Source organism: Variovorax sp. GW531-E2 (assembly GCF_059423125.1).
In genome coordinates, this window is the sequence record NZ_JBWKXQ010000002.1 from 1 (window position 1) to 55,904 (window position 55,904).

The following is a 55,904-nucleotide window of genomic DNA, read 5'->3' on the forward strand; positions in this document are numbered from 1 at the left end:
CCGCCCAACCGCCGAAACCACCCAAGCCGCATGCGCGGCTCGAGAAGTGGATCTGGATCCTGATCTACGGCGGCCTGTTCCTCGTGATCCTGGGCATCGCCACGGGCCGCACCGAGCCCACGCTGGGCTGGTCGATGGCCGTGCCCGGCGTCGTGGTCGCCGCGGTGGGCGTCGTGCTCATCTACGTGCGTTCGCGGCTCAAGTAAGAACAAGGCAAGGACCGACCATGCTCAAGCACATCGTGATGTGGAAGTTCAAGGAGCACGCCGAGGGCGCCGACAAGGCGACCAACCTGCTCAAGGCCAAGGCGCTGCTCGATGCCTGCGCGACGCTTTCGCCCGGCACGCACCGTTTCGAGGTGGTCATTGCCCAGCCCGGGCTCGAGGCCACCTACGACCTGATCCTCAATTCGGAATTCACCGACGCCGCTGCGCTGGCGGCCTACGCCGACCACCCCCAGCACGTGGCGCTCAAGCCCTTCATCGGCGCCGTGCGCGAAGCCCGCCAGTGCATGGACTATGAGCTCTGAACCCCACGCGCCCGACGCCACGGCCTCACCGGCCGAGCGGCGGGCGTTCGGCCGTGCGCAGCGCCAGCGCTGTGCGCTCGGCCAGTGGGCGCAGGTGCCCCGGCCCGACGCGGCCGACCGCGATCCGCTCGGCTGGCTGAAGGCGTCCAACCGCGGCCGCGTGCCCGAGCTGGTGCCGGTGCGCCACGGCCGCATGCTGGTCAGCCCCTTCACGTTCTACCGCGGCGCCGCCAGCCTGATGGCGAACGACCTCGCCAGGCTGCCGCACAGCGGCATCGCGACGCAGCTGTGCGGCGATGCGCACCTCGCGAACTTCGGCTTCTTTGCCAGCCCCGAGCGCGCGCTGGTCTTCGACATCAACGATTTCGACGAAACCCTGCAAGGGCCCTTCGACTGGGACGTGCGCCGGCTGGCCACCTCGTTCGTGGTGGCCGCGCGCGACCGGGGTTTCAAGCCGCGCATCGGGCGCGAGGCCGTGCAGCAGCTGGCCGAGGCGTACCGCGACCGCATGCGGGCCTTCGCGCGCATGGACACGCTGGAGGCCTGGTACGCGCGGCTCACCTCGCAAACCCTGCTGAAACTCGGCGCCGAAGACGCGACCGAGCTCGCGGTCATCAAGAAGGCGCGCCGCAGCACCTCGCGCGTGTTCGCCGACAGCGCGACCGAGACGGTCGACGGCCGCCTCATGATCCGCGACCAGCCGCCGTTCGTGTACCACGACGCCCGCGCGACGGCGCGTGAAATCAAGCGCTTCCGCGCCGGGCTGCCGGCCTTCCTGGCGCAGTACCGCGCCAGCCTGCCGCCCGAGCGCCAGCGGCTGTTCGACCGCTACGAGCTGCACGATGTCGCGGTGCTCACGCCCGGCGTCGGCTCGGTCGGCCGGCGCTGCTTCCTGCTGCTGTTCGTGGCCGACCGCGCGCACCCGCTGTTCCTGCAGTGCAAGGAGGCCGGCGAGTCGGTGCTTGAAGCCCCGCTGGGCGCGGCACCGGACACGGCGTCGCCGGGCCAGCGCGTGGTGCAAGGCCAGCGGCTGGCACAGGCCGCCAGTGACGTCTTCCTGGGCTGGGCCCAGGGACCGGGCGGGCGCGGCTTCTACGTGCGGCAGCTGCGCGACATGAAGGCCTCCTACAAGCTCGAGGACTTCAAGCCGGTCGACCTGCTCGAGTTCGCCGAAGCCTGCGGCTACAGCCTGGCCCGCGCGCATGCCAAGGGCGGCGACGCCTGGGCCATCGACGGCTACCTGGGGCGCTCCAAGAGCTTCAACACGGCGCTCGCCGATTTCGCCGAAGGCTATGCCGACGTGAACCAGGCCGACTGGCGCCGGCTGAAAAAAGCCGTGGCCGCCGGCAAGGCCGCCGCGGTCGAGGCGGACGACACCGCGTCCTGACGACCCGAAGCCACCGCCTCCAGCGCCAACGCAACCCTCTTCTTTCATCATCCACACCGGAGACACCGACATGACGAAGCCCCGCACCACCCAACAGCTGTTCGACCTCACGGGTCAGACGGCGCTCATCACCGGCGGCTCGCGCGGCCTGGGCCTGCAGATGGCCCATGCCCTGGGAGAAGCCGGCGCGAAGATCATGCTGAGCTCGCGCAAGGCCGACGACCTGGAACAGGCCGCCGCCGAGCTGCAGGCTGCCGGCATCGACGCGCGCTGGATCGCCGCCGACTGCTCCAAGGAAGAAGACACCCGCCGCCTGGCCGACGAGACCCTGCAGCGCATGGGCGGCGTCGACATCCTCATCAACAACGCCGGCGCCAGCTGGGGTTCGCCGGCCGAGAGCCACCCCGTCGAGGCCTGGGACAAGGTGATGAACCTCAACGTGCGCGGCTACTTCATCCTGGCGCAGCAGGTTGCCAACGGCTACATGATCCCGAAGAAGCGCGGGCGCATCATCAACATCGCCTCGATCGCGGGCCTGAACGGCAACCCGCCCGGCATGCAGACGCTGGCCTACAACACCTCGAAGACCGCGGTGATCGGCTTCACCAAGACGCTGGCCGCCGAATGGGGCAAGTACAACATCAACGTGAACGCGATCTGCCCGGGCTTCTTCATGACGAAGATGGCAGCCGGCCTGATCAAGACCCTGGGCGAAGAGCACATGGCCGCCTCGGCGCCGCTGGGCCGCCTGGGCGACGACGAAGACCTGAAGGGCCTGACGCTGCTGTACGCGAGCGATGCCGGCAAGCACATCACCGGCCAGTGGGTCGCGGTCGACGGCGGCGTGAGCGTGGTGTTGGGTGCGGCCTGACATGTCCGATTCGCCTGAAAAGTCCAGCGACATCAACATCCGCTCGTACACGAGCCAGATTCCGTTCGCGCGCCACCTCGGCTTCGAACTCACGAAGTTCGAGGACGGCCAGTCCGAGATCATCTACACCGCCAAGCCCGAGCACCTGAACACCTTCGACGTGACGCACGGCGGCGCCTGCATGACGCTGCTCGACATCGCCATGGCGGCGGCCGCGCGCAGCGTGGCGCCCGAGACCGGCGTGGTCACCATCGAGATGAAGACCAGCTTCATGCAACCGTCGGTCGGCCCGCTGCACGCCCGCGGCACGCTGCTGCATCGCACCGCGACGCTGGCCTTCACGGAGGCCAAGATCTACGACGAGCAGGAGCGCGTGTGCGCCCATGCCACCGGCACCTTCAAGTACGTGAAGCGCCGGCTGCCGACCGGCCCCGCGAGCGCGAACGCGATGCGCCCGCCATCCACCGACTGACACCCCATTTCCCCGGAGACTTCCATGCCCACCAACAAGCAGATCCACCTCGACAACCGCCCCGAGGGCGAAGCCACGGCCAGCAACTTCAAGCTGGTGACTGTCGAGACGCCCGCGCTCGCCGACAACCAGGTGCTGGTGCGCCACCACTACATGAGCCTCGATCCGTACATGCGTGGGCGCATGAACGACGCGAAGAGCTACGCGCAGCCGCAACCCGTGGGCCAGGTGTTCCAGGGCGGCACGGTCGGCGAGGTGGTCGAGAGCAAGCACCCCAAGTTCGCCGTGGGCGACAAGGTCGTCGGCTTCGGCGGCTGGCAGGAATACAGCGTGGTCGATGCCTCGCAGCCCGGCGCGCTGAAGAAGGTCGACACCACGCACGTGCCGCTGTCGCACTACCTCGGCGCCGTCGGCATGCCCGGTGTGACTGCCTGGTATGGCCTCGTGAAGATCATCGCGCCCAAGGCCGGTGAAACCGTGGTCATCACCGCCGCCAGCGGCGCCGTGGGCAGTGCCTTCGGTGCGCTGGCCAAGGCGCGCGGCTGCCGCGTGGTCGGCATCGCGGGCGGCCCCGACAAGTGCAAGTACGTGACCGACGAGCTCGGCTTCGACGCCTGCATCGACTACCGCCAGCACCCCGACGTGAAGACCATGAGCGCCGCGCTCAAGGAAGCCTGCCCGAACGGCATCGACGGCTACTTCGAGAACGTCGGCGGCTACATCTTCGACGCCGTGCTGCTGCGCACCAACGCCTTCGCGCGCGTGGCGCTGTGCGGAATGATCGCCGGCTACGACGGTGCGCCGCTGCCGCTGGCGAACCCCGCGCTGATCCTCATCAACCGCCTGAAGATCGAGGGCTTCATCGTCAGCGAGCACATGGAAGTGTGGCCCGAGGCGCTGACCGAACTCGGCACGCTGGTGGGCACGGGCAAGCTCAAGCCGCGCGAGTCGGTGGCGCAGGGCATCGAAGCTGCCCCTGAAGCCTTCCTGGGTTTGCTCAAGGGCAAGAATTTCGGCAAGCAACTGGTGAAGCTCATTTGATGCTTTGAAACGCACGGCAAGGAGGCCGGTCATGGACACGACACACGAGGTCTTCAACCAGCCCACGCCGCTGGTGGACTACAACCTCTTCGACACCCACCGCCCCCTGCGCGATGCGCTGACGTTCAACGCGCCCACGCTGCAGACCACGCAGCTGCACGAACTGGGCGCCACCCTCGGCTCGGCCGCCATGCAGACGCATGCGCGGCTGGCCAACATCCACACGCCCGAACTCCACACGCACGACCGCTTCGGCCGTCGCATCGACGAAGTGGAGTTCCATCCGAGCTACCACGCGTTGATGACTGCCGCCGTGGGCGCGGGCCTGCACGGCACGCCGTGGACCGGCACATCCGCCTCGCCGCACGTGCTGCGCGCGGCGGGCTTCATGCTCTTCACCGAGCTGGAGCCGTCCATCCTGTGCCCGATCTCGATGACCTACGCCGTCACGCCCGCCTTGCGCGGCAACGCGGGCGTGCATGCCGACTGGGGCCCGAAGCTCGCCAGCCTCTGGTACGACCCCGCGCTCAAGCCCTTGAACGACAAGCCCGGCGTGACCATGGGCATGGGCATGACCGAGAAGCAGGGCGGCTCCGACGTGCGGGCCAACACCACGCAAGCGGTGCGCGACGGCAGCGACGCCTGGGGCGAGCGCTACGCGATCACGGGCCACAAGTGGTTCTTCTCGGCGCCGATGTGCGACGCCTTCCTCATCCTCGCGCAGGCGCCGGCCGGGCTGTCGTGCTTCTTCCTGCCGCGCGTGTTGCCCGATGGCACGCGCAACGCCATCCACATCCAGCGGCTGAAGGACAAGCTCGGCAACAAGGCCAACGCCAGCTCCGAGGTCGAGTTCCACGGTGCCAGCGCCTGGCTGGTGGGCGAGGAGGGGCGCGGCATTCCGCAGATCCTCGAGATGGGCACGATGACGCGGCTCGACTGCTCGCTTGGCACCAGCGGCCTCATGCGCCAGGCGCTGGGCATCGCGCTGAACCACACGGCGCAGCGCCAGGCCTTCGGCAAGCCGCTGGTCGAACAGCCGCTCATGAAGAACGTGCTGGCCGACCTCGCGCTCGAAAGCGAAGCCGCCACCGCCCTGGCCATTCGCCTCGCGCGGGCCTTCGACCGCCAGGCTGACGCGCACGAGAACCTGATGGCGCGCCTGCTCACGCCGGTCGCCAAGTTCTGGATCTGCAAGCGCGGCAGCCACTTCGCGCAGGAGGCCATGGAGTGCCTGGGCGGCAACGGCTACGTGGAAGAGGGCGGCGAGGGCATCCTCGCGCGCATCTACCGCGAGATGCCGCTTAACTCCATCTGGGAGGGTGCCGGCAACATCATGGCGCTCGACCTGCTGCGCGGCCTGCGCAAGGGCGACGCCGTGGCTGCGCTGGCGCACGAGCTGGCCCCCGCGCGCGGCCAGCAGGCCGCCCTCGACCGCCTTGCCGACGCCTTGCCCGCACGCATCGAGGCCATGGCCTCCGAGACCGAGGCACGCCGCCTCGCGCAGGACGTGGCGTTGGTCGTGCAGGCCGCCTTGCTGGTGCAGACCGCGCCCGCCGCCGTGGCCGACGCCTTCTGCGCCTCGCGCCTGGGCGGCGACTGGGGCCAGGCCTTCGGCACGCTGGGCGCGGGCACCGATTTCGATTCGATCATCCAGCGCGCGCAGCCGGTGCTTTAGTCAAATTGTTCGCGAGTAAGGCGCTTGCCAATGAAGCTGAGAAAGGAAAAATGAGCCTGAATATCGGTGGGATGAGAGTAGCGCTGGATGGTGCGCTTGAAGGGGTTTTCGCGGACATGAGGCGCGAGTTCTCCGCATTTTTCGACAGTCTCGTACAGGGCGATATCCTGAGGCTGGACGGATCAAATGCGGTTGCGGAACTCCACGAACTAACCAACCGTGAGTCGCTCGACGTTGTGCCGAACACCCCAGCTTTTTATGTGATCTTTTCAGACTTCAAGGTCGATGGCTCCCCTTCGAGATTGATGTTGTCTGATGGAAGGCGCGCCATTTACAGAGGGGAAGGTGCGACCGCCCGTTATCGGCTTGAGAGCCATTTGTTCAACACCGCCTATGAGGCTGGATTCGATGGGCGGCGTGCAAGCAAAGACAAGTTCTCGGAGAACTATTACGGCGCATGTTTGAAGATAAAGGAAGACGAGAGTGGAATTGATATCGACGACGAGCCCTATTCCCGGGCGAGATGGGCCGTTCTCGTTGTGAGGCTCCCGCGCAGCACCTCCGTCATCCGGAAGCAAGCCGAACTTGCTTTCGATAACCGTTTTAGGAGGCCCGCTGCGTCTCGCGAAATCTAGTGCCGGATAGTGATCGCACAAAGGTGGCGCAAGAACCAAGTGTGCGGACATTCCATTCAAACCAAACCACGAAAGACACCATGGCCGACCTCATCCTTCACCACTACACCACCTCGCCGTTCTCGGAAAAGGTGCGCACGATCCTCGGCGCCAAGCAGCTGGCGTGGAAGTCGGTCTTCATTCCGCCGATCATGCCCAAGCCCGATGTGGAAGTGCTCACCGGCGGCTACCGCAAGACGCCGTTCCTGCAGATCGGCGCCGACATGTACTGCGACAGCGCGCTCATCGCCGACGTGCTGGAGCACCTGCAGCCCGAGCCCACGCTCTACCCGCAGCCCGAGAAGGGCATGTCGCGCATCCTCGCGCAGTGGGCCGACACCTCGCTGTTCTGGGCCGCGATGGCCTGGAGTCTGCAGCCCAAAGGCGCCGCCGAAGTGTTCGCCAAGGCCCCGCCCGAAGCCATCAAGGCCTTCGGCGAAGACCGCGGCAAGATGAGCGCCGGCAACATGACGCGCCTGCGTCCGGCCGACGCCACCGGCGCCTACAAGTCGTACCTGCGCCGCCTGTCCGACATGCTGGACGACAAGCCTTTCCTGCTGGGCGAAGTGCCGTGCATCGCCGACTTCTCGGCCTACCACCCGCTGTGGTACACGCGCCGCATCGAGGCGGTGAAGGGCATCCTCGATCTGACGCCCGCGGTGCTCGACTGGATGGACCGCATGGCGGCCATCGGCCACGGCACGTCGTCGAAGTTCTCCAGCGACGAGGCCATTGCCGTCGCCAAGGCCGCCACGCCGCACACGCTGCTGACCGACAGCACCTTCCAGGACGACCACGGCATTCCCCTGGGCAGCGCCGTCACCTTGCGCGCCGAGAGCTTCGGCCTCGAAGAGACGCCGGGCATCCTGGTGGCCGCCACGCGCACGCACTACACGCTGGAGCGCAACAGCGAGCGCACGGGCAGGGTGCATGTGCACTTTCCGCGCATCGGCTATGTGTTGAAGAAAGCAGAGGCCTGAAAACGTCCGATGTGAACGTGGGTCGGGGCACCTTCGTGACTGCGCCGGCGCGCGTTCCGTATTTCAATAGCGGCTTCCGCTTCAACGTCAGAGACAAGGACACCGGCAAATGATCCAGGACTTCAAGGGCAAGACCGCCGTACTCACCGGCGCAGGCTCGGGCTTCGGCCTCGAATGCGCGCGCATCGGCGCCGCCCGCGGCATGAACCTCGTGCTGGTCGACGTGCAGCAGGACGCACTCGACAAGGCCAAGGCCGAGATGGAGGCCCTGGGCGTCCAGGTGCTGGCGCGCAAGGTCGATGTGTCCGATGCGGCGCAGATGGAAGCGCTGGCCGCCGCCGTCAAGGAACGCTTCGGCGCACCGCACTTCGTGTTCAACAACGCCGGCGTGGGCGCCGGCGGCCTGGTGTGGGAAAACACCGTGGCCGACTGGGAATGGGTGCTGGGCGTCGACCTGTGGGGCGTGATCCACGGCGTGCGCCTGTTCACGCCCATGATGCTCGAGGCCGCCGCCAAGGACCCGGGCTACCGCGGCCACATCACCAACACCGCCAGCATGGCCGGCCTGCTCACGCCGCCCAACATGGGCATCTACAACGCGGCCAAGGCCGCCGTCGTGAGCCTGACCGAAACCATGTACCAGGACCTCAACCTGGTCACCGACCAGATCGGTGCCAGCCTGCTGTGCCCGTACTTCGTGCCCACCGGCATCACGAGCAGCGAGCGCAACCGCCCGAACGCGCCCAAGGACACCGAGCTCACCAAGAGCCAGCTCATCGGCCAGGCCATGAGCAACAAGGCGGTGAGCAGCGGCAAGATCACGGCCGCCGAGGTGGCGCACAAGGTGTTCGAAGCCATCAGCGACAACCAGTTCTACGTGTTCAGCCACCCGAAGGCGCTGGGCAACGTGAAGAGCCGCATGGAGAACATCGTGTCGATCACCAACCCGGCCGACCCGTTCCTCGAGCGCCCCGAGATCGGCCAGAAGCTGCGCGAGCAGCTGCGCTCGGCTTGATCCTTTCCTGAAGATGCGGCCCGTCTTCGCGAGGGGCCGCGCTCAGCCGGCCTGCACCTTCGCCTGCAGGTCGCGCACCAACTGCTCGATGCCCGACAGCGCCTCGGCCATCGACCGCTCCAGCAGGTCGCCCCGGTCTTCCGCGTGCTCGACCGCGATGTCGTGCACCTCGCGCAGCCCGACCAGGCCCAGCGCAGCCTTCACGCCCGGCACCAGGAAATTCAGATGCGCCTGCATGCCGCCGGGCCCGAAGCCGCTGCTGCCGTGCGCGGTGAGCAGCACCGTGCGGCGCGGGCGCTCGGCCAGCAGCGGCACATAGGGGTCGTCCAGGCTCGGGTCCATGTCGAAGGTCTCGCCGACGCGCACGATGTTGTCGATCCACGCCTTCACGGTGGCCGGGGCGCTGTAGTTGTACATGGGCGTGCCCATCACGATCACGTCGGCGCGGCGCAGCTCGGCAATGAAGGTGTCGCTCTCGGCCAGCACCTCGTGCATCCAGGGCTCGCGCGCTTCGGCGGGCGTGTAGGCGCTGTGGATCCAGTCGCCGGTGACCGCCTGCGGCGGCGCGATGCCGAAGTCGCGGTAGATCACCTCGTCCTGTGGGCGGGCCGCCTGCCAGGTGCTGACGAAGTGGTGGCTCAGGCGGCGCGAATGCGAGCCGTGGACGACGGCGCCCGAACGGCCGGAACGGGGGCTGGCATCGATGTGGAGCAGGGTGGTGGTGGTCATGGCGTGGTCCTCGGTTGGATGAAGGGAATTCAGCTGTCTGCTTGACACGGTTCCCAATTTATCGAAGCATCCATCGACGGACAAACGACGAATTCTTTTCGCTGCAGAAAATTAAACTCATCTATCAGCACGCCATGGCCCTCCTGCATTCCCTGCCTCCGCTGGCCTCGCTGCGCGCCTTCGAGGCCGCCGCACGCCATTGCAGCGCCAAGCTCGCGGCGAACGAGCTGTCGGTCACGCCCACGGCCATCAGCCACCAGGTGCGCCAGCTCGAGGAGTCGCTGGGTGTGGCGCTGTTCGTGCGCCAGCCGCGCCAGCTCGTGCTGACGCCGCAGGGCCGCGAGCTGCAGGCGGTGCTGAGCGATTCGTTCGCTGCCATGGCGCAGGCCGTGGCGCGCCTGCGTGCGCCGCCCGAGCGCAGCGCCATCACGCTGTCGACCACGCCCGCCGTCGCCGCGCGCTGGCTGCTGCCGCGCGTGGGGGCGCTGCGCGCGGCGCATCCCCGGCTCGACCTGCGCATCCACGCCTCGCACGACGCGGTGCCGCTGGACGGCCTCACGGCCGACGTCGCCATCCGCTACGGCAAGGGCCAGTGGCCGGGCCTGGTGGCCGAGAAGCTGTTCGACACCGTCTTCGCGCCGGCCTGCAGCCCCGCGCTCAAGCTGCGCCGCCCGGCCGACCTCGTGAAGCACACGCTGCTGCATTTCGCGGTGCCTAACAGCAAGACCCAGCCGGGCACCTGGGCCGCATGGCAGCAGGTGGCCCAGGTGCCCGGCCTGGACGTGTCGGCCGGCCCCGTGTTCTCCGACGAAACCCACACCGTCTCGGCCGCGTTGCAGGGGCAGGGCGTGGCGCTCATGGGCCTGGCGCTCATCGCCGACGAGCTGCGCGCGGGCAACCTCGTGCAGCCCTTCGGACCGGTGCTGCAGGGCTCGCCGTTCTACCTGGTGTGCCCGCAGGCGCGGCGTGACGATCCGAACGTGGCGGCGGTGTTCGAGTGGGTGAAGGGGCTGTCACCGCTGGACGCCGGCAGGGTCTGAATCACGGCAGCGACACAATCGCGTTCATCGCCGTTTCGTTCCCCCTTCTCATGCGAACTTCCTCGACTTCTTCCCTCCTGCAGATCCAGAACCTGCGCTTCGCGTACCCCGACCAGCCTGCGTTGGCCGACCGCTGGTCCGCCGCCATCGGCGAGGGCGTCACGCTGCTGTACGGCGACACCGGCAGCGGCAAGTCGACCTTGCTGCGCGTGCTGGCGGGCCAGCAGCCCGCATCGGCCGGGCAACTGCGCGCGGCCGGCGTGGCGCTCGACGCCGAGCCCGCGGCCTACCGGCGTCAGGTCTTCTTCTGCGAACCGGCGTCGGAAGCCTTCGACGCGCTCAGCGTGCAGGCGTGCACGGCCTTGCTGGGCGAGGGCGATGCGGGTTTCGACAAGGCCGAGTGGCAGCGCCTCGTCGAGGCCTTCTCGCTCGTGCCGCATCTGGAAAAGCAGATGTTCATGCTCTCGACCGGCTCGCGCCGCAAGGTCGGGCTGGCCGCCGCGCTCGCGTCGGGGCGGCCCGTGGTGCTGCTGGACGACCCGGTGGGTGCGCTCGATGCGCGTTCGATCCACGGCCTCTGGCGGGCCATCGAACGGCGCGTTGCGCAGCCGGGGCGGGCGGTGGTCGTGGCGAGCAGCGAGCGCGTCACGGAGGTGCCGCTGGCCGCCTGCATCGAGCTGCCGCTGGTCTGATCAGCGGCGCGGTGTCGCCATCACGTGGTTGTCGTACGGCTTTCCGCCGAGCATGAACTGCGTGAGTCCCATCGCCATCAGCCCCTGCGTTTCGTAGAACGCGACGGCGCGCGGGTTCTTCGCGTACACCGCGAGCCACAGGCCGTCGCTGCCCGTGCGTGCGTGCGCGGCGCTGCGGGCTTCGCGCAGCAGCATTGACCCGACGCCGCTGCGCTGAAAAGGTGACTGCACGTAGAGCGTGCGAAGTTCCGTGTCGCAGCCCGGCACCAGCGGCTGCGTGGCGCCGAACTGCAGCAGCGCATAGCCCACGAGCTGGTCGCCGACCTGCGCCACGCGCAGCGCGACATGGGGTGACTCCGACCATGCGGCGAACGCGGCCGGCGTGAAGGTCGAGAGCACGTAGCGCCCGAGCACATCGTTCACGCCGTCGGTGGCGTAGGTGTCGAGCCAGACCTGGATCGCGAGCGCGGCAAGCGTGTGCGCATCGGCTGCGGTGGCGGGACGAACGATGACAAGCGGACGATTCATGGTGCGGCGCATTCTCAGGCAACCGCGTCACGCCGTCTGCAAGGCCGACCGAAACCGGCTCGGCGGTGCGCCCGCCGACTTGCGCATGAGGCGACGCAGCGCCGTGGCGTCTTCGTAGCCGACCTGCACCGCGACCTGCTCGATGGTCATGCGGCTGCTCTCGATGAGCAGGCGCGCACGGTTCAGCCGCACGCTCTGTACCAATGCCAGCGCCCCCAGCCCGGTGGCGGCGCGCACGCGCCGGGCCAGCGTGCGCTGCGACATCGCGAACTCTTCGGCCAGCGCGGCCACGCTGGGCGGCGTGGGCAGCGCGGCCTCGATGCGCCGCGTGAGGCGCGCGACCAGCTCGTTGCCGTTGGACAGCATCGACGGCACGACGAACGGGGCCTGCGCCTGGCGGCCGTCGATCAGCAGCACCTTGCTCACGGCCTCGGCCAGCGCGGGGCCGAAGCGCGTGCGCAGCAGGTGCAGCATGAGGTCCGACTGCGCAAAGGCCGCGCCCGCGGTGCTCACCGGCCCGTCGGCGCAGACCATGCGGTCGGCATCGACGTGGCAGGCCGGTTCGAGGCGGCGCAGCTCGGGCGCCAACCACCACGAGGTCGTGACGCGGCGCTGCGACAGCAGGCCGGCTGCCTGCAGCAGGAACACGGCCGAGCACGAGGCCGCGAACGCGCCGCCGCGTGCGGCATGGCGTCGCACCGCATCGATGGCGGCGCGGGCGTGGTCGTCGGTCAGGCGCAGTGCGAGGTCGGCCGGTTTGTCGACGCCGAGGCCGGGCACGATCCATGTCGAGCCGTCGGCGCGCGCGCGGCGGGGCATGGCGAGGGTGTCGATCCGCAGGCCGTTGCTCAGCGGCACGCTGCCGCCATCGGGCGACACCACGCGCCAGGTGGGGCGGGGCATCTGGTGGCGCGGTGCGAGCGTGGCGGCTGCCGCCAGCACGTCGAGCGTGACGGCGGTGCTGGTGGCGAAGCTGCCCGGAAGGACGAGGACGGTGAAATCGTGCATGGCAGAAAACGCCTGATAGGCGTCTGAATGGACACTGGCAGTCTAGTGCGTGCTCGGGTGCAATGGGCATCGTCGCAACACCGAAAGTGCTTTCGTGTCCCACATCCTTGCCCTTGTTCCTCACGGCGCCCATCTGCACGCCCAAGAGGCCTTGCCATGACCGACCCGTTCGACGACTTCACCCGCCGCGAGATCACGCTCGACGGCGCCACCAAGGCGGTCTACGTCGCCGGCTCCGGCCCGGCCGTGATCGTGATGACCGAGATGCCCGGCATCAGCCCGCACGTGGCGCGTTTCGCCCGCTGGGTGCGCGACGCCGGCTTCACGGTCTACATGCCGTCGATGTTCGGCCGCGACGGCGCGGTGCCGGATGCGGAAGAGGGCAAGGCCGTGTTCCAGCGCGCCTGCGTGAGCGCTGAGTTCCGCGCCTTCGCGGGCAATGCCTCGAGCCCGGTGACGCAGTGGCTGCGCGCGCTCGCGCGGCTGGTGCATGCGGAGTGCGGCGGGCCTGGCGTGGGCGCCATCGGCATGTGCTTCACCGGCAACTTCGCGCTCACCATGATGCTGGAGCCTGCCGTGCTGGCACCCGTGCTGTCACAGCCGTCGCTGCCGCTGGACAACCCCGGCGGCATCGAGATCTCGCCGGAAGAGATCGCCCAGGTGCGCCAGCGCCTGGAGCGCGAGGACCTGACCGTGATGGCCTACCGCTTCGAGGGCGACCGCTTCTGCCGGGCCCAGCGTTTCGCGGCGTATGCAGAGGCACTGGGCGACCGTTTCGTGGCCCGTGTGCTGCCCGACAGCGCCGCCAACACGCGCGACCTGCCGTCGTTCTTCTCGCAGGTGGTGGCGAGCCCGCACAGCGTGGTGACGGCGCACCTGATCGACGAGGCCGGCCAGCCGACCCTTGCGGCGCGCGATGAGATCCTTTCGTTCTTCGCGCGCCGCCTGGGGGTTGCGGATCAGGCCCGTGCGGAAGAAGCGGCGCCGTCGGCCGGCAGCTGACCGGTCTTCTGTGCGCGGCGGTCGAGCGCGCGGCTCCACAGCGCGATCGCCAGGCCCACGAGCGTGAGCAGCGCGGCCACCCAGCCCAGCGCGCGCAGCCCCGGGCCGTGGTCGATCGTCACGCCGCCGACCCAGGCGCCGAGCGCGTTGCCGAGGTTGAAGGCCGCGATGTTCAGGCTCGAGGCGAGGTTCTGGCCCGCGCCCGAAGCCTTTTCCAACACGCGCAGCTGCATCGGCGCCACGGTGGCGAACGAGGCCACGCCGAGCAGGCCGACGAACACCACCGCGGTGAAAGGCGTGCCGATGGTGAACTGCATCGCGCCGAGCACCACGGCCAGCGCCACCAGCGTGCCGAGCACGGCGGCCATCGGTGCGCGGTCGGCCAGCTTGCCGCCCAGGATGTTGCCGACGGCCAGGCCGCCGCCGAACACCAGCAGGATCGGGGACACGGCCGATTCCGACAGGCCGGTGACCTGCGTCAGCAGCGGCTGGATGTAGGTGTAGACCACGAACACGCCGGCAAAGCCGAGCACCGTCATCGCCAAGCCCAGCAGCACCTGCGGGCGGGCGAGTACGGCGATCTCTTCGCGCAGCGGCGCCGGCTTGGCCTCGCCCTTCATGCGGGGCACGAAGGCCGCGAGCACCACGAAGGCCAGTACGCCGATCAGCGTCACCGCCCAGAAGGTCGAGCGCCAGCCCAGCTGCAGGCCCAGCCAGGCGCCGGCCGGCACGCCCAGCAGCGTGGCGGCGGTGAGGCCGGTGAACATGATCGCGATGGCCGAGGCGCGGCGTTCGGGCGCCACGAGGCCGGTGGCGACCACCGAGCCGACGCCGAAGAAGGTGCCGTGCGCCAGCGAGGTGATGACGCGCGCGGCCATCAGCATTTCGTAGTTGGGCGCGAGCGCACAGGCCAGGTTGCCGAGCGTGAAGATCGCCATCAGCGCGAGCAGCACGGTCTTGCGCGGCAGCTTGCGGGTGGCGATGGTGAGCACGGGCGCGCCGACCGCGACCCCGAGCGCGTAGCCCGAGATCAGCAGGCCGGCGGCCGTGATGGAGACGTGCAGATCCGTCGACACCTGCATGAGCAGGCCCATGATGACGAATTCGGTGGTGCCTATTCCGAAGGCACCGGCGGTGAGGGCAAGAAGAGCGATGGGCATGATGCCTGTACTGTGCGGACGATCGGCCTCGATGACTAGAATGCCGCCAGTACATGCACTTGTGAATTCAAGTCACAACAAAGGAAGGCCATGCCGCGCATCGACGTCAACCGCTCCGGTGAAATGGAGGCCTTCGTTCAGGTGGTGGAGGCGGGCGGTTTCTCGGCGGCGGCGCGGCTGCTGGACATGACGCCCTCGGCCGTCAGCAAGCTGGTGGCGCGGCTCGAGCTGCGCCTGGGCATCCAGCTGGTGCACCGTTCCACGCGCAAGCTGCAGCTCACGCCCGAGGGGCTGCATTTCTACGAGCGCAGCACGCGCGTGCTGGCCGACATGGACGAGGCGGAGCGTTGCGCCGCGGCCGGTGCGGCGCCGCGCGGGCGCGTGAGCATCAACGCCAGCGTGTCCTTCGGGCACCACAAGCTGGTGCCGCTGGTGCCGCGCCTGCTCGAGATGCATCCGCAGATCACGCTCGACATTGCGCTGACCGACCGCATCGTCGACCTGATGGACGAGCGCGCCGACATTGCGATCCGCTGGGGCCAGTTGCCGTCGTCCGACCTGGTGGCGCGGCGCCTGGGCGAAACCAGCCAGGCCATCGTGGCCGCGCCGGACTACCTGGCGAAATACGGCACGCCGCGCACGCCGCAGGAACTGGAGGCGCACAACCGGCTGGGCTGGAGTTACCGGCGCAACACGCCCGACTGGCCGTTGCGTGTCGATGGGCGCATGGTGATGTTGCCGGTGGCGGGGCCGGTGCGCGCGGGCGACGGCGAGACGCTGCGGCAGCTGGCGATTGCGGGGGCGGGTGTGGCGCGGTTGTCGCTGTATCACATCCAGCACGACATCGATGCTGGCCGGCTGGTGCCGCTGCTCGAGGAGTTCAACCCGGGCGAGATCGAGCCGATCCACGCGGTGTACATCGGCAAGGCCGGCACGCTGCCCGCGCGGGTGCGGGCGGTGCTCGACTTCCTGGTGGCGTGCTCGGGCGTGGGCGGCGGGCGCTACACGCTCAAGCGCACGGCGCCGATGCCGGGGAACTCGGCCGTCACCTGATCACCGCGGCGGCAGGGCAGCACGCCGACCCACGAGCCGGTGGTGACGACGGTGCCGGCGGGCACGGTCTGGCCGTGGCGCGTGAGGTGGCGCAGCCAGATCGGCAGCAGCCAGGCCGGATCGGCCAGCGGATGCGTGCCTTCGCGCACGACCGTTTCTGCGTCGCCGATCCTCGTTTCGCAGCGTTGCGAGGCCCAGTCGACGGCGGCGTACGGTTGCCACTCGCCGAGCACGAGTGCGCCGTGGACCTGCGAGTCGGCCAGGCGCAGCAGGGCGGGCGTGGCGGCCAGGTCTTGCCAGCGGGCATCGACGATTTCGACGGAGACGGCCATGGCGTCGATGAGCGCTGCCGAGTTGTCGTGGTCGAGTGCGGCAGCTTGGGCGGGGGTGACGTCCTGGCCGAGTCTCAATGCAATTTCTGCCTCGATGCCGGGGGTGTGGAATGTCAGATCGCTGAAGTTGGCGGGGCTTTCGCGCACGCCGTGCGGGGGCAGCGGGGCGTGCGTGAGCGTGGCGCTGCGGGAGCCGCCGCCGGACTTCCAGGTCTTCGGGACGCCGTCGAACCAGCCGAGGGCTGCGGCTACGGCGTCTTGCACTTCGTACGCTTGAGGTGCGTCTGGCAGGGCGTCAGTCCAGGGCGTTGCGTCTAGCGTGCGGTTGGCCTGGCGTGCGGCGATGAGGGCTTCGGTGAGGGCTTTTTGGTCGGGCGTCATGCTTGGGATCTTCTCAGTTTCTCTTGGGTTCAGTTCGTTCGGGGCGCGTGCCCAGGCCACCGGGTACTTCCCTCCGCGAATGTCCCCCGGCCTGCGGCCTCCTCCTTGATTTCGCTGCGGGAAGCACCCAGTGTCCTGGGCACATGGACGCGCTGTTGGTGTGCGGCCGATCAACGACCGCTCTGAACTCGCTCACGCCGACGGGTGCCTTGCGCAGCGAAATCAAGGAGGAGGGGCGCAGCCCCGGGGGACATTCGCGGAGCAAGGTGCCCCGTCGGCGTGAGCGTCGCCCTGAACAACGACCGTCAAGTCTCGACCTGCACCTTGCCGTCCTTGACGACTTTCGCCCACTTGGCGATCTCGGTGCTGATGAACTGCTTGAACTTGTCCTGCGAACCGCCGCCGTCTTCCGCGCCGTAGGTGTCGAGCCGCTCCTGCACATCGGGCATCGCGAGCACGGTGTTGACGTCGCGGTTCACTTTCTGCGCGATGGCCGGGGGCAGCTTGCCGGGGCCGGCCAGGCCGTACCAGGTGGTGGCCTCGAAGCCGGCAAAGCCTTGCTCCTGCATCGTCGGCACGTTCGGATGGCCCTTGGCGCGCTTGGTGCGCGTCTGGGCCACGGCGAGCACCCGGCCATTCTTCACGTGCGGGGTGGCGGCGGTCATGGTCTCGAAGCTGTACTGGATCTGTCCGCCCATCAGGTCGGCCAGCAGCGGGCCGCTGCCCTTGTAGGGCACGTGCAGCGCATCGACGCCGCCCTGCAGCTTGAACATCTCCAGCGCCAGGTGCTGGGCCGAGCCCGCGCCGGCGGAGCCGAAGCTCACGGTGCCAGGCGCGGCCTTGCAGGCGGCGACGATGTCTTTCACGCTGAGGGCCTTCTGGCCCGGGTTGGCGATGAGCAGGTTGGGCGTGACGCCCACGAGCACGATCGGCACGAAGTCTCGCTCCACGTGGTAGCGCAACTTGGGCTGCAGGCTGGGCGCGAGCGCGTGGCTGTTGATGTGGGCCATGAGCAGCGTGCTGCCGTCGCTGGGCTGCTGCGCCACGTAGTCGGCCGCGAGCACGCCGGCGACACCGGCCTTGTTCTCGACGATGACCTGCTGGCCCCACATGGTCGTGAGCTTCTGCGCGACCACGCGCGCGAGCGCATCGGTGCCGCCGCCGGGTGGAAAGCCCACCACGATGCGCACGGGGCCCGTGGGCCACTCCTGCGCGAACAGCCGGGGCACGCCCAGCGTGGCGGCCGCGCCGGCGGCGGCCTGGATCAGGGAACGTCTTTGCATCTTCTTTGTCTCCGTCGGTTGGGGAATCCGATGCGTGCCGGGAGCCGCTTGCGCGGGCCCGGCAGGGTGGTGGACCGCCGCATCGTTCGAGCGATGCGCTGCGGCCCGTGTGGGTTGGCGTGCGCCGGGTTCAGGCTGCTTTTTGCAGGCCGACCGGTGCGGCCTGGTGGCTCGCGAAATAGTCCATCGCCGCCTGCACGCCGCTGCCCGCCAGCTTGATGCCGCTGAGCTTCATGCCCATCTCGACACCCGCGACCATGGCCACGAGCGTGAGGTCGTTGCTGTCGCCCAGGTGGCCCATGCGGAACATGCGGCCCTTGAGCTTGCCCAGGCCCGTGCCCAACGACAGGTCGAAGCGCTGGTGGATCAGGCGGCGCACGGCGTCGGCATCGACGCCCTCGGGCGTGATCACGCCGGTGAGCACGGGCGAGTACACGGACGGGTCGGCGCACTGGATCGGCAGGCCCCAGGTGTTGACCGCGGCGCGCACGCCGGCGGCCCAGCGCTGGTGGCGCGCGAACACGTTGTCCAGGCCTTCGCCGAGGATCATGTCCAGCGATTCCGAGAGGCCGTACAGCAGGTTGGTGTTGGGCGTGTAGGGCCAGTAGCCGTCCTTGTTCATCTCGACGATCTCGTCCCAGGCCCAGAAGGCCTTGGGCAGCTTGGCGTGCTTCGCGGTTTCGAGCGCGCGCGGCGAGAGGGCGTTGAAGCTGATGCCGGGCGGCAGCATCAAGCCCTTCTGCGAGCCGCTCACGCAGACGTCGACACCCCATTCGTCATGGCGGTAGTCGGCGCTGGCCAGGCCCGAGATGCTGTCGACCATGAGCAGCGCAGGGTGGCCCGCCGCGTCGATGGCCTTGCGCACCGAGGCGATGTCGGAGGTGACGCCGGTGGAGGTTTCGTTGTGCACCACGCACACGGCCTTGATCTTCTTCTCGGTGTCCTTGCGCAGGCGCGCCTCGATGAGCTCGGCCTGCACGCCGCGGCGCCAGCTGGGCGCATTCGGCAGGTGGGCGTCGGTGCCTGTGTAGGCCAGGAACTCGGTCGACAGGCCCAGGCGCGTGGCCATCTTCTGCCACAGCGAGGCGAAGTGGCCGGTCTCGTACATGAGCACGTGGTCGCCAGGGCTGAGGGTGTTGGCGAGCGCGGCTTCCCATGCACCAGTGCCCGACGCGGGGTAGATGGCGACCGGGTGCTTCGTCTTGAAGATCTCCTTGATGCCGCCGAGCACCTTCAGGCCCAGCGTGCCGAACTCGGGCCCGCGGTGGTCGATGGTGGGCAGGCTCATGGCCCGCAGGATGCGGTCAGGGACCGGGCTGGGGCCGGGAATCTGGAGGAAGTGACGGCCGGTGGGGTGGATGTCGAGTTGCAGCATGGGCTCTCCTTGTGCGCTCAGTTTTGCATTCAAAATGCATTTATGTATGCTGGTTTATACCTATCAGCCTTGGTTGTATCGGCTATTTTTTGCATTCAAAATGCAGACAAGGGAACCCCATATGACCGCTGAAATCATCGAAATCTCCAGGCTGGCCTTGCATGACCAGGTGGCGTCGCGCCTGCGCACCATGCTGGTGGAGGGGCGCATCGCGCCCGGCGCCAAGCTCAACGAACGCGAGCTGTGCCTGCAGCTGAACGTGTCGCGCACGCCGCTGCGCGAGGCCATCAAGTTGCTGGCTGCCGAGGGGCTGGTCGACCTGCTGCCCAACCGCGGCGCGGTGGCGGTGAAGCTCACCGAGGCCGACGTGCTCAACACCTTCGAGGTGCTGGCGATGCTCGAGGGCATGTCGGGCGAGCTGGCGGCCAAGCGCATCACCGACGAGGAACTGGCCGAGGTGCGCGCGCTGCACTACGAAATGATGGCCTGCTTCGCGCGGCGCGACCTGTCGGGCTACTACCGCCTGAACGCGCGCATCCACACCGCCATCAACGACGCGGCGGCGAACCCGGTGCTGTCGAACACCTACCGCTCGATCAACGCCCGCGTGCAGTCGCTGCGCTTTCGCACCAACCAGGACGAGACCAAGTGGAAGCACGCGGTCGAGGAGCACGAGCAGATGGTGCAGGCGCTGGCCGCGCGCGACGCGCAGGCCATGCGCAAGGTGCTCACGGCGCACGTGCTGCGCAAGCGCGACACCGTGCTGGAGCTGCTGCGCGCCGGGCAGATCTACCCCACTGCCAAGAGCAAGACCACGAGCAACAACGCGAGCTAAGCACCCACCATGCGCATCGACCCCCCCAGCCACATGCAGCCAGCCGGAACCGTTCTTCCGCCCAACGACACCTGCGAACTGCTGGCGCGCCGGCTGCGCACCGACACGCAGGGAGAGGTGCTGTTCGACGACGGCTCGCGTGGGCGCTACGCCACCGACGCGTCGATCTACCAGATCACGCCGGTCGGCGCCTTCGTGCCCACGAACGAGCGCGACATCGCCACCGCCATCGACATCGCGCGCGACCTGAAGGTGCCGGTGCTGGCACGCGGCGGCGGCACCAGCCAGTGCGGCCAGACCACGGGCGCGGCGCTGGTGATCGACAACAGCAAGCACTTTCGCAAGGTGCTCGAGGTGAACGTGGAAGAGGGCTCCGCCACGGTCGAGCCCGGCCTGGTGCTCGACCACCTGAACGCGCAGCTCAAGCCGCATGGGCTCTGGTACCCGGTCGATGTGTCGACCAGCGCGCAGGCCACGCTGGGCGGCATGGCGGGCAACAACTCCTGCGGCTCGCGCTCCATCGCCTACGGCAACATGGTGCACAACGTGCTGGGCGCGAGCGCGTGGCTGTCGAGCGGCGAGCTGGTCGAGTTCGGTCCGCTGGGCCAGCTGGGCGCACGCGCGGCGGGCATCGCGCAGTTCGTGCATGGGCTGGCGCAAGAGCACCGCGACGCCATGGCGCAGCACTGGCCCAAGGTGATGCGCCGCGTGGCGGGCTACAACCTCGACATCTTCGACAACCAGAGCGAGAAACCGTACACGGCCGACGGCACCGTGAACCTCGCGCACCTGCTGATCGGCGCCGAAGGCACGCTGGCCTACACGCGCAGCCTGAAGCTCAAGCTGGCGCCGCTGCCGCGCGCCAAGGTGCTGGGCATCGTGAACTTCCCGACCTTCCATGCGGCCATGGACGCGGCGCAGCACATCGTGAAGCTGGGGCCGACGGCGGTGGAACTGGTCGACCGCACGATGATCGAGCTGAGCCTGGCCAACTCGGCTTTCAAGCCGACGGTGGAAACCGCGCTGATCGGCAAGCCCGCCGCCATCCTGCTGGTCGAGTTCTCGGGCGCCGACAAGGCCGCGCTGCTGCCGCAACTGAAGCGGCTGGTCGAGCTGATGGGCGACCTCGGCCTGCCCGGCAGCGTGGTCGAGATGGCCGACGACGCGCGGCAGAAGAACCTGTGGGAGGTGCGCAAGGCCGGCCTCAACATCATGATGAGCCTCAAGGGCGACGGCAAGCCCGTGAGCTTCATCGAGGACTGCGCCGTGCCGCTCGAACACCTGGCCGAATACACCGACGCGCTGACCGAGGTGTTCGCGAAATACGGCAGCCGCGGCACCTGGTACGCGCATGCCTCGGTCGGCACGCTGCATGTGCGGCCCATTCTCGACATGCGCGCCGACGGCGCGGCCAAGATGCGCGCCATCGCCGAAGAGGCCAGCGCGCTGGTGCGCAAGTACAAGGGCGCCTTCAGCGGCGAGCACGGCGACGGGCTGTGCCGCGGCGAATGGATCGAATGGCAGTTCGGGCCGGCGATCAACGAGGCTTTTCGCGCGATCAAGCAGCAGCTCGACCCGATCGGCCTATTCAACCCCGGCAAGATCATCGACCCGCCGCGCATGGACGACGGCGCGCTGTTCCGCTTCGCGCCGCCGACGGCGCCCAAGCCGTACCGTCGCATCGAACTGAAGCCCGTGCTCGACTGGTCGGGCTGGAACGTCAACGCCGACCCCGTGACTGAAGTGACCACCGCGCCCGGCACGGGCGGCGACAGCACCGGCGGCCTCGCCAAGGCCGTGGAGATGTGCAACAACAACGGCCACTGCCGCAAGTTCGACGCCGGCACCATGTGCCCCAGCTACCGCGTGACGCGCGACGAGCAGCACCTGACGCGTGGACGCGCCAACACGCTGCGCCTGGCGCTGTCGGGCCAGCTCGGCGCCGACGCCTTCACCAGCGAGGCCATGCACGAGACCATGGACCTGTGCGTGGGCTGCAAGGGCTGCAAGCGCGACTGCCCGACCGGTGTCGACATGGCGAAGATGAAGGTCGAGTTTCTCGACCACTACAAGAAGCGCCACGGCCACACGCTGAAAGACAAGCTGGTCGCCTACATGCCCGACTACGCACACCGCGCCAGCCGCATGCCCTGGCTGCTGAACCTGCGCAACCGCGTGCCGGGCGCGGCATGGCTGGGCGAGAAGATGCTGGGCTTTTCGGCGAAGCGCTCATTGCCCGAATGGCGCACCGACACCTTCTGGCGTGCGAAGGACGCAATGGCGGCCGGCCTGTTTTCCGATCAGGCCTCGGTGCTGGCCGCCGCAGCGCGCGGCGAGAAGGTCGCCGTGCTGTTCGTCGACACCTTCAACGGCACCTTCGAAAGCGAGAACGTCTTCGCGGCGGCGCGCGTGCTGCATGCCGCAGGCTATGCGCTGCACACGGTGGAGAAGGGCGGAGGGCACCACTGCTGCGGCCGGACCTTCCTGGCCAGCGGCATGGTGGACGAGGCCAAGGTGCGCGCCGGAGCGCTGATCGACGCGCTGCTGCCGCTGGCGCAGGCCGGCGTTCCCATCGTCGGGCTCGAGCCTTCGTGCCTGCTCACGCTGCGCGACGAAACACTGGTGATGGGCTTCGGCGACAAGGCGCAGGCCGTCGCGAAGCAGGCGCTGCTGTTCGAAGAGTTCATCGCGCGCGAACGCAAGGCCGGCCGCTTCGAACTCGCACTGAAGCCGGCCACCGCGCCCATCCTGCTGCACGGCCACTGCCACCAGAAGGCCTTCGGCGCGGTGAGTCCGATCATGGAGGTGCTGAAGCTGATTCCGGGCGCCGAGCCCGAGCTGATCGAGAGCTCATGCTGCGGCATGGCCGGCAGCTTCGGCTACGAGGCGAGCCACTTCGAGGTGTCGATGCAGATGGCCGAGGCGAGCTTGCTGCCGGCCATCCGTGCCCGGCCCGATGCGATCGTGGTGGCGGACGGCACGAGCTGCAGGCACCAGATCGGCGACGGCGCGCAGCGCGAGGCGGTGCATGTGGCGGTGCTGCTGGCGCGGCACATGATGCTCTGAGGCGGCTGCGGTTTTCTCTTTCGGGACTCAGAAGGGTGGCGAGACCACCTGGCGCCAGCTGCGGCGCCAGGTGCGGGAGTCCGGACAGCCGTCACCGGCTTTCTGCGTGCCGCCCACGCCGGTGAGAAAGCCGGTTTCGTTGGTGCAGCTGTTCCTGGGCTTGCCGTCCGGCTGGCCTTCGTTGGGCTGGCCGACCATGTTGCGCGAGTTCACGTTGCCGCGCGTGAAGCCGCCGGTGGGGATCGAGACGACTGAATACGCGTCGAAGCTGCCGTTGCCATCGACGTCGAAGGAGTTCTTGTTCTTGCCGGTGAGGGCGTCGAGCACGTAGATGATGTTGGGCAGGCTGCCCGTGGCCGTGCAGGATTCGATGCCCTGTTTCTTGTCCTCCGGCAGGAAGGACGAGACGATCACGCTGCTGCCCAGGTTGGCGAGGTCGCCGACCACGCGCTCGCCGTTGGCCATTGCGCCGGGGTGGGTGATGGTGCCGAGGTTCAGTTGCCATCCCTTCTTGGTTTTCCAATCGACGGCATTCGTGCTGAGCTGGTAGAAGTCCTTTCCCTCCTCGATGCCGGCGCCGGTCTTCGCCACAGGAATGATGGTTTGCGTCACGAGGTTCGAGGTGCTGAGCGCGGCACCGGCCTTGTCGTCACCTCCGATCGGGGTCTGGTCCCAGAGGCCGTAGAGGGCCTGCTTCGTGGCCGGCATCGCCAGGTCGTCTTCGTCGAGCAGGATGCCCGTGCCGATCACCACGATGGCGCCGCACTGCGAGGTGGCGCTGTAGGTGCACGTGCTTCCGTCGCCCGGGTGGACCTGCCAGGTCGGCGCGGCATAGATGGGCTGCTTTCTGCCCTGTGGCGTGGTGAACAGCCGCCTGGGAACGGAGGCCGCGAGTTTCGCGCTTCGCAGGTCGAAGCGCCACAGGTTGCCGTTGGCGTCGCCGGCGTAGGCAGCCACGATGCGACGGGTGCTGTCCCGCACCGCGACCACGCCGCCCAGGCCGCGGTTGCCGCCGCTGACCTCGCCGCCATAGCCCGTGGGGAGTTGAATGAACTGCTTGAGCTTGCCGGTGAGCGCCTCCACCACGTACAGCCCGACCTTCTGGGTTTCGGGGTAGTGGCCGTTGCCGGTCAGCATCACCCAGGTGCCGTCGTCCAGCTGGCCCGCGGCGGGGTTGTTGGTCACATGGCCCAGGTGGGGATAGTCCTTGTGCTTGTTGTTCACTTCCCAGAGGAAGTGTTCCTTGCCCGGGGTCCGGTCGGCGTTGTTCAACGGCGATTCCAGTCCGTACATGAAAGGGCCCGCGCGTCCGCCCGTGCCCAGCACCAGCTGGCGCCAGGTGTTCTTTTCGCCGGCGGGGGTCTGGCCGTTTTTGTCGTACACATCCTGCTCGACCAGCGGGCCGTCGAGCGTGTAGCGAAAGCGGAAGTTCGCGCCGGCGAGGTCGATCTGCGAGGCCATGGCGCCCTTGGGCATGAACGCGGCCAGCTCGCTGCCTGCGGCGTCGTTCCTGCCGGCGTTCAGCACATGGACCTTGCCGTTGTTGGTGGCCGCGAAGATGGTGGGAGGGCGCGTGGTCTTGAGTGCCTTGTAATCGGGGTAGGTGTCCTTGCCGTCGACCGAGCCAAAGGTGCCGTAGCCCATGTCGAAGCGTCCCCCCACGAACACCGGCGGCGAGTTGACCGAGGCGCCGATGGGCTGCCTGCGCAGCCGGTAGACCGTGCCGCCGACATCCTTCTGCGGGTCCTCGCCCAGCAGGTAGCGGACAAAGCGCGTGTCGGTGGCCTGCTGCTTGTCGGCGTTCAGCAGGGCCAGGAGATCGCTCGGCAGGTCGCTCAGCCGGGTGCCGTAGGTGAGCGCCGTGCGCTGGGCGTTCCCGGGGGCGTTGGGGTCGTAGTTCGACAGGGCAAGGATCGTGCGCTTGTCCACGGCCGGCATCCTGGCATTGGCGGACCAGGCCGGCTTCGGCTTTCCGGCATCGTCGAAGACAGCGTTGGCGCCGTCTGCATTCAGCTCGAAGGCCTTGATGTCGCCGCTGTTGTCGGCCGTCTGGTACTCGGTCGTGTACTTGTACTGGCCCTGCAGCGTCTGGAACTCGTTGCTGTTGCCCGATACGGCCACGCCGGCGTCGTTGCCGGAGCCGACCATGCTGCTCAAGGCGTTGTCGAGCGCGCGGCGCACGTCCTCGCCCGAGTACACGCTGTAGGCGCGGCCGCCGCCGGTGAAGCCGGCACGGATGAAGTCGTCGACGCGCCGGGCGTCACCCGCGTCCGATCCGTCCATGTTCAGGTTGCCGGTCGCCCACTGCGGCGGCGTCACCGGATTGCCCGCGAGCCAGTCGCTGTTGTACTTCTCGATCTGCGGCCACGTCAGCCCCTTCTTGAGGGGTGAGTCGCCCGAGGGCGTGAGGCCCCAGCCGATGGTGTACGTGGTCATGTTCTGCCAGAAGGTGGGGTTGTGCTGGCCCTCCACGGGTGGCACGTCGTTGGACAGCGTGCTGGAGAAATCCGTGTGCCAGAAGTAGCGGGCCGTGAGGTCGGCGAAACCATTGCTGCTGGTGCCGCCATCGCTGTAGGGGATGTAGAGGTTTCTGGCGCTCAACCTTTGGGGCAGATCCAGGCTGTCGCGGGCGGGAGCGCCCTTGGGGTCGTATTTGAACTTCGCTGCACTGCCGGAAGGTTTGCCGTCGTAGTTGGTGCTGGCGGTCGTGGCCGTGGCGCTCGCCTCGATGGCTTGCGCGGTGCCTGCGTTCCAAGCGCCATCGGACAGCACGATGGCGTAGGCGCGCCTGCAGCTCAATTCGCCGCTCGTCACGTCGTTCGGATCGTTCTTCCAGGGGCTGGTCAGCGAGGAGGCCGCATAGGTCGCGGTTTCCTTGCCGGCGTAATAGTCGGCGGCGAGTCTCAGGGCGTTGTGGCTCGGCGTTCCTCCGTTGGGGACGATGTCGTAGATCCAGCGATAGAACCTGGACTTCCATTTCTGCCCCGAAGCGGTGGATTCGTCCTTGAAGTAGTTGACGCCGCTGACGATGTACTCGGCAGGCTTGGCCGGGTTTCTCGGATCTACTTCCGCCACGCTTTGGTTGTATTGAACGTACCCGACCCTGAACTTGTTGTCGTAGCTCTGCATCGCCAGGCCCAGCGCGGTGCTGACAGCGAGTGCGCGGTTGCGGTACCACGTGTACCAGTTCGCGATGTTCTTGCGCTCCAGCGCCGCGGGGCATTCGTTGGCGCTCCCGCAGTCGGTCCGCCTGTGTCCGGGGGGCAATGGGACATCGCCGACATCGAGCGCCCCGATGACGCTAACTGTTCGATTGGCCTCGGTGGAGCAGTCGTTGTTCTTGCACAGGACATAAGTGAATTTCTTGGTGTTTGTCGTCATTCCTTCTTCATGCACAGGCCTTCTGTCGGTGGACGACTGGTTGTCCACGAAAGAAACCGGGTTGATCTTTTCCTTGCCGGTGGCCTCGACTCTGGCGCCATAGGTAATCGCGGGGTTGTAGTACTGGGTGTTGATGTTGCTGGACCGCATCGAATACCACCCGAACTTGCCCTCGCAATTCTTCTCTGCTCCCTTGCACTGGTCGTTGACCGCATACCCGTCCTGCATCTCGTCGTCCATTGACCCGGAGTTGTCCAAAACGAACATCAGGTTGGGCTTGGCGCCCGGCACGGCGTTGTACAGCGGGGCCTGGCTTGGCGTCGTGGCAGCCAGCGCGTCGCCAACGGGAAGAAGCGCCGCGCCCCACGCGACAGCGAGACTGACGAAGGCTCGCCGCATGCGTGCAGCCTTGGCGGGTGCCGGAACAAGAAACGGGCGCGTGGCGGTCATGCGGTTTTCCCTGCGGTTGAAAGTGGGGCGCTGAGGAGGCGTGCGGGATTCATCGCCAGCACTCCTTCGTCAGCAGTCCCGTGACCTCGTCGTCCATGTCCTTCACACCCAGGCCGCTCAAGGTCAGCGTGCCGCACCGATCGCCGGTCATGCTGCCGGTGCGGGTGGCCTTGAGGATGAAGCTGGGTGGGGTGTCGCGCGAGAAGACGGCGATGGTGTAGTTGGCGGCGCCGGACTTCGGCGACTGCTGCAAGGCCTTGGGCAACAGGCTCTCTGCGCCTTTCTTCTGCTCGGTCTCCTCGCCGGCATCGCCTGCGGCAGCGGTGTAGCGATCGTTCGCCGAGTAGTAGCGCTGCATGAACTGCGCGGCCTCCATCAGGATGCCCTGGGCTTCGGCGCGCTTGGAGCGGCGCACGTGCTCCTGGTAGTTCGGCAGCGCGATGGCGGCCAGGATGGCGACGATCGCGACGACGACCATGACTTCGATCAGCGTGAAGCCGCGGCGGGAGCGTGAAGATGCAGGAGGCAGGAGTGTCATGGCGATGGAGGTCACGAAGTCATTTGTCGCGCGTCAGCACGGACTGCAGCCATGCTTCCGCGCCCTGGGTGGCAATGCCGGTCGACGTCTCGAACCGGGCGTTGTTGGCAAAGCCCCGGGCGGTGATCAGGTAGCCGGTCAGCTTGGGCGTCGAGGTGGTGGCGATCTTCTGGATGAGGCAGCGCGGTTCGATCTCCAGGGGCGTCGCGTCGGCCGTGGTGCCGATGGGCTTCTTGTTGGCGTAGGCCTTCGGAACGACGATCGCGCTGTTGCCCGCCCAGCTGGCCTTCTTGCGCCATGCCGCGGCTTCGTCGAACTCCGAGCCGATGGGGGTCGTGATGATCCGGGCGCGCATGCCGACGGAGGCGTAGTCGGTGTAGTCCTTGTCGTCGCCATCGAAGATGGCCACCTGTTCGCAAAAACGCAGCGCGGTCTCGGCGGCCTCGCGCGCGACCTCGGTCGAACGGATGCCGTTCACGCTGCGCTCGCTCTGCGTGGCATTGCGGATTGCGAAGGTGCCGACCAGCGACAGGATCACGACCAGGATCAGCGTGACGATCAGCACGGCGCCGCGTTCGTACGCACGGCCGGCGACGCGGCGCGGAAGAGGGGATGGCTTCGTGTTCATGGGGTGATCAGGCGGTTGCGCAGCAGCACCGTGGTGGTGAAGGTCCTGCGCAGGTAGCCGTCGGTGCCGGTGCGGTCGGTGTTGTCGCATCGCTTGTAGGCAAGGCCACCGTCGGGCACGTCGCGCACCGGCCGGTCGCTGCGCATCTGCAGGCACACGCGCACGCTCAGCACGCGGCTCCAGCGGTCTTCGGCGAGATCGGCAAGGACGCCGCTGCCGGGCAGGGCATCGACACCCGCGGCATCGAGGTACTTGACGATCTGGTGCCGCAACGGGTCGTAGGTGGCCGCCAGCTCGATGCTGGGACGGCTGGCCACGCCATAGAGAATGCGCATGCTCTCGACGTTGGCCAGCAACGGCTGCGAGGGGCCGATGGCGTTGACGGCATCGCGCTTTTCCATGCCGCGGCAGGACAGCATCGGCGCCGTGCTCGCGTCGGTCACCAGATAGCGGTTGTCGGCCAGGGCGTAGTTGTCGGGTGGGGGCGCGCCGGGTGCCGGCGTGGGCGGCGGGTTCACCTGCGACGGCGTGAGGGCGTTGATGCCGTTGCCCAGGCAGTTCGTTGCCAGCTTGGCGTCGGTGCCCGTGGGCATGGTGTTGTCGGTGGTGGCTTCGTAGCGGATGGCGATGGCGTCGCTGCCCTTGCCCGTGCACGACAGCTTGTCGAAGGCGGCTGCGGCATCGGTGAATCCGCCGGTGCATCCGCGCACGGCGGGGCCGGCGTAGTTGCCCATCACCGTGGCGCCGTTGCTCGGGATGAGCTGCTGCGAATAGCCGGCCTGCTTGAGCTGCTGCTGGATCAGGTTGAGCGCGAGGATGCCGTCCTCGTTCAACTGCGTCTCGGCCTGCGACAACTGGCTGCTGCGACTGGAGGTCGAGAACGTGGACAGGGCGGCTGCCAGGATCACCAGCCCGATCGTCAGCGAGATCATCAGTTCGATCAGCGTGAAGCCACGGGCCGGATTGCGCCTGCGCGGGGGAACAGTGAAGACGGCGCTCACAGCGTGATCCGGAAGTACATGCAGTTCACCTCTGCCGGGGCCGAGATGTTGGCGCCGGCGATGGGGCAGGCCTGGTGCAGCCCGAAGCCTGCGTCCTCCGCGATGGCGCGCCAGATCAGCCAGATGTTCAGCACGCGCGTGGCCGGCAGGCCGTTCACGCCGGAGGCCGCGTCGACCAGTTCCGTCGTGACGTAGGCCGTGCCGCCGGGCAGTCGGTTCCCGACATTCGTGAGCCACTGCGCGAGGTCGTAGGCGGCAATGGCCGCGCCGCAGGTGTTGACCGGCCTGTCGGGAACGGAGGTGTCGACCTCGCACGCGGCTGGCGGCGGCGTGGGGTCCGTGGAGGCCGCTTCGCGCGCGCTGGCGTTGTAGGCCTTGGCGTGGGTGTAGCCGGCAAAGCCCGCGAGGTTGGCGCGGGCGCGTTCCGCGTAGTCGTTCACCAGGCTCAGGCCGGTGGCGCGCATGCGCGAGAACTGGTTGTACTTGAGGGCCGCCGACGTGAGCCCGGCCATGCCGAACAGGCCGATGGCCAGGATGACGATGGCGACCAGCACCTCGATGAGGGTGGCGCCGCGCTGTTGTGTGGGGCGCTTCATTCGTCGTTGCCCGAACAGTCTTCACCCTCCGCGGCGTAGCGGATGCGCCCGGGCTTGCTGATGCACAGCGTCTTGCGTGCCCATGGGGTGGCACTGGCTGTTTCGAAACCGGGGGCCTCGACCGTGATGCTGTTGCTCCCCGAGCTCACCAGACCATTGGGCAGGAAGACAAAGCGTCCGGCTTTGCCCAGAGCAATCTTCGCGATGCCAGGCAGTGCGTCCTGTCGCAACAGCACTTCGTCTGTCGACTCGGAATGGGCGAAGTCGCCGTCGCGGTCGTTCTTGGCGAAGACGATCCAGCCGGCCGCGAAATCGTTGCCGCCCGAGCCGGTTTCGCACTCGACCGCGGTGCCTGCGCGCAACTGGCAGACGACGACGGGTCTTGCGCGGGCAATGGCTTCGGTGCGTGCGGTGCGCAACGAACCGGTCACGGCGTTGACGGCGTTGGACAGCCGCCATTGCACGATGAAGCGCGTCATCGAAGGCGCCGCGATGCCGATCAGGATCGCGAGGATCGCCAGCGTGACCATCAACTCGATGGCCGTCAGTCCGCGTTGGTCGCGCAGCCGCGCCGGCCGCGAAGAATCGCGTGGCCTCATGTGCATGTGTCTCCCTGTTGTTTTGGAATTTCAGCCGACAACTTCTGGGCGCGAGACTAGGGGCGATGCACATGTCCGACAACGGCTTGCCGACGTTCGGCGCGTTCGAAAGGATGAGCGGAAATGCCTCGAAGCGCCGAATGAAAGTCTGGTATTTCGGGGTGTTTGGCTGGTACTTTTGCTCTTTTGCGGAAGAGGTCTTCGCGCCCATGTCCGCGCGCCGTTTTTCAACCTTGAATCACAATGCCTCGATGACTGCCGCATCCCCTTCCGAATCCGGCTTTGCCTTGTTCCCGACCGCCATCGGCGTGTGCGCGCTGGCCTGGGGGACGCAGGGGCTGGTCGGTGTGCAACTGCCCGAAGAACGGGGCGAGGCCGCGACGCGTGCGCGCATGCACCGGCGCTTTCCTGATCTGGAGGAAGCCCCGCCGTCGCCGCGCGCGCAGCACGCCATCGCGGGTGTGCAGGCGCTGCTCGAAGGCGCGACCGACGACCTGTGCGACATCGAGCTCGACATGCGCGGCGTGTCCGAATTCCATCAGCGCGTCTATGCGATCGCGCGGCGCATTCCGCCGGGGCAGACGCGCACCTACGGCGAGGTGGCCGAAGAACTTGGCGACAAGGGCCTGTCGCGCGCGGTCGGCCAGGCCATGGGCCACAACCCCTTCGCGCCGGTCGTGCCGTGCCACCGGGTGCTGGCCGCAGGCAACAAGCCGGGCGGCTTCTCGGCGGGCGGCGGCGCGCTGACCAAGCTGCGCATGCTCGACATCGAAGGCGCCACGCCGAGCGAAACGCGCTCGCTGTTCTGAGCTGGAACGGTCAGGCTGCCGGCACGGGCAGTTGTTGCAGTCCTGCGATGCGCGAGCCGAAGATGATCGCGGCCTGCAGCACGAAGCCCGCGAGCGCCAGCAGCAGGCAGGCCGGCTCGCCCCACAAGGCGCCGACCAGACCGCCGAGCGTCGCGCCCACAGGGCGCGCACCCGCATTCACCGTGAGGAACACCGCCGACACCCGGCCCAGCATCGCCGAGGCCGTCACGCTCTGGCGCAGCGTGGTCGAGGTGATGACCCAGACCATCGGCCCCGCGCCGAACAGGAAGAACGAGAGCGCGGCCAGCGAGGCGGTCGGCACGACGAGCGTGGCCGCCATCGTCGCGGCGGCGGCCACCGCGACCGCCGGCCCGACCTGGATCGCGCGACCGAAAGGCAGCCGCGCCGTCACACGCGAAGTCAGCAGCGCACCGACCACCATGCCTGCACCGTACATCGCGAGCGTGAAGCCCACGGCTTGCGCGCCGAGGCCCAGCACGCGCACGGCATAAGGCACATAGCCCGCCTGCAGCACGAACCACGAGATGTTGAAGACCGCGCCGGTCATCAGCATCGGCCGCAGGAACGCGTGTTGCCAGACGAAGCGCGCGCCATCGTGCACGTCGCGCAGCGGATGGCGCGACGGGGCCGCGGGGCGGGGCGCTTCGTGCAGGCGCAGCAGGAGGCCCACGGCCGCCACCGACAGCACCGTCGCCAGCACGAAGGCCGACGACGCGCCGGCCCACGCGACCAGCGCGCCCGCGAGCGCGGGGCCCGCCGTGAAGGCGGCACTGCGCGCCAGCTCCAGCCGCCCGTTGGCGCGCGCCAGCGCGTCGCGCGGCACGAGGGCCGGCACCAGCGCGGGCGCCGCGACGCTGAAGCCCACGGTGCCGACCGCGCCGAGGAACCCGAGCACGGCCAGCCCGCCGATGCCCAGCGTCGACGACAGCACCATGCCGAGCAAGGCCAGCAGCGACACCGCGCGCAGGCCCTCGGCCCACACCATCAGGCGACGGCGCGACATGCGGTCCGCGAGCAGGCCCATCGGCAGCGAGACCAGCAGGAAGGGCAGCGTCTGCACAGCCGCCAGAAAGCCGATTTTGCCCGGCCCGGCGCCGAGCGCGAGCACGGCCACCAGCGGCACGGCCGCGAGGCTCAGTTGTTCGGCGGACTGCGCCGCAAGATTGGCCCAGGCAAGGTGGGAGAAAGAACGGGGTAGAGGCGAGGGCATCGGGCGGCACACGAAGAGAAAGACCGCATCCTCGGGGCCGCGCCTGTCTGCCGCTGGCCGTTTACGGACGTGGAAGCCTCAGCCCGCGTTCATCTGCTCGAGCCACTCGGCCACACACACCGCCTCGGGCGCCGCATCAGGCGCGAGGCCGTAGTAGTAGCGCTCCAGCGTCATCCGCATCCCAGGCAGCGGCGACTGCAGCCGCCCCGAGGCCAGGTCGTGCGCCACCAGCGAAGTCGGCGCCAGCGCGATGCCCAGCCCGTCGACCGCGGCCTGCAGCACGAAGTGCAGGTGATCGAACTGCAGCCGCCCGGCCGGCCGCGCGCGCGGTGCGCCGACCTGCTTCTTCCAGTCGTCCCAGTCGTCCTTGCGCGTGCGGGCCGACAGCAGCACATGCGAGGCGAGGGCGCGCAGGTCGGGCAGCGGCTGCGCCTTGAAGAGCGCGGGCGCGCCGACCACCAGCACCTCGTCTTCGAGGAAAGGCCGCACCTGAATCGACGCCGGCCAGCCCTCGAGGCCGCGGCGCACGGCGATGTCGAAGCTGTCCGTGGCCTGCTCGGGCATGACGGTGCTGGTGACGACCTGCGGCTCGATATCGGGATGGCGTTCCACGAACGATGGCAGCCGCGGAATCAGCCAGCGCACCGCGAATGAGGGCCGCACGTTGATGCGCACCGCGCGCGCCGGTCCCTGCAGCTGCAACGCGCGGGCCGCCGCGTGGATCTGCGCGAGCGCGGGTTCGGTCTCCGCAAAGAACTGCTGGCCCTCGGGCGTCAGCGTGACCTGCCGGATGCGGCGCTCGAACAGCGCCACGCCCAGGCAGGCTTCGAGGCTCTTGATCTGCCGGCTCACCGCGCTGTGCGTCACGTGCAGTTCGACTGCGGCACGCGTGAAGCTCAGGTGGCGGGCCGCCGCCACGAAGGCACGCACGGCATGGAGAGGCGGTTCGCGAAGCGGCATGCGTGCGATTTTCTCACGCATGCCGAGCGGGAATGTCGTTTGTCGGCGGGCGTTGCGAGCGGGCACGATACGGGCCCGATGTCCGCCGCACCACCGCTTTCTCCCGCCGTTCCCGTCCGTTCCACCGACCTGGATTCCCGCCACGCCGCGATGGCGCTCGGCCTCTCGCTGCCGGCCGACGTGGTGCTCTACCTGCTGCTGCCCATGTACGCGTCGCAGTTCGGCGTCTCGCTGGCCGAGGTCGGTTTGCTGCTGGCGGCCAACCGGCTGGTGCGCATCGCGGGCTACGGCTGGGTGGCGTGTTTCTATGCGCGCCATGGCGACCGGGCCAGTTGCACGCTGGCCGTGGTGGCCGCCGCATGCTGCGGGCTGGGCTACGCCACGCTCTCGGGGTTCTGGGCGCTGCTGCCGCTGCGGCTGACCTGGGGCCTGTGCTTCGCGGCGCTCAATTTGTCGACACAGGCCCTGGCCACGGCCGACCCGCTCGGCGCCGCGCGGCGCAGCGGGCGTTCGCGCGCCTTCATCGCGACCGGGCCGGTGCTCGCGCTGCCGCTCGGTGCGCTGCTGGCGTACACGGTCGGGCCGCGCGCGATCTTCGGCGTGCTGGCGGTGGTGTCGTTGCTCGCGCTGTTCGTCACCCGGCGGCTGCCGTCGAAGCCGCACCACAGCGCAGCGCCGACGCGGCGCTTCTCGCGGCCGAACGCGCTGGACGGCTGGTCGTTCATGGAAGGGCTGGCGCTCGACGGCCTGTTCATCGTGGGCCTGTCGTACCTCGGCAAGGACCTGCTGCCCGGCGGCGCGGTGATCGTGGCCGGCGTGCTGATGGCGCTGCGCTACCTCGCCGAAATCTTCCTCGGACCGGTGGGCGGGCGCATGGCGGAGCACTTCGGCGCCGAGCGCCTGCTCGTGAGCCTGTCGCTGGTGACGTCGCTCGCGCTCGTGGGCTTTGGCCTGGGCTGGCTGTGGAGCTGCGCGGCGCTGATCGTGGTGCTGCGCGCGCTGCAGCTGCCGCTCCTGCCGCCCATCGTGGCGCGTCGCACGCCCGGACCGGAGCGCGTGCGGGCGCTCGCGGCCCGCGCGGTCTGGCGCGACATCGGCGCGGGCGCCGGGCCCTTGCTGGCCGGCGTGCTGCTGCCCATTGCTTCGCCGCCGTGGATCTACGGCACCGCAGCGTTGCTGCTGGCGGTCGCGGCGCTGGCCTGTGTCCGGCGCGCATCGCCACCCACCCCGATCCAGGAGAACATCGCCCCATGACCACCATCGACACCGTTGCGCAACTCGAAGCCCTGTTCGGCCTGCCGGGCGAGGCCTCGCTCAAGAAAGAGGTGCCGTACCTGCACCCGAGCTACCAGGCGCTGATTGCGGCGTCGCCGTTCGCGGTGCTCGCGACCACCGGCCCCGGCGGGCTCGACGCCTCGCCGCGCGGCGACGCCCCGGGCTTCGTCGCGGTGCAGGACGAGAAGACCTTGCTGCTGCCCGAGCGGCGCGGCAACAACCGCATCGACAGCTTGCGCAACATCGTGGCCGACCCGCGCGTGGCCTTGCTGTTCCTGATTCCGGGCGTGGGCGAGACGCTGCGCGTGAATGGGCGCGCACGCATCAGCGTGGCGCCCGAGCTGCTGGCGCGCTTCGCGGTGGAAGGGCGCGCGCCGCAGTGCGTGATCGAGATCGCCGTCGAGACCGTGTTCTTCCAGTGCGCCCGCGCCATCCAGCGCTCGAAGCTCTGGGCGCCCGTGCCGGAAGACGCGCCGCGCACCGTGCCGACGCCGGGCGCCATCCTGTCCGCGCTGACCGATGCGGCCTTCGACGGCGTCACCTACGACCGCGAACTGCCCGCACGGCAGCGCTCGACGCTGTACTGAACGGCGCTGCGTACCGCCCGGTAGAACGAATGCACTAGCGGCGAAAGCCGCCGACCCCACGCCTGCACCGATTGCGAGCCTTCGCCACAATCGACCCAATGCGTTCTTCCCCGTTCTTCAAAATGGCCCTGTTGTTGGGCCTGCTCTCCGCCATCGGGCCTTTCGCGATCGACATGTACCTCCCGGCCTTGCCCGCCATCGGGCAGAGCCTGCATGCGGACATCGGCGCGGTGCAGATGAGCCTCACCGCCTTCTTCCTGTCGCTCGGCGCGGGGCAACTGCTCTACGGCCCGATCTCCGACATGGTCGGGCGCAAGCCGCCGCTGTATGCCGGGCTGGTGCTGTTCGCGCTGGCCAGCGTGGGCTGTGCGCTGGCGACCGACATCCAGACCCTGATCGCGCTGCGCTTCGTGCAGGGCCTGGGCGCGGCCGCCGGCATGGCGATTCCGCGCGCCGTGGTGCGCGACCTGCACACCGGCACCGACGCCGCGCGGCTGATGTCGCTGCTGATGCTTGTGTTCAGCGTGTCGCCCATCCTGGCGCCGCTCGCGGGCAGTCTGGTCATCGCCTTCACCGGCTGGCGCGGCGTGTTCTGGGCCGTCACCATCGCCGCAGTGGCGGGCCTGGCCATGATGGTCAAGCTGCTCGACGAAACACGCCCGGCCTCCGAGCGCGTCGAAAGCAGCCTGGGCAGCGCGCTGTCGGCCTACTGGCTGCTGCTGCGCGACTGGCATTACCTCGGGCTGGTGTTCATCGGCAGCTTCGCGATGGCGGGCTTCTTCACCTACCTGGCCAATTCGTCGTTCGTGATGATCGACCACTACGGCCTGTCACCCGCGATGTACAGCGTGGCCTTCGGCGTGAACGCCGCGGCCTTCATCGCGGCCTCGCAGTTCACGGGCTCGCTGGGCGAGCGCTACGGGCTGGTCAACCTCGTCAAGTTCGGTGTGGCCTGCTGCGGCGTGGCGATGGTCGCCATGTTCGTGTACTTCGCGATGGGCGGCGACAACCTGTGGGTGCTGATCGTCCTGTACTTCATCGCCTCGGGCTTCATGGGCCTCGTGATCCCGACCACCGGCGTGCTGGCGCTCGAGATGCACGGCGCCATCGCCGGCACGGCCTCGGCGTTGCTGGGCACGCTGCAGATGCTGACCGGCGCGCTGGCGATGGCGGTGGTGGGCCTGTTCTCCAACGGCCGTCCGCTGCCGATGGTGGCGGGCATGGCCGCCGGTGCGCTCATCGCGCTGGTGCTGACCTGGCTCACGCTCGGCGGTGTGCGCTCCGAGCCGACCGAGGGCAGGGCGCAAGGAGCCTGACATGACGGCCGCCACAGCAAGCGACGCCAAGCCGCTTCCGCTCGACGGTCTGGCCGCGCCCGCGCGCGGCTGGGCGATACTGGTCATCATCCTCGGGCTCACGGTGTCGGTGCTCGACGGCACCATCGTCAACCTGGCGCTGCCCGGCATCGCGCGCGAGCTGCAGGCCACGCCGGCGCAGGCCATCTGGGTGGTCAACGCCTACCAGATCGCCACGCTGGTGATGCTGCTGCCGCTGGCCTCGCTGGGCGACCTCGTGGGCTACCGGCGCGTGTACCTGGTGGGCATGGCGGTGTTCACCGTGTCGTCGCTGGCTGCGACCTTCGCCAATTCGCTCGCCACGCTGATCGCGTCGCGCGCGCTGCAGGGGCTGGGCGCGGCGGGGATCATGAGCGTCAACGCGGCGCTGGTGCGGCTCACGTTCCCCTCGGCGCAGCTGGGGCGGGGCATGGCCATCAATTCGCTGGTGGTCGCCACCTCGTCGGTGGCCGGGCCTTCGGTGGCGGCGGCGATTTTGTCGGTGGCGTCGTGGCCGTGGCTCTTCGCCATCAACGTGCCGCTGGGCATCGTCACCTTCGCGCTGGGCATGCGGGCGTTGCCGTTCAACCGCGCGGCGCCGGCCGCCGGCGCGCGCTTCTCGCTGGTCGACGTGACGCTCAACGTGCTGATGTTCTCGCTGGTCTTCCTCGGCGTGGACCACCTGGGCGTGCGCGAGGGCGGGGTGCAGGCCACAGGTACGCCCTGGTCGGCCTGGGCCACGTTGGGGGCCGGGCTGGCGGTGGGCTTTGTCTACCTGCGGCGCCAACGCAAGTTGACGGTGCCGCTTTTCCCCATCGACCTGCTGCGCATTCCGGTGTTCGCGCTGTCGATGGGCACCTCGGTGGCGGCGTTCTGCGCGCAGATGCTGGCCTACATCGCACTGCCGTTCCTGCTGCTCGACGTGTACGGCCGCAGCCACATCGAGGCCGGCCTGCTGATCACGGCGTGGCCGCTGGCCATCGTGGTGATGGCGCCCATCGCTGGGCGGCTCATCGGCCGCTACCCCGACGGGCTGCTGGGCGGCATTGGCCTGGGCCTGCTGGCCACGGGCCTGGCGCTGCTGGCGGCGCTGCCGGCGCATCCGGGCAATGCCGACATCGCCTGGCGCATGGCGCTGTGCGGCCTGGGCTTCGGCCTGTTCCAGTCGCCCAACAACCACACCATCGTGAGTTCGCCACCAGTGCACCGAAGTGGTGCGGCCAGCGGCATGCTCGGCACGGCGCGGCTCACGGGGCAGACGCTCGGGGCCGTGGTGCTGGCGGCGGTGTTCAGCGTCTGGAGCCCGCACGGCGGGCATGGCCCGGTGGTGGCGCTGGTGCTGGCAGCGGGCTGCGCGGCGGTGGCGGCGGTTTTCAGCAGTCTGCGGCTGAAGACGACAAGTCCGCATGCCTGAATAAGGTAGGGTACGGCCTCATGAAGGAAGTACCTGACACCGTGGTCTGTCCGGGCTGCGACGCGGTCTACGCCCGCACACCGCTGGCGCCGCGCGACGTGGCCGAGTGCCCGCGCTGCGGCACCGAGCTCGACCGGCACCCGGGCGCGCAGCAGCGGCGCATCCTGCCGCTGACGGTCGCGAGCCTGATCATGTTCGCCATCGCCAACCTGTTTCCCATCGTCGAGATCGAGCTGCAGGGCCTGCGCAGCCAGACCACGCTGGCCGGCGCGGTGGTGGTGCTGAGCGCCGAGGGCATGTCGCCGGTGGCGCTGCTGGTGCTGGCCACGACCATCCTGTTTCCGCTGCTACAACTGTGCATCCTGGCCTACCTGCTGGTGCCGCTGGCCCGCGCGCACCGGCCCTGGGGTTTTGCGGTGCTGGTGCGCATGATGCAGTCGCTGCGGCCCTGGGGAATGATCGAGGTCTTCCTGCTCGGCGTGCTGGTGGCGATCGTCAAGCTGTCGAGCATGGCGACGGTGGTGCCGGGGCCCGCGCTGTGGGCCTTCGTGGCGCTCACCGTGACGCTCACGGCCGTGCTGTCGTTCAACCCCGGCGCGTTCTGGGAGATGACTTTCCGTAAGGCCGATGAAGAAGACGCCAACGCAGAGGCAGATCCGCCGGAGGTGCGCGCATGAACATGCGCGGGCTGCCCGCCCGCCTGGCCTCGGCACGCCCCTGGGAGGCGCAGGCCGACGACGAGCACGACCACGAGAACCCGGTGCCGACGGCCGCCGCGCTCGGCCTGCACGTCTGCACGCACTGCACGGCCGTCTGGCGCGATGCGGAAGAGGGCGACGCCTGCGCCCGCTGCGGCACGCACCTGCACACGCGCAAGCCGCAGAGCCTGAACCGCACCTGGGCCTTCCTGATCGCGGCCTGCATCATGTACATCCCGGCCAATCTGCTGCCGGTGATGATCACGCGCACGCTGTTCGGCGCGCAGTACGACACTATCCTCAGCGGCGTCATCTACTTCTGGGTGTCGGGCGCCTGGGGGCTGGCGGCCATCGTGTTCATCGCGAGCTTCCTGGTGCCGCTGTTCAAGCTGGCGGTACTGCTCTTGCTTGTGGTGCTGGCGCAGCGGCGCAGCAACTGGCGCCGGCGCGAGCGGGCCAAGCTGTATCACATCATCGAGATCATCGGACGCTGGTCGATGCTCGACGTGTTCGTGGTGTCGCTCCTGACGGGGCTGGTGCAGATCCAGGGCTTCGCGGTCATCACCGCGGGCGTGGGCATTGCGGCCTTCGGCGCGGTGGTGGTGCTGACCATGCTGGCCTCGCTGAGCTTCGACCCGCGCCTGACGTGGGACGGCCCGGTACCGCAAGCAGACACGGACGAACGACAGATTGAAAGCAGGGAAGAAAAAATCGCATGAGTGAAGAAGACACGCAACCGCAAGACCGTCCGGCAGCGTCGGCACCGCCCGCGCTGCCGAAGCCGAAAGTGGCGCGCCGCCGCGAATGGCTGCCCTCGCTGATCTGGCTGATTCCCATCGTCGCCGCGCTGGTCGGCGTGACGCTGGTGGCGCGCATTCTCATGGAGCGCGGCCCCGAGATCGTGCTGACCTTCAAGACGGCCGAGGGCCTCGAAGCCGGCAAGACCGCCGTGAAATACAAGGACGTGCAGATCGGCCTGGTGCAGAGCCTGCGGCTGGCGCGCGACCGCTCGCACGTGCGCGTGCTGGTGCAGCTCAACAAGGACGCCGAGGGCTTCACTTCGGCCGACTCGCGCTTCTGGGTGGTGCGGCCGCGGCTGGACACCTCGGGCATCTCGGGCCTGGGCACGCTGCTGTCGGGTGCCTACATCGGCGCCGACGCGGGCGTCGAGAAGGAAACCGCGGGTGAATTCACCGGCCTCGAAGCCCCGCCCATCGTCACGCGTGGCGACTCGGGCCAGCAGTTTTTGCTGCGGGCGCGCGACGTGGGCTCGCTCGACGTCGGTTCGCCCGTGTACTTCCGGCGCATCAAGGTCGGGCAGGTCGCGGCCTACGAGCTCGACGGCGACGGCCGCGGCGTCACGCTGCGGGTGTTCGTGAACGCGCCGTACGACAAGTTCGTCGGCATGAACACGCGCTTCTGGCAGGCCAGCGGCATCGACGCGCAGCTCAGCGCCAGCGGCTTCACGCTGCGCACGCAGTCGCTGGCCACCATCCTGCTCGGCGGCATCGCCTTCCAGGCGCCCGACGACGCCATGGGCCCGCTGGCCAAGGAGAACACGGCCTTCGTGCTGGCGCAGGACGAAAGCGCCGCCATGAAGGAGCCCGACGGCCCCTCGCAGACGCTGCTGATGTACTTCAACCAGTCGCTGCGCGGCCTCACGCCGGGCGCGCCGGTCGACTTCCGCGGCGTGGTGCTGGGCGAGGTGAAATCCATCGGCGTCGAGTTCGACCGCGCCGAGCGCGAGTTCCGCATGCCGGTGCTGGTGCAGATCTACCCCGACCGCCTGCGCCGCCGCGAAAGCGGCGCCGGTGCGCAGGCCACGGAGTCGCGCGCGACGCAGCAGGAACGGCTGCGCTTCCTGGCCGAGAAGGGCCTGCGCGCCCAGCTGCGCAACGGCAACCTGCTGACCGGCCAGGTCTACGTGGCGCTCGACTTCTTCCCGAAGGCGCCGCCCGCGAAGATCGACCTGTCGAAGAGCCCGATCGAGCTGCCCACCATCGCCAACGGCCTGGACGAAATCCAGTCGCAAGTGCAGGAAATCGCCACCAAGCTCAACAAGGTGCCCTACGAGCAGATCGCCACCGACCTGCGCACCACGCTGGCCACGCTCAACAAGACGCTCACCAGCACCGAGCAGACCGTCAGCCGCATCAACAGCGACGTGACGCCCGAGCTGGCCGCCGCCATGAAGGACGTGCGCAAGACCGTCAACTCGGCCGAGCGCACGCTGGCCGACGACTCGCCGCTGCAGCAGGACATGCGCCAGACCCTGCGCGAGCTGACGCGCGCCGCCGGTTCGGTGCGCGTGCTGACCGACTACCTCGAACGCCATCCCGAATCGCTGCTGCGCGGCAAACCGGACGACAAGAAATGAAGACGACGACCTTCGCGCTCGCGGGCGCCGCCGCATTGCTGGTGCTGGCAGGCTGCGCGAGCAAGCCCGACAGCTACTACACGCTGGCCAGCCCGCCCGCGCTCACCGATGCCGCGCCGCGCCAGCCCGATGCCGCCGCGCCGCTGTACATCGAGCTCGCGCCCGTGGCCGTGCCCGAACGGCTGGCGCGCCCGCAGATGGTGGTGCGCCGGCCGACCGGCGGCGTGCAGGTCGACGTGCTCGAGCAGCACCGCTGGGCCTCGTCCTTCGAGAACGAGCTGCGCGACGCGCTGGGCAGCGGCATCGCCAGCCGGCTCGGCGCGCTCGACGTCACGCAGGGCGGTCGCCAGACCTCGCAGCCCGTGTGGCGCGTGGCGGTGCAGGTGCGCCAGTTCGAGATGGTGGATGGCGGGCGCGTGGACGCCGGCTTCACCTGGACCCTGCGCCGCTCCGACGAGGCGCGCACGCTGGTGTGCCGGCTCGACGCGGGCGAAGCCACCGGCGGCGGCATGGACGCGCTGGCGCAAGGCGCGCAGCGCGTGACGGCTGCGGCGGCGGCGGCCATGGCGCGCAGCGTGAACGCAGCGCGGACGAACCCGGGCGCGACGGCGTGCGCGACCTGAGGCTTTCACCTTTCCCCGACGGGGGAAGGCACCACGCCGTCATCCGATAGATCGGAGGCCCCATGGCACAGATCGGCAAGGCGCCCTGCGACGACACGCTGATCCTGCATGGGTCTCCATCTCCCACGGAAGAGGGCGCCTGCCCCGAAGCGTCCAAGCCCTGGGTGCTGGCCGCGGCCATCGTCGGCTCGAGCATGGCCTTCATCGACGGCACCGTGGTCAACGTTGCCTTGCCGGCGATCCAGGCCGATCTGCATGCCACGGCCTTCCAGGCGCAATGGGTGGTCGAGTCGTACGCCTTGTTGCTCGCGGCGCTGCTGCTGGTGGGCGGCGCGCTCGGCGACCGCTACGGAAGGCGGCGCATCTTCGCCATCGGCGTGGTCGTGTTCGCTTTGTCGTCGGTGGGCTGTGCGCTCGCGGCCGACGTGCAACAGCTCATCGCCGCACGCGCGATTCAAGGCATCGGCGGCGCGCTGCTGGTGCCGGGCAGCCTGGCGCTCATCAGCGCCTCGTTTCCCGAGAAGGAACGCGGCAAGGCCATCGGCACCTGGTCGGGCTTCAGCGGTATCACGGCGGCGGTGGGGCCGGTGCTGGGCGGCTTCCTGGTCGATCACTTCTCGTGGATCTGGGCTTTCCTCATCAACGTGCCGATGGCGCTGCTGGTGCTGTGGATCGTGCGCCGCCACGTGCCCGAGAGCAAAGGCGCCGCGGCGCGCGGCGGGCTCGACCTGTGGGGCGCGCTGCTGGCGACCGCCGGGTTGGGCGGCATCGTCTACGCCTTCATCGAGGCGCCGACGCAGAGCTGGCGTTCGCCGGCCGTGCTCGCGGCGTTGGTGATCGGTGTCGCGGGCAGCATCGGCTTCGTCGTCGCTGAACGCCGGGCGCGCACGCCGATGCTGCCGCTGTCGCTGCTGCGCATCGGCAACTTCAGTGGTGCCAACCTGCTGACGCTGCTGCTGTACGCGGCGCTGGGCGGCGGGCTGTATTTCTTTCCGCTCAACCTGATCCAGGTGCAGGGCTACTCGGCCACGGTGGCGGGCGCGGCGCTGCTGCCGTTCATCTTCCTGATGTTCGCGCTCTCGGGCTGGGCCGGGCAGCTGGTCGACCGCTTCGGGCCGCGCCTGCCGCTGGTCATCGGACCGGCCATCGCGGCCGTGGGCTTTGCGCTGTTCGCGCTGCCGGGCGTGGGCGCGAGCTACTGGAGCGGCTTTCTGCCGGCCGTGGTGGTGCTGGGCTTCGGCATGACGGTGACGGTCGCGCCGCTCACCACCACGGTCATGAATGCCGTGGGGCCCGACCTCGCGGGCGTGGCCTCGGGCGTGAACAACGCGGTGTCGCGCGCGGCGGCGGTGCTGGCGATCGCGGTGTTCGGCGCCATCATGGCCTGGGCCTTCGACGCGGCGCTGGCCGAGCGGCTGCAGGCGATGGGCGCGTCGGACGAGGTGCGATCTTTTCTTGCGGCCGAGCGCGACCGATTGGCCGCGGCCGGCGCGCCGCCGGGTGCCGATGCGGCCACCATCGCCGCGGTGAAGCGCGCGGTGGCCGAATCCTTCGTTGCGGGCTTTCGCTGGGTGATGCTGTTGAGCGCCGGCCTGGCCGTGCTGAGTGCGGTGAGCGCCTGGTTGATGATCCGACGCACGCCCGCAGAAAAGCCAGACAACGACAAGCCATGAGACAGGAGACAAACCACCGATGGAAGCAGCACAACCGGCCGGCGCGCCGCCGCATGTCGATGTCCTGATCGTCGGCGCCGGCCTGTCCGGCATCGGCGCCGCCTGCCACCTGCAGGCGCAGTGCCCGGGCCGCAGCTACGCGATCCTCGAAGGGCGCGAACGCAGCGGCGGCACCTGGGACCTGTTCCGCTACCCTGGCGTGCGTTCCGACTCCGACATGTACACGCTGGGCTACGTGTTCCGCCCGTGGACACAGGCCAAGGCGATCGCCGACGGCCCGTCGATCCTGCAGTACGTGCGCGACACCGCGCGCCAGCACGGCGTCGAGGACAAAATCCACTACCAGCACCGCGTGGTGCGCGCCGCCTGGTCGAGCGCCGACGCCTGCTGGACGGTCGATGTGGAGCAGAGCCCCGACAAGCGGCTCGTGCAGTGGCGCTGCAACTTCCTCTTCCTGTGCAGCGGCTACTACCGCTACGAGGCGGGCTACACGCCCGACTTCGCCGGCATGGCCGACTTCAAGGGCCGCATCGTCCATCCGCAGCACTGGCCCGCCGACCTGGACCACAGCGGCCGGCGCGTGGTCGTGATCGGCAGCGGCGCCACCGCGATGACGCTGGTGCCCGCGATGGCCCAGACCGCCGCGCACGTCACGCTGCTGCAGCGCTCGCCGACCTACGTGGTGGCGCGCCCGGCCGAAGACCCGATTGCCAACCGCCTGCGGCGCCTGCTGCCGGCGATGGCCGCGTACCGCCTCACGCGCTGGAAGAACGTGACGCTCGGCATGCTGTTCTTCCGGCTCGCGCGGCGCAAGCCGGCGCGCGTCAGGCGCATGCTGCTGGGCGGCGTGCGCCACGCGCTCGGGCCCGGCTACGACATCGCCACGCACTTCACGCCGCGCTACAACCCGTGGGACCAGCGCCTGTGCCTCGTGCCCGACGGGGACCTGTTCGCGGCGCTCAACGCCGGGCGCGCGTCGATGGTCACGGACCACGTCGACACCTTCACGCCCGAAGGCTTGCGGCTGAAGTCGGGCCGCATGCTGGAGGCCGACATCATCGTCACCGCCACTGGCCTTGAATTGCAGGTGCTCGGCGGCATCGAACTGAGCGTGGACGGCCGCCGCGTCGACCCCGCGAGCACCTTCAACTACAAGGGCATGATGTACAGCGACGTGCCCAACCTGGCCTCGTCCTTCGGCTACACCAATGCCTCGTGGACGCTCAAGTGCGACCTGACCTGCGCCTACGTCTGCCGGCTGCTGAACCACATGCACAAGCACGGCTGGCGGCAATGCACGCCGCACAACGCGGGCCCCGACCTGTCGCCCGAACCGTGGATCGATTTCAGCTCGGGCTATGTGCAGCGCTCGCTCGACAAGTTTCCCAAGCAGGGCACGCACACGCCGTGGAAGCTGCACCAGAACTACCTGCGCGACATCCTCCTGCTGCGCCTCGGGCGCGTGGACGATGGCGTGATGGCGTTCTCGAATCGCGCGGTTTGATCGCGGCCTGACCGCGTTGCGTGACACGTCGATGTATAGCTCTGCTCAATACAACATCGAAGATTTTTGAATTGGATCGATGGCAGGCGGCGGTGATTTACTCCGCCCGGCGTTGCACTCGCACTGAAAAAACGGCGAGGCGGCACCCGGAAATCACCCCACGACCCTGTGATGAGGAGACCTCATGAAGTCATCGATCCGTGCATCCCTGGCGGGCCTGCTGTTCGCAGCGCTGGCAGGACATGCAAGCGCTGCCTCGCTGGACGCTTTCGCGGCCACGCCGAACGCCGCCATCTCCGGCAACAACATCGAGAACCTGACGCAGTCGACGCCCGAGATGTGCGCGTCGGCCTGCCTGGGCGCGCCACGCGGCGCCTGGTGCGTCTCGTTCGACTACAACAAGACCGCCCAGAGCTGCGACCTGAGCGACAAGCGCGCCGCCGACGTGGGCGGGCTGAAGACCGACTACCCCGGCAACCCCTACGACCACTACAGCCTCAAGCCCGATCCGCTGAAGCCTTTCGCGCGCACGCCCAATGCGGCCATCAGCGGCTACAACACGGAGGCCCTGCAGGCCGTGACGCCCACCGACTGCGCCAACGCCTGCACCGACGCGAGCCGCTCGGCGTGGTGCAAGTCCTTCGATTACCACAAGACCAACCAGCGCTGCGACCTGAGCGACAAGCGCGCGAGCGATATCGGCGGCCTGAAGACCGACTACGTCGGCAACCCCTACGACCACTACTCGCTGATCGCGGGCGAGGGCGTTCCCAACCCCGTGCCCGGCAACAAGCACATCCTGCTGATCGGCATCGACGGCCTGCGCGGCGACGCCATCCAGTGCACCGGCTGCGTGCAGACGCCCGCGATGTCGGCGCTGATCGCCGGCGGCGCCTTCCACGGCAACGTGCTGGCGGGCGGCACCAAGCAGGCGACCGTGAGCGGGCCCGGCTGGTCGTCGGTGTTCACCGGTTTCTGGGCCGACAAGCACGGCGTGACCTCGAACACCACCACCTTGCCGCTGAAGAAGACGCACGTGTTCGACCAGATCAAGGCGGCCTGGCCGACGGCCACGACGGCGGTGGTGGGCGACTGGTTCAACATCACCCACAACCTGCGCCCGGCGCTGGCCGACTTCGTGGTCGCCAACGCGGCCAAGAACTCGCAGCAGGCCACCGATGCGGTGAAGGGCTGGCTGAGCTGGAAGCACCCGCCGACGGCGATCTTCTACTACCTGCACAACGTCGACGTCCACGCGCCGAGCTACGACCCGCTCAATGCCTACTACCAGGGCAAGATCGCCGGCGAAGACCAGCAGATCCAGCAGGTGCTCACGGCGCTCACGTCGCGGCCGAACTACGCGAATGAAGAATGGCTGATCGTCGTCACCTCGGACCACGGCGGCACGGGCAGCGGGCACGGCGGGCAGACGGCAGGGGAACGCAGCACGCTGCTGATCCTGAACAACAACCACCAGAACCCGCTCAAGCCCAGCTACTGCGTGGGCAGCCTCGGGGGTACCGCATTGACGCAGGTCGATGGCACGACGCCGCACATCCTGGACTTCCTGGGGCTGCCGAACACCACCGAAGGGCAGAAGCACCCGGCGTGCGGCAACTGAGGCCGGGCGAGTCCGGGCGGGGCCGAAGGGGAGGGTAGCCCGCGCGCATGCCGTGCGCGGCAGGCGAAATGCCTACCCTTCGGCGATCGGCGGGTTGAACCCGCACATAATCTCGCGTTTTCTTTTGTTCTGAATCTCTCAGGTAGCCACGCCGTGTCGAAGCCAACCTGCCCCTGGACTTCGACCAACCCTTCCCGGCTGTGGTGCGCCCGTGTTCGAACGCTATTACCGCGAGCTGCTGAGCTTTCTGTCCCGCAAGGTACCCGACCGCGCCACCGCGGCCGACCTGGCGCAGGAGAGCTACGTGCGGGTGTACGAGGCGCAGCGCACGGGCAGCGTGGTGCGCGACCCACGCGCGCTGCTGTACCGCACGGCCCGCAACCTCGTCACCGACCACCACCGCCGCACCAGCGTGCGCGCGGGCGGCGACACGGCGGCGTCCGATGATGCGCCGCCCGACGCCGACGACTGCATCGGCCCGCCCACCTTCGAGCCCGACGCCATCCTGTCGTCCACGCAGGGCATGGCGGCCATGGTCGAGACCATCGACCGGCTGCCTCCGCGCTGCCGCGAAGCCTTCGTGCTCTACAAGTTCGATGGGCTTTCGTACGCCGAGGTGGCTGCGCGCATGGGCATTTCGGTGCGGACGGTCGAGATGCAGTTGCGCATTGCGATGGAGGCGTGCTGGGCGTGCCTGGAGCGGACCCGTGGTTCAGAGTGAGATGAGACGCCCCATTACAGGGTTTGACCACGCTCGTGCGTCTACCCCCATAAGAACGATCCCCACGTCATGACCCTCACGTCGCCACCGTCCGAAGAAGCCCTGCGCCTGCGACAGGACGTGCTGGACTGGTTCGTCCGCCGCCAGCGCACGCACTGGAGCGCGTCCGACGAGCGCGCGTTCCAGGCCTGGCTCGGCGCCGATGCGCGCCATGGCGAGGCGTTTCGCGAATGGGAGTCGCGCTGGCGCGCCTTCGACGCGATCGCGCCCGAGACGGTCGCGGGCTGGCGCAGCGGCTTCGAAGGCCGCGCGCCCGCCGCACCCACGCGCCGCGGCTTCCTGAAGCCGGCGGTCGTGCTGGGCGTTTCCGGCATGGCGGTCGGCGCCGGCTACCTCGGCTGGCGCCATGTGCAGGCCCAGCCCGTGTTCGAACAGGCCTTCGCCACCCGGCGCGGCCAGCAGCTCGAAGCGCCGCTGCCCGATGGCTCCCGGCTGCGGCTGGACACCGCCACCCGCCTCGAAGTGCGCCTGTTCCGCGACCGCCGCGAGGTGACGCTGATCGACGGGCAGGCGGTGTTCGCGGTGCAGTCCGATGCGAAACGCCCGTTCGACGTGCTGGCCGGTCCGCTGCGCGTGCGGGTGGTCGGCACGCGCTTCGCCGTGCGCCACACCCCCGGCATGCCGGGCGCCGATGGCACGCGGGTGTCGGTGGAAGAGGGCAAGGTGCGCGTGGTGCGCCGGGCGCCGGATGCGACGAGCGAAGTCTTCCTCGTCGCCGGCCGCCAGGTGGAAAGCGATGCGCAGGGCCGGTTCTCCGCCGTCTCGGCCGTGCCGCGCGACGGCATCGCGCCCTGGCGCGAGCACCGCCTGAGCTTCGTCGACACGCCGCTGGCCCGCGCGCTGGCCGAGCTGGAGCGTTACGGCAGCACCGGCCTGGTGGTGAACGACCCGGCCGTGGCAGAGCTGCGCCTGAGCGGCACCTTCGACCCGCGGGACGCGCGCACGCTGCGGCGCGCCCTGGCCAGCGCCTTGCCGGTGCGGCTGAAGGACACCGGCACGGTCGCGGAAATCCTGCCGGCCCCCTGAAACAAGAGAATCAAGAATTTCTCGCCGGCACTACGGGGATTCCGCCGGCTCGTGCGTCAGCCCAGATAGGAACCATTTGCATTCACTACCTGGAAGACGTTCGATGACGAAGCGCTTGAGAACAAAGATGACACCCGCGCCGCTGGCCCTGGCCGTTGCATTGGCCCTGGCGAACGCGCCCTTGATGGCCCGGGCGCAGGGCGCGCCCCAGCCGATCCGCATCGCGGCCCAGCCGCTGGCCGAGGCGCTGAACGACTGGGCGCGGCAGACCCGCATCCAGCTGGTCGTGCAGCAGAGCTTGGTGGCGGGCAAGACCGCGCCCGCCATCTCGGGCAGCCTGACGGCCCGGCAGGCACTCGACCGTTTGCTGGCGGGTAGCGGCCTGGCGGCCACGATGGAAGGCAATGCGGCGGTCATCAAGACGGCGCCCGCCACGGGCGGCACGTCCACGCTGCCGGCGGTGACCGTCGTGGCCGACGGCGAGGAAAGCGCCACGGGCCGCGTGCAGGGCTATGTCGCCAAACGCAGCGCCACCGCCACCAAGACCGACACGCCGATCATCGAGACGCCGCAGTCGATCTCGGTGATCACGGCCGACCGCATCGAGGCCATCGGCGCCACCAACCTCAAGGACGCGCTGGGCTACACACCGGGCGTGTCGACCACCACCTACGGCGCCGATTCGCGCTACGACTGGATCTCGCTGCGCGGTTTCGACGCCTATTCGCCGGGCTTCTACCTGGACGGCCTGCCGCTGCGCAACAACAGCACCTGGGGCGTGTGGCGCACCGAGAACTACGGCGCCGAGCGCATCGAGCTGCTGCGCGGCCCGTCGTCGGTGCTGTACGGCATGAGCGGCCCCGGCGGGGTGGTGAATGTGGTCAGCAAGCGCCCCACGGCGGAGCCCGTGCGCGAGCTGCAGCTGCAGGTGGGCGACCACGCCCGCAAGCAGGTGGCGGGCGATTTCTCGGGCGCACTCGACGCCGACGGCAAGCTGCTGTACCGCATCACCGGCCTCGTGCGCGACGCGCAACTGCCGGCCGGCAAGGAGGCCGACGACCGCATGTACATCGCGCCCGCGCTCACCTGGAAGCCGTCGGGCGACACCACGCTGACCTTGCTGTCGCAGTTCTCGCGCACGCGCGGCGGGGTCTACACGCGCGCACGGCCGCAGGTCGGCTCGCTCGATCCGACCGCGATCGGCACCACCATTCCCTCGAAGCTGTTCGTCGGCGAGCCCGGCTTCGACCGCTTCGACCAGGACCAGCAGATGGTCGGCTACCAGTTCGAGCACCGCATCAACGACACCTTCACGGTGCGGCAGAACGCGCGCTACGCGCACCAGAAGCTCGACTACACGGGCACGCAGCTGAAGGGCTTCATGGCGCTGAACCCCGACGTGCCGAACGACCCACTGAACTTCCAGCAGATGTCGCGCAGCGTGTTCGGCAGCCGCGAGAACATCGGCGCCCTGGCACTCGACAACCAGCTGCAGGCCGATTTCCGCCTGGGCGAGACGCAGCACAAGGTGCTGGTCGGGCTGGACTACCAGCGCACGCGCATCGACCAGGTCACCTTCAGCGGCGGCAGCGCCTCGCCGCTGAACATCTACGCACCGGTGTACGGCGGGCCGATCGAGCGGCCCGCGCCGTATTTCGACGGCATCACCCGGCTCGCGCAGACCGGCGTCTACCTGCAGGACCAGATCAAGTGGGGCGAGCGCTGGACGCTGACGCTGGGCGGGCGCTACGACACCGCCGACAGCACCGTGGACAGCCGCCTCGACGGCTCGCGCCAGCGCATGCGCGACCACAAGTTCACCAGCCGGGCCGGCCTGGTCTACCTGCACCCGAGCGGCTGGGCACCGTACCTGAGCTACTCGGAGTCGTTCGCGCCCACGGCCACCATCGACCCGGCGTCGGGCGACCCGTTCAAGCCCGAAAGCGGCAAGCAATACGAGGCCGGCGTGCGCTACCAGCCCACGGGCAGCAAGGCGATGTACAGCGCCGCCATCTTCGACCTGCGGCGCAAGAACTACATCAGCTACGACGGCGAGTTCATGCCCAAGCAGACGGGCGAGATTTCGGTGCGTGGCCTGGAGCTCGAGGCCACGGCGGAGATCGCCTCGCGCCTGAACCTCACGGCGTCGTACAGCTACACGCCGCGGGCCATCGTCACGGCCAGCAGCAACACGAGCGAGATCGGCAAGCAGGCCACGGCCGTGCCGCGCCACCGGCTGTCGGTGTGGGCGGACTACCGCTTCGCCGGCGGCGTGAAGGTGGGATTGGGCGCGCGCTACACGGGCTCGAACTACGGCGACGGCGAGGCCGCGTGGCCGAGTAAGGTGCCGGCCTCGACGGTGTTCGATGCCATGCTCGGCTACGACATCGACCGCTGGAGCCTGGCGCTGAACCTGCGCAACCTGACCAACAAGACGTACTTCGCGAACTGCGGTTACCGCAACTGCTACTACGGCTACCCGCGCACGGCGACGGCCACGGCGACCTACCGCTGGTAGGTCAGCGACGCTGTGCCAACAGGTGCCGCCCCAGCGCCTCGAAGGCCGGCAGCGTCACCGGGTCGTTCGCGGCGTTGCCCGCGATCGGGTGCGAGGCGTAGCGCACGATCACCATCCCGGCCTTCGGGTCGATGTAGATGCGCTGGCCGTGCACGCCGCGCGCCATGTAGGCGCCGTGGTCGTTGTGCGTCACCCACCACATGTTGCGGTAGCTCCAGCCCTGCAGCAGCGGGTAGCCGCCCTTGACGAAGGCGGCCTTGTCGCCGCCGCGGCGGATGTCTTCGACGGCGGCCTTGGGCACGACCTGCCGGCCTTTCACGCGGCCGTCGTTGCGCAGCATCTCGCCGAAGCGCGCAAGGTCGCGCAGGCCGGTGTTCAGGCCGCCGCCCGCGAAGGGCGTGCCGATGGAGTCGACGGTGAAGTAGGCGTCCTGCTCGGCGCCCAGGTGGCGCCAGATGCGCTCCGACAGCAGCTGCGCCACGGTGCGGCCGGTGGCGCGCGCGATCACCCAGCCCAGCACGTCGGAGTTGACGGTCTTGTAGCCGAAGCCTTCGCCGTGCTTGCCTTCGGGCTGCACGGTCTGCAGGAACTCGTAGTAGCTGCGCGGGCCGGCGTAGTCCTTGGGCTTGGGTAGCGGATTGCCGGCCTGCGCATGGGCCCAGACCTCGGCCTTCGGGTCGGCGTAGTCCTCGCTGAACTTCAGGCCCGTGGTCATGTCGAGCACCTGGCGCACGGTGGCGTTGCCGAAGGCCGAGGTCGCCAGCTCGGGCACGTAGTGGGCCACCGGCTTGCCGGCATCGAGCGTGCCTTCGGCCACCAGCATCGCGCCCAGCGTGCCGACCACCGACTTGGTGACCGACATGGCGCCGTGCTGGCCATCGTCTTTCAGCACGCCGAAATAGCGCTCGTAGACCACGCGCCCGCGGTGCAGAACGAGGATGCCGTCGGTGTAGGTGGCGGCCAGCGAGGCGTCCCAGGTCATGGGCGTCTTCGCGTCGAGCGGCGTGAAGCGCAGCGTGTCGATGTCGTTGCGCAAGGCCTGGGGCAGGGCGGACGGCGCACCGAGCCCGCGCGACACGTTCACGGTCGGCATCAGCTGGCGGAAATTCGACACGCTCCAGCGCATCGCCGGAAACTGGAAATAGCTGCCGTCGTCGAAGCGCAGCGTGCGCTCGGGCGGTGGCGGCGAGCCGGTCATCCAGCCGAGCCGGGCGGGGTCGCTGGCAGCGGCGTCGGGGTAGGTGGCATCGGCTGCGCCGGCCGACACCGCCAGGGCGGCGAGCGCGGCGCTCAGCAAAGCGGGGGCGCCAAGGCGGGTTCTGGAAGGGGCGAACATGGCAGTTCCGAAGCGAAGGACCGGCCCATTGTGGCCCGCGGCCCCATCTGCGAACTTCTCACTGACAGCCGCGGCGCGGGTTGACAATGCGCCGCTTCGGCTTTGATACTGAACCCTTCAGTTCATCATTCAACCCAAGGAGATTCCATGCAGAAGATCATTCCCTGCCTCTGGTTCGACGGCAACGGCGAGGAGGCGGTCAACTTCTACACCGCCATCTTTCCGAAGTCGCGCCTCACCGACACGCTGCTCTGGGGCGATGTGAATCCCGCCAAGAAGGGCAAGCTGCTCACGGCGACCTTCGAGCTCGACGGGCAGTCGTTCATGGTGCTCAACGGCGGGCCCGAGTACAAGATCACGCCGGCCATCTCGCTCATCGTGACCTGCGAGACGCAGGAGGAGGTCGACTACTACTGGGACAAGTTGCTCGAAGGCGGCGGCCAGCCGGTGCAGTGCGGCTGGCTCACCGACCGCTTCGGCGTGTCGTGGCAGGTCACGCCGATGCCGCTCATTCGCATGTTCCAGGACAAGGACGCGGCCAAGGCTGCCCGCGCGATGGCGGCCATGATGAAGATGATCAAGCTCGACATCGCCACGGTGAAGAAGGCCTTCGACGGGGAGTGACCCCCGCCGAGGCACTGATCAGACCAGCCGGCCGATCGGCTTCTTGCGCCACACCAGCCGGTAGTACGCGGTCTGCAGCAGCAGCATCGCGCCGAAGGTGACCGGGTAGGCGACCCAGATCCCGTCCAGGCCCATGCCGAAGTGGCGGCTCATGAGCCAGGCCACCGGCACTTCGACACCCAGGATGCAGGCGATGGTGATGAGCGTCGGCACCAGCACCGAGCCGCTGGCGCGCATGATCCCCGACACCGCCGACGCCATGCCGAACAGCACCATGCTCCACAGCATGATGTGCAGCAGGTTCTGCGCGATCTCGATCACCGGCGCGCTGGTGATGAAGAAGCCCATCAGCGGACGCGAGAACAGGTAGCCCAGCAGCACCAGCCCGCCCGTCAGCACGAGGTTCATGCCCAGCGCGGTCTGCACGATCGCGCCCAGCCGGTTGGCGCGGCCCGCGCCGATCGCCTGCGCGCCGAGGATCGACGTGGTGATCGCGATCGAGATGGCCGGGAACTGCACGTAGGCCACCACCTGGTTCACCGCGCCGTAGGCGGCCGTGGCGTTGGAGCCGTAGCTGTTGACCATCGACAGCAGCACCACTTCGGCCAGCGCCACCACGATCATCTGCACGCCGGTGGGCACGCCGATCTTCAGCACCGCCTTGAGCAGGTGCGGCTGGATGCGCAGGCAGCGCACGAACTCCGCGTCGGGCGCGAGCGGGCTCTTTTTCTGGCGCAGCCGGAAGCCCAGCCACGTGGTCGCGACCGCGAACGAGAGCACCGAGGCCCAGGCGCCGGCTGCCACGCCGAGCTGCGGCAACCCGCCCCAACCGCGGATGAGCGCGGGCGTGACGACGAGGCCGATGGCCGTGGAAATCAAGAGCGTCAGCAGCGGCGTGATGGTGTCGCCCACGCCGCGCAGCATGGCGGTGGCCAGCAGGAACAGGAACACGCCGGGCATCGCGATCAGCATGATGCGGGCATAGCGCGTGGAGTCGGCCAGCACGTCGGGCGGCGTGCCCAGCATGGCCAGCATCGGCGTGGTGAAGACACCGCCGAACACCGCGATCGCCAGGCCCAGCAGCAGGCCCACCGTGAGCGTGGTGCCCGCCACCGCCTTGGCCTTGGCCGCGTCGCGCGCGCCCCAGGCCTGCCCGATGAGCACCGAGGCACCCGCGCCCAGGCCGATGATGAAGGCGATGAAGAAGAACATCACCGGGAAGAAGCTCGACACCGCCGCCAGCGCGCTCACGCCGAGCATCTGCCCGACGTAGACGTTGTTGATGGTGCCGGAGAGCGACTGCAGGATGTTGCTGAGCAACATCGGCGCCAGGAAGAACAGGAACACCTTCCACAGCGGACGCGGCGCACCCACCGGCGCCACGGGCACGCCGCGCAGTCCGCTCGGGTTGCCGGGGCTGGTGGTGGTGGTGCTGCTGTCGGGCGCCGCGCTCATGCAGCACCCCAGCCACCGGCCGACAGCTTGTGCAGGTGCACGCGCAGGTCGGTGGGCCAGGGTTCCACGAGGTCGCTGAAGCGCTGATGCTCGCCCGCGAACAGCGCGCGCGTGGCTTCCTCGAAGCCGGGCAGGTTGCCCGCGATGGCGGTCATGAAGCGGTAGGTGGCTTCGCGCGCGGCGCGCACCGTGTCGCGGTCGGCGTGCACGTGGCGTGCGTCGTCGACCAGCTTGCGCAGCGCCACCGAGGCGCCGCCCGGCTGGCGGCCGAGCCAGTCCCAGTGACGCGGCAGCAGCGTGACTTCGCGCGCCACCACGCCCAGGCGCGGACGGCCGACGCCGCGGGGTGCGTCTTCGTGTTTCTCGGCTTCGAGCGCGGAGGTTTCGATGGCCTTCGGGTCGCGCAGGTCGACATCGAGCTGCTCGCCGGTCTGGTCGTCGAACACGAGGCAGGTGGCGGCGTCGCCGCGCTCGCGCAGTTGCGTGAGCACCTGGGCCTTGGTGCCGGCGGCGACGCGCTGGAAGCCGGCAAACGCAGTGAATGTGGTCGGTAGTTCGTCGGGTGACATGCAAATTCTTTTTGGGTTGTCGATCCGGGCGGAACGAAACGAGGTTCGTAATCTACCCGCAGGACGGTTCAGGCGTGCGGCGTGTCGTGATCGCACAGCACCCGCAGCGCGGCATGGAGGTCTGGCAGGCGTTGCGGGTCCAGCGATTTCACGGCGTCGACGCAGATCGCTTCGACGGTGGTGATGGCGGCTTGCATCAACTTCCTTCCGCCGCTGCGAATAATCGCATGGCGCCGGGGGTCGTCATCGGGTCCCGTCGTGCGCTCTGCCAGGCCGGTCTTTTCGAGCAGCACCATCTTGCGGATGAGCGCCGACATTGGCAACCCCAGCGTGTGCGCGAGCTCGGCCATCGGCATGGCGCCGTTGCCGGCACGCAGCAACAGGTGGAGCAGGGTGAAGTCGTCGTAGTCCAGCCCGTGGAAGGCGCCCAGGTCCTCGTTGAGTTTCAAGCTCAGGCTGGCGTGGGCGCGGCCGAGGTCGAGGCAAAAGCCCAGTGCGTCGGTGCTCATGGCGTGTTGTAGCCCTTGTCAGTGGTGCACTGGAGTTCCTCGCGCCAGAGCTCCAGCAGCTTTTCCAGTTCCGCCGCGCGGTCGAAGGCGGGGTCGTCGCGCTCCTTCACCCGGTCGATCACCTCGAAGCCGAAGTGCGTCGCGCCCTGCGCCACCCAGTCGCGCTGCAAGGCCTTGTTGCGGTGCGAGCGCAGGTTCAGCTCGAAGCGGGCGCGGTTCATGGCGCCTTCGACGTCGAGGCTGCCGGCCACGTAGACGCGGCCACTCATCAGGTTGCGGATGACGAAGACGCCAGCGGGGCGCACGCTGTCCTTATATTGCTTGACGAGGGTACGTCGGGTGGAAGGAGATGGATTCATCTCCAAATATTACCCGGACAAAATATAAAACACAATACACCCGGGTAAAAATAGATTCACTCGGCGCGCAGCCGGTGCCAGCCGCGCAGCACCCGCCGGTGCATCGCCCGCACGATGCGCCAGGGACGGCTTTCGCGCACCCGTGTCAGCACCTGGTCTTTCCAGCCTTTCCAGCGCGGGTACCAGCGCGCGAACCAGGCCAGCCGCATCAGAGAGCCCTCGACCAGCTGGAAGATCCGCGCGACCACCGCCGTGCCGGCGAGCTTGGCCAGCAGCAGCACGGCCATGCCGCTGAACGCG

53 protein-coding genes (1 of these 53 running past the window's edge) are annotated in these 55,904 nt (G+C 68.7%); 32 read left to right on the forward strand and 21 right to left on the reverse strand.

Annotated elements, in window-relative coordinates:
• From AC07XP_RS01450 to AC07XP_RS01495, 10 genes are all read left to right on the forward strand, one after another.
• Positions 1-206: hypothetical protein (locus AC07XP_RS01450; protein ID WP_495263583.1), on the forward strand; the 206-nt coding region annotated here is incomplete at its 5' end.
• Between the two features lie 20 nt (positions 207-226).
• Complete coding sequence (locus tag AC07XP_RS01455; RefSeq protein WP_062471343.1) at positions 227-529, forward strand: Dabb family protein; 303 nt, start codon at positions 227-229, stop codon at positions 527-529.
• Positions 519-1,916 (forward strand): DUF2252 domain-containing protein, encoded by a 1,398-nt coding sequence (locus tag AC07XP_RS01460; RefSeq protein WP_495263584.1) that lies wholly within the window; start codon positions 519-521, stop codon positions 1,914-1,916. Before AC07XP_RS01455 ends, AC07XP_RS01460 begins: the two co-directional genes overlap by 11 nt.
• A gap of 70 nt (positions 1,917-1,986) precedes the next feature.
• Positions 1,987-2,787: an SDR family oxidoreductase gene (locus AC07XP_RS01465; protein ID WP_095745325.1), complete on the forward strand. Its 801-nt coding sequence runs from the start codon at positions 1,987-1,989 to the stop codon at positions 2,785-2,787.
• Between the two features lies 1 nt (position 2,788).
• A complete protein-coding gene (locus AC07XP_RS01470) occupies positions 2,789-3,259 on the forward strand; it encodes a PaaI family thioesterase (RefSeq protein ID WP_082817985.1) in 471 nt (156 codons plus the stop codon).
• A 24-nt stretch (positions 3,260-3,283) separates the two neighbouring features.
• On the forward strand, positions 3,284-4,300 hold the full coding sequence (locus tag AC07XP_RS01475; RefSeq protein WP_495263585.1) for an NADP-dependent oxidoreductase: 1,017 nt from the start codon (positions 3,284-3,286) through the stop codon (positions 4,298-4,300).
• 31 nt (positions 4,301-4,331) lie between these two features.
• Entirely contained in the window at positions 4,332-5,975 is a 1,644-nt protein-coding gene (locus tag AC07XP_RS01480) for an isovaleryl-CoA dehydrogenase (protein WP_495263586.1), read from the forward strand.
• Positions 5,976-6,025: 50 nt separating this feature from the next.
• Positions 6,026-6,610, forward strand: a complete 585-nt coding sequence (locus AC07XP_RS01485) for a hypothetical protein (protein WP_159271795.1) — start codon at positions 6,026-6,028, stop codon at positions 6,608-6,610.
• Between the two features lie 80 nt (positions 6,611-6,690).
• Positions 6,691-7,629 (forward strand): glutathione S-transferase family protein, encoded by a 939-nt coding sequence (locus AC07XP_RS01490; RefSeq protein ID WP_495263587.1) that lies wholly within the window; start codon positions 6,691-6,693, stop codon positions 7,627-7,629.
• 109 nt (positions 7,630-7,738) lie between these two features.
• Positions 7,739-8,644 carry an SDR family oxidoreductase gene (locus AC07XP_RS01495; protein ID WP_487846937.1) on the forward strand — a complete coding sequence of 302 codons (906 nt, stop codon included), beginning with the start codon at positions 7,739-7,741 and terminating at the stop codon, positions 8,642-8,644.
• Positions 8,645-8,686: 42 nt separating this feature from the next.
• Here the strand turns inward: AC07XP_RS01495 and AC07XP_RS01500 are convergent, their stop codons facing one another.
• Entirely contained in the window at positions 8,687-9,373 is a 687-nt protein-coding gene (locus AC07XP_RS01500) for an FMN-dependent NADH-azoreductase (protein WP_307638159.1), read from the reverse strand.
• A 134-nt stretch (positions 9,374-9,507) separates the two neighbouring features.
• Here AC07XP_RS01500 and gcvA point away from each other — a divergent pair, with 134 nt between their 5' ends.
• Both gcvA and AC07XP_RS01510 read left to right on the forward strand, forming a co-directional pair.
• Entirely contained in the window at positions 9,508-10,413 is a 906-nt protein-coding gene (gcvA, locus tag AC07XP_RS01505) for a transcriptional regulator GcvA (RefSeq protein ID WP_495263588.1), read from the forward strand.
• A gap of 50 nt (positions 10,414-10,463) precedes the next feature.
• Positions 10,464-11,105 carry an ABC transporter ATP-binding protein gene (locus AC07XP_RS01510; RefSeq protein ID WP_495263589.1) on the forward strand — a complete coding sequence of 214 codons (642 nt, stop codon included), beginning with the start codon at positions 10,464-10,466 and terminating at the stop codon, positions 11,103-11,105.
• Here AC07XP_RS01510 and AC07XP_RS01515 read toward each other — a convergent pair whose 3' ends face one another.
• Together AC07XP_RS01515 and AC07XP_RS01520 are read right to left on the reverse strand one after the other, a co-directional pair.
• Positions 11,106-11,633, reverse strand: a complete 528-nt coding sequence (locus AC07XP_RS01515) for a GNAT family N-acetyltransferase (RefSeq protein WP_495263590.1) — start codon at positions 11,631-11,633, stop codon at positions 11,106-11,108.
• 27 nt (positions 11,634-11,660) lie between these two features.
• Complete coding sequence (locus AC07XP_RS01520; protein ID WP_495263591.1) at positions 11,661-12,641, reverse strand: GlxA family transcriptional regulator; 981 nt, start codon at positions 12,639-12,641, stop codon at positions 11,661-11,663.
• Between the two features lie 156 nt (positions 12,642-12,797).
• Between AC07XP_RS01520 and AC07XP_RS01525 the strand changes: the two genes are divergently transcribed.
• Entirely contained in the window at positions 12,798-13,643 is an 846-nt protein-coding gene (locus tag AC07XP_RS01525; protein WP_495263592.1) for a dienelactone hydrolase family protein, read from the forward strand.
• On the opposite strand, the gene AC07XP_RS01530 is transcribed toward AC07XP_RS01525, so the two are convergent.
• Complete coding sequence (locus AC07XP_RS01530) at positions 13,601-14,803, reverse strand: MFS transporter (protein ID WP_495263593.1); 1,203 nt, start codon at positions 14,801-14,803, stop codon at positions 13,601-13,603. The genes AC07XP_RS01525 and AC07XP_RS01530 overlap by 43 nt on opposite strands.
• Positions 14,804-14,893: 90 nt before the next feature.
• On the opposite strand from AC07XP_RS01530, the gene AC07XP_RS01535 reads away from it, so the two are divergent.
• A complete protein-coding gene (locus AC07XP_RS01535) occupies positions 14,894-15,856 on the forward strand; it encodes a LysR family transcriptional regulator (protein WP_095948546.1) in 963 nt (320 codons plus the stop codon).
• Here the strand turns inward: AC07XP_RS01535 and AC07XP_RS01540 are convergent.
• The 3 genes from AC07XP_RS01540 to AC07XP_RS01550 all read right to left on the reverse strand — a co-directional run bounded on the left by AC07XP_RS01540 (position 15,805) and on the right by AC07XP_RS01550 (position 19,227).
• The gene (locus tag AC07XP_RS01540) at positions 15,805-16,569 is read right to left on the reverse strand and encodes a fumarylacetoacetate hydrolase family protein (RefSeq protein ID WP_495263594.1); all 765 of its coding nucleotides are present in this window, start codon (positions 16,567-16,569) and stop codon (positions 15,805-15,807) included. The genes AC07XP_RS01535 and AC07XP_RS01540 overlap by 52 nt on opposite strands.
• A 305-nt stretch (positions 16,570-16,874) precedes the next feature.
• Complete coding sequence (locus AC07XP_RS01545) at positions 16,875-17,852, reverse strand: Bug family tripartite tricarboxylate transporter substrate binding protein (protein WP_307693604.1); 978 nt, start codon at positions 17,850-17,852, stop codon at positions 16,875-16,877.
• 130 nt (positions 17,853-17,982) lie between these two features.
• The gene (locus tag AC07XP_RS01550; protein ID WP_307638170.1) at positions 17,983-19,227 is read right to left on the reverse strand and encodes a pyridoxal-phosphate-dependent aminotransferase family protein; all 1,245 of its coding nucleotides are present in this window, start codon (positions 19,225-19,227) and stop codon (positions 17,983-17,985) included.
• Between the two features lie 121 nt (positions 19,228-19,348).
• On the opposite strand from AC07XP_RS01550, the gene AC07XP_RS01555 reads away from it, so the two are divergent.
• Entirely contained in the window at positions 19,349-20,062 is a 714-nt protein-coding gene (locus tag AC07XP_RS01555; protein WP_070060653.1) for a GntR family transcriptional regulator, read from the forward strand.
• Positions 20,063-20,071: 9 nt separating this feature from the next.
• Entirely contained in the window at positions 20,072-23,128 is a 3,057-nt protein-coding gene (locus AC07XP_RS01560; RefSeq protein WP_495263595.1) for an FAD-binding and (Fe-S)-binding domain-containing protein, read from the forward strand.
• Between the two features lie 27 nt (positions 23,129-23,155).
• Here the strand turns inward: AC07XP_RS01560 and AC07XP_RS01565 are convergent, their stop codons facing one another.
• From AC07XP_RS01565 to AC07XP_RS01590, 6 genes are read right to left on the reverse strand one after another with little or no spacing between them, the layout of a single operon-like run.
• On the reverse strand, positions 23,156-26,959 hold the full coding sequence (locus AC07XP_RS01565; protein WP_495263596.1) for a pilus assembly protein: 3,804 nt from the start codon (positions 26,957-26,959) through the stop codon (positions 23,156-23,158).
• A gap of 49 nt (positions 26,960-27,008) precedes the next feature.
• Positions 27,009-27,497 (reverse strand): type IV pilin protein, encoded by a 489-nt coding sequence (locus tag AC07XP_RS01570; protein WP_495263597.1) that lies wholly within the window; start codon positions 27,495-27,497, stop codon positions 27,009-27,011.
• A 19-nt stretch (positions 27,498-27,516) separates the two neighbouring features.
• A complete protein-coding gene (locus AC07XP_RS01575) occupies positions 27,517-28,125 on the reverse strand; it encodes a pilus assembly PilX family protein (protein WP_495263598.1) in 609 nt (202 codons plus the stop codon).
• Positions 28,122-29,126 (reverse strand): PilW family protein, encoded by a 1,005-nt coding sequence (locus tag AC07XP_RS01580; protein WP_495263599.1) that lies wholly within the window; start codon positions 29,124-29,126, stop codon positions 28,122-28,124. Before AC07XP_RS01580 ends, AC07XP_RS01575 begins: the two co-directional genes overlap by 4 nt.
• Positions 29,123-29,722, reverse strand: coding sequence for a type IV pilus modification protein PilV (gene pilV, locus AC07XP_RS01585; RefSeq protein WP_495263600.1), 600 nt, complete (start codon positions 29,720-29,722; stop codon positions 29,123-29,125). The genes AC07XP_RS01580 and pilV overlap by 4 nt, the downstream gene beginning before the upstream one ends.
• Complete coding sequence (locus tag AC07XP_RS01590; RefSeq protein WP_495263601.1) at positions 29,719-30,327, reverse strand: GspH/FimT family pseudopilin; 609 nt, start codon at positions 30,325-30,327, stop codon at positions 29,719-29,721. The genes pilV and AC07XP_RS01590 overlap by 4 nt, the downstream gene beginning before the upstream one ends.
• A gap of 245 nt (positions 30,328-30,572) precedes the next feature.
• Here AC07XP_RS01590 and AC07XP_RS01595 point away from each other — a divergent pair, with 245 nt between their 5' ends.
• Positions 30,573-31,130, forward strand: coding sequence for a methylated-DNA--[protein]-cysteine S-methyltransferase (locus AC07XP_RS01595; RefSeq protein ID WP_495263730.1), 558 nt, complete (start codon positions 30,573-30,575; stop codon positions 31,128-31,130).
• Positions 31,131-31,140: 10 nt separating this feature from the next.
• On the opposite strand, the gene AC07XP_RS01600 is transcribed toward AC07XP_RS01595, so the two are convergent.
• Together AC07XP_RS01600 and AC07XP_RS01605 are read right to left on the reverse strand one after the other, a co-directional pair.
• Positions 31,141-32,361 carry an MFS transporter gene (locus AC07XP_RS01600; protein ID WP_495263602.1) on the reverse strand — a complete coding sequence of 407 codons (1,221 nt, stop codon included), beginning with the start codon at positions 32,359-32,361 and terminating at the stop codon, positions 31,141-31,143.
• 78 nt (positions 32,362-32,439) lie between these two features.
• Positions 32,440-33,321, reverse strand: coding sequence for a LysR substrate-binding domain-containing protein (locus AC07XP_RS01605; protein WP_495263603.1), 882 nt, complete (start codon positions 33,319-33,321; stop codon positions 32,440-32,442).
• Positions 33,322-33,399: 78 nt separating this feature from the next.
• On the opposite strand from AC07XP_RS01605, the gene AC07XP_RS01610 reads away from it, so the two are divergent.
• From AC07XP_RS01610 to AC07XP_RS01675, 14 genes are all read left to right on the forward strand, one after another.
• Positions 33,400-34,575 (forward strand): MFS transporter, encoded by a 1,176-nt coding sequence (locus AC07XP_RS01610; RefSeq protein ID WP_495263604.1) that lies wholly within the window; start codon positions 33,400-33,402, stop codon positions 34,573-34,575.
• Positions 34,572-35,183, forward strand: a complete 612-nt coding sequence (locus tag AC07XP_RS01615) for a pyridoxamine 5'-phosphate oxidase family protein (RefSeq protein WP_495263605.1) — start codon at positions 34,572-34,574, stop codon at positions 35,181-35,183. The genes AC07XP_RS01610 and AC07XP_RS01615 overlap by 4 nt, the downstream gene beginning before the upstream one ends.
• Positions 35,184-35,281: 98 nt before the next feature.
• Positions 35,282-36,499, forward strand: a complete 1,218-nt coding sequence (locus AC07XP_RS01620) for a multidrug effflux MFS transporter (RefSeq protein WP_447744116.1) — start codon at positions 35,282-35,284, stop codon at positions 36,497-36,499.
• 1 nt (position 36,500) lies between these two features.
• On the forward strand, positions 36,501-37,931 hold the full coding sequence (locus tag AC07XP_RS01625; RefSeq protein WP_495263606.1) for an MFS transporter: 1,431 nt from the start codon (positions 36,501-36,503) through the stop codon (positions 37,929-37,931).
• A gap of 20 nt (positions 37,932-37,951) precedes the next feature.
• A complete protein-coding gene (locus AC07XP_RS01630) occupies positions 37,952-38,608 on the forward strand; it encodes a paraquat-inducible protein A (RefSeq protein WP_139705867.1) in 657 nt (218 codons plus the stop codon).
• 2 nt (positions 38,609-38,610) lie between these two features.
• A complete protein-coding gene (locus tag AC07XP_RS01635; RefSeq protein WP_495263731.1) occupies positions 38,611-39,348 on the forward strand; it encodes a paraquat-inducible protein A in 738 nt (245 codons plus the stop codon).
• The gene (locus tag AC07XP_RS01640; protein ID WP_070060642.1) at positions 39,345-41,006 is read left to right on the forward strand and encodes a PqiB family protein; all 1,662 of its coding nucleotides are present in this window, start codon (positions 39,345-39,347) and stop codon (positions 41,004-41,006) included. The genes AC07XP_RS01635 and AC07XP_RS01640 overlap by 4 nt, the downstream gene beginning before the upstream one ends.
• Entirely contained in the window at positions 41,003-41,629 is a 627-nt protein-coding gene (locus AC07XP_RS01645; RefSeq protein WP_495263607.1) for a PqiC family protein, read from the forward strand. The genes AC07XP_RS01640 and AC07XP_RS01645 overlap by 4 nt, the downstream gene beginning before the upstream one ends.
• A 62-nt stretch (positions 41,630-41,691) precedes the next feature.
• Complete coding sequence (locus AC07XP_RS01650; protein WP_495263608.1) at positions 41,692-43,302, forward strand: MFS transporter; 1,611 nt, start codon at positions 41,692-41,694, stop codon at positions 43,300-43,302.
• Between the two features lie 19 nt (positions 43,303-43,321).
• Positions 43,322-44,806, forward strand: coding sequence for a flavin-containing monooxygenase (locus tag AC07XP_RS01655; RefSeq protein WP_495263609.1), 1,485 nt, complete (start codon positions 43,322-43,324; stop codon positions 44,804-44,806).
• A 184-nt stretch (positions 44,807-44,990) separates the two neighbouring features.
• Positions 44,991-46,427: a PAN domain-containing protein gene (locus tag AC07XP_RS01660; protein ID WP_495263610.1), complete on the forward strand. Its 1,437-nt coding sequence runs from the start codon at positions 44,991-44,993 to the stop codon at positions 46,425-46,427.
• 211 nt (positions 46,428-46,638) lie between these two features.
• Positions 46,639-47,148: an RNA polymerase sigma factor gene (locus AC07XP_RS01665; RefSeq protein ID WP_495263611.1), complete on the forward strand. Its 510-nt coding sequence runs from the start codon at positions 46,639-46,641 to the stop codon at positions 47,146-47,148.
• Between the two features lie 69 nt (positions 47,149-47,217).
• A complete protein-coding gene (locus AC07XP_RS01670) occupies positions 47,218-48,234 on the forward strand; it encodes a FecR family protein (RefSeq protein WP_495263612.1) in 1,017 nt (338 codons plus the stop codon).
• 103 nt (positions 48,235-48,337) lie between these two features.
• Positions 48,338-50,752, forward strand: coding sequence for a TonB-dependent siderophore receptor (locus AC07XP_RS01675; RefSeq protein ID WP_139705851.1), 2,415 nt, complete (start codon positions 48,338-48,340; stop codon positions 50,750-50,752).
• A 1-nt stretch (position 50,753) separates the two neighbouring features.
• Here AC07XP_RS01675 and AC07XP_RS01680 read toward each other — a convergent pair whose 3' ends face one another.
• Positions 50,754-51,950 carry a serine hydrolase domain-containing protein gene (locus tag AC07XP_RS01680; RefSeq protein ID WP_495263732.1) on the reverse strand — a complete coding sequence of 399 codons (1,197 nt, stop codon included), beginning with the start codon at positions 51,948-51,950 and terminating at the stop codon, positions 50,754-50,756.
• Between the two features lie 285 nt (positions 51,951-52,235).
• On the opposite strand from AC07XP_RS01680, the gene AC07XP_RS01685 reads away from it, so the two are divergent.
• On the forward strand, positions 52,236-52,712 hold the full coding sequence (locus AC07XP_RS01685) for a VOC family protein (protein WP_062480220.1): 477 nt from the start codon (positions 52,236-52,238) through the stop codon (positions 52,710-52,712).
• Between the two features lie 18 nt (positions 52,713-52,730).
• Here the strand turns inward: AC07XP_RS01685 and AC07XP_RS01690 are convergent, their stop codons facing one another.
• The 5 genes from AC07XP_RS01690 to AC07XP_RS01710 all read right to left on the reverse strand — a co-directional run.
• A complete protein-coding gene (locus AC07XP_RS01690; protein WP_495263613.1) occupies positions 52,731-54,167 on the reverse strand; it encodes an MATE family efflux transporter in 1,437 nt (478 codons plus the stop codon).
• Complete coding sequence (locus tag AC07XP_RS01695) at positions 54,164-54,736, reverse strand: DUF2239 family protein (protein WP_070060635.1); 573 nt, start codon at positions 54,734-54,736, stop codon at positions 54,164-54,166. Before AC07XP_RS01695 ends, AC07XP_RS01690 begins: the two co-directional genes overlap by 4 nt.
• 68 nt (positions 54,737-54,804) lie before the next feature.
• Positions 54,805-55,245, reverse strand: a complete 441-nt coding sequence (locus tag AC07XP_RS01700; RefSeq protein WP_495263614.1) for a MarR family winged helix-turn-helix transcriptional regulator — start codon at positions 55,243-55,245, stop codon at positions 54,805-54,807.
• Entirely contained in the window at positions 55,242-55,604 is a 363-nt protein-coding gene (locus AC07XP_RS01705; protein ID WP_447744084.1) for a GIY-YIG nuclease family protein, read from the reverse strand. The genes AC07XP_RS01700 and AC07XP_RS01705 overlap by 4 nt, the downstream gene beginning before the upstream one ends.
• Before the next feature lie 56 nt (positions 55,605-55,660).
• On the reverse strand, positions 55,661-55,904 hold the final stretch of the coding sequence (locus AC07XP_RS01710) for a hypothetical protein (RefSeq protein ID WP_495263615.1). 266 nt of this gene lie beyond the right edge of the window; 244 of the gene's 510 nt are visible here — the last part of the coding sequence; the start codon falls outside the window, past its right edge — the gene reads right to left on this strand; the stop codon is at positions 55,661-55,663.

Bases quoted from the DNA above. Each gene is read 5' to 3' on its own strand.
- AC07XP_RS01700 (WP_495263614.1), bottom strand. From the start codon at position 55,245: ATGAGCACCGACGCACTGGGCTTTTGCCTCGACCTCGGCCGCGCCCAC.
- AC07XP_RS01575 (WP_495263598.1), bottom strand. From the start codon at position 28,125: ATGAACACGAAGCCATCCCCTCTTCCGCGCCGCGTCGCCGGCCGTGCG.
- AC07XP_RS01625 (WP_495263606.1), top strand. From the start codon at position 36,501: ATGACGGCCGCCACAGCAAGCGACGCCAAGCCGCTTCCGCTCGACGGT.
- AC07XP_RS01510 (WP_495263589.1), top strand. From the start codon at position 10,464: ATGCGAACTTCCTCGACTTCTTCCCTCCTGCAGATCCAGAACCTGCGC.
- AC07XP_RS01590 (WP_495263601.1), bottom strand. From the start codon at position 30,327: ATGCACATGAGGCCACGCGATTCTTCGCGGCCGGCGCGGCTGCGCGAC.
- AC07XP_RS01660 (WP_495263610.1), top strand. From the start codon at position 44,991: ATGAAGTCATCGATCCGTGCATCCCTGGCGGGCCTGCTGTTCGCAGCG.
- AC07XP_RS01560 (WP_495263595.1), top strand. From the start codon at position 20,072: ATGCGCATCGACCCCCCCAGCCACATGCAGCCAGCCGGAACCGTTCTT.
- AC07XP_RS01705 (WP_447744084.1), bottom strand. From the start codon at position 55,604: ATGAATCCATCTCCTTCCACCCGACGTACCCTCGTCAAGCAATATAAG.
- AC07XP_RS01525 (WP_495263592.1), top strand. From the start codon at position 12,798: ATGACCGACCCGTTCGACGACTTCACCCGCCGCGAGATCACGCTCGAC.
- AC07XP_RS01495 (WP_487846937.1), top strand. From the start codon at position 7,739: ATGATCCAGGACTTCAAGGGCAAGACCGCCGTACTCACCGGCGCAGGC.
- AC07XP_RS01565 (WP_495263596.1), bottom strand. From the start codon at position 26,959: ATGACCGCCACGCGCCCGTTTCTTGTTCCGGCACCCGCCAAGGCTGCA.
- AC07XP_RS01675 (WP_139705851.1), top strand. From the start codon at position 48,338: ATGACGAAGCGCTTGAGAACAAAGATGACACCCGCGCCGCTGGCCCTG.
- AC07XP_RS01545 (WP_307693604.1), bottom strand. From the start codon at position 17,852: ATGCAAAGACGTTCCCTGATCCAGGCCGCCGCCGGCGCGGCCGCCACG.
- AC07XP_RS01480 (WP_495263586.1), top strand. From the start codon at position 4,332: ATGGACACGACACACGAGGTCTTCAACCAGCCCACGCCGCTGGTGGAC.
- AC07XP_RS01610 (WP_495263604.1), top strand. From the start codon at position 33,400: ATGTCCGCCGCACCACCGCTTTCTCCCGCCGTTCCCGTCCGTTCCACC.
- AC07XP_RS01635 (WP_495263731.1), top strand. From the start codon at position 38,611: ATGCGCGGGCTGCCCGCCCGCCTGGCCTCGGCACGCCCCTGGGAGGCG.
- AC07XP_RS01540 (WP_495263594.1), bottom strand. From the start codon at position 16,569: ATGACGCCCGACCAAAAAGCCCTCACCGAAGCCCTCATCGCCGCACGC.
- AC07XP_RS01650 (WP_495263608.1), top strand. From the start codon at position 41,692: ATGGCACAGATCGGCAAGGCGCCCTGCGACGACACGCTGATCCTGCAT.
- AC07XP_RS01485 (WP_159271795.1), top strand. From the start codon at position 6,026: ATGAGCCTGAATATCGGTGGGATGAGAGTAGCGCTGGATGGTGCGCTT.
- AC07XP_RS01620 (WP_447744116.1), top strand. From the start codon at position 35,282: ATGCGTTCTTCCCCGTTCTTCAAAATGGCCCTGTTGTTGGGCCTGCTC.
- AC07XP_RS01685 (WP_062480220.1), top strand. From the start codon at position 52,236: ATGCAGAAGATCATTCCCTGCCTCTGGTTCGACGGCAACGGCGAGGAG.
- AC07XP_RS01460 (WP_495263584.1), top strand. From the start codon at position 519: ATGAGCTCTGAACCCCACGCGCCCGACGCCACGGCCTCACCGGCCGAG.
- AC07XP_RS01515 (WP_495263590.1), bottom strand. From the start codon at position 11,633: ATGAATCGTCCGCTTGTCATCGTTCGTCCCGCCACCGCAGCCGATGCG.
- AC07XP_RS01570 (WP_495263597.1), bottom strand. From the start codon at position 27,497: ATGACACTCCTGCCTCCTGCATCTTCACGCTCCCGCCGCGGCTTCACG.
- AC07XP_RS01655 (WP_495263609.1), top strand. From the start codon at position 43,322: ATGGAAGCAGCACAACCGGCCGGCGCGCCGCCGCATGTCGATGTCCTG.
- AC07XP_RS01615 (WP_495263605.1), top strand. From the start codon at position 34,572: ATGACCACCATCGACACCGTTGCGCAACTCGAAGCCCTGTTCGGCCTG.
- AC07XP_RS01550 (WP_307638170.1), bottom strand. From the start codon at position 19,227: ATGCTGCAACTCGACATCCACCCCACCGGCCGTCACTTCCTCCAGATT.
- AC07XP_RS01490 (WP_495263587.1), top strand. From the start codon at position 6,691: ATGGCCGACCTCATCCTTCACCACTACACCACCTCGCCGTTCTCGGAA.
- AC07XP_RS01670 (WP_495263612.1), top strand. From the start codon at position 47,218: ATGACCCTCACGTCGCCACCGTCCGAAGAAGCCCTGCGCCTGCGACAG.
- AC07XP_RS01690 (WP_495263613.1), bottom strand. From the start codon at position 54,167: ATGAGCGCGGCGCCCGACAGCAGCACCACCACCACCAGCCCCGGCAAC.
- AC07XP_RS01640 (WP_070060642.1), top strand. From the start codon at position 39,345: ATGAGTGAAGAAGACACGCAACCGCAAGACCGTCCGGCAGCGTCGGCA.
- AC07XP_RS01695 (WP_070060635.1), bottom strand. From the start codon at position 54,736: ATGTCACCCGACGAACTACCGACCACATTCACTGCGTTTGCCGGCTTC.
- pilV (WP_495263600.1), bottom strand. From the start codon at position 29,722: ATGAAGCGCCCCACACAACAGCGCGGCGCCACCCTCATCGAGGTGCTG.
- AC07XP_RS01520 (WP_495263591.1), bottom strand. From the start codon at position 12,641: ATGCACGATTTCACCGTCCTCGTCCTTCCGGGCAGCTTCGCCACCAGC.
- AC07XP_RS01535 (WP_095948546.1), top strand. From the start codon at position 14,894: ATGCCGCGCATCGACGTCAACCGCTCCGGTGAAATGGAGGCCTTCGTT.
- AC07XP_RS01500 (WP_307638159.1), bottom strand. From the start codon at position 9,373: ATGACCACCACCACCCTGCTCCACATCGATGCCAGCCCCCGTTCCGGC.
- AC07XP_RS01680 (WP_495263732.1), bottom strand. From the start codon at position 51,950: ATGACCGGCTCGCCGCCACCGCCCGAGCGCACGCTGCGCTTCGACGAC.
- AC07XP_RS01645 (WP_495263607.1), top strand. From the start codon at position 41,003: ATGAAGACGACGACCTTCGCGCTCGCGGGCGCCGCCGCATTGCTGGTG.
- AC07XP_RS01465 (WP_095745325.1), top strand. From the start codon at position 1,987: ATGACGAAGCCCCGCACCACCCAACAGCTGTTCGACCTCACGGGTCAG.
- AC07XP_RS01470 (WP_082817985.1), top strand. From the start codon at position 2,789: ATGTCCGATTCGCCTGAAAAGTCCAGCGACATCAACATCCGCTCGTAC.
- AC07XP_RS01455 (WP_062471343.1), top strand. From the start codon at position 227: ATGCTCAAGCACATCGTGATGTGGAAGTTCAAGGAGCACGCCGAGGGC.
- AC07XP_RS01595 (WP_495263730.1), top strand. From the start codon at position 30,573: ATGACTGCCGCATCCCCTTCCGAATCCGGCTTTGCCTTGTTCCCGACC.
- AC07XP_RS01630 (WP_139705867.1), top strand. From the start codon at position 37,952: ATGAAGGAAGTACCTGACACCGTGGTCTGTCCGGGCTGCGACGCGGTC.
- AC07XP_RS01605 (WP_495263603.1), bottom strand. From the start codon at position 33,321: ATGCCGCTTCGCGAACCGCCTCTCCATGCCGTGCGTGCCTTCGTGGCG.
- AC07XP_RS01475 (WP_495263585.1), top strand. From the start codon at position 3,284: ATGCCCACCAACAAGCAGATCCACCTCGACAACCGCCCCGAGGGCGAA.
- gcvA (WP_495263588.1), top strand. From the start codon at position 9,508: ATGGCCCTCCTGCATTCCCTGCCTCCGCTGGCCTCGCTGCGCGCCTTC.
- AC07XP_RS01555 (WP_070060653.1), top strand. From the start codon at position 19,349: ATGACCGCTGAAATCATCGAAATCTCCAGGCTGGCCTTGCATGACCAG.
- AC07XP_RS01530 (WP_495263593.1), bottom strand. From the start codon at position 14,803: ATGCCCATCGCTCTTCTTGCCCTCACCGCCGGTGCCTTCGGAATAGGC.
- AC07XP_RS01600 (WP_495263602.1), bottom strand. From the start codon at position 32,361: ATGCCCTCGCCTCTACCCCGTTCTTTCTCCCACCTTGCCTGGGCCAAT.